The sequence below is a fragment of the Pseudoalteromonas haloplanktis ATCC 14393 genome (assembly GCF_000238355.1).
Lineage (GTDB): Bacteria > Pseudomonadota > Gammaproteobacteria > Enterobacterales > Alteromonadaceae > Pseudoalteromonas > Pseudoalteromonas haloplanktis.
Window position 1 is genome coordinate 56,161 of record NZ_AHCA01000002.1, and the last position, 57,671, is coordinate 113,831.

Sequence of the window (57,671 nt, forward strand, 5' to 3'; positions counted from 1 at the left end):
AAGTAACTAGGCAATACTCGCGTTTACGCGATCTCGTAATTCTTTGCCTGGTTTAAAATGTGGTACGTGCTTACCTTCAAGCTCAACAGTGTCGCCCGTCTTAGGGTTACGACCAGTGCGCGGTGAACGAAAGTGTAATGAGAAACTACCAAAGCCACGGATCTCGATGCGATCTGAGCTTGATAATGAGCCGGCCATTTGTTCAAGAATTTCTTTAACAGCATTTTCAACATCTTTCACAGGGACATGTGCATGTTGCTCGGCTAATTGTTCTATCAATTCTGACTTAGTCATAACGTTTCCTTAAAAAGAGATAAAGGAAGGGCAACACTGCCCTTCCAATTAAGACTGATTAATTAGTCTTTTTGTGCATTTGCGAATGCAGCTGCCATTGCGTTTTCGAACACTGGCTCTTCTTTCTTAAGCTTTTCTAGTACTTCTTTCTCTTCTGCTTCGAAAAGAGCTTTAACTGAAAGGCTTAAAGTGCGGTTTTTACGATCAACACCAACATATTTCACTTCAATCTCGTCGCCTACAGAAACAACAGTAGTTGCATCTTCAACGCGCTCTTGAGCGATATCAGCTACACGGATGTAACCTTCAACGCCTTCGATAAGTTCAACAGTTGCGCCTTTCGCATCAACTTCAGTCACTTTACCTTTAACAATAGCACCTTTTTTGTTTGCATCAAGGTAGTTATTGAATGGGTCAGCTTCGATTTGCTTAACACCTAGAGAGATACGTTCACGCTCTGGGTCAACTTGCAATACGATAGCAGTGATTTCGTCGCCTTTCTTGAATTCACGTACAGCGTCTTCGCCAGGTGTATTCCAAGAAATGTCTGAAAGGTGTACAAGACCGTCAATACCACCGTCAAGACCGATAAAGATACCGAAGTCAGTGATTGATTTGATCTTACCAGTAACTTGGTCGCCTTTGTTTTGAAGACGAGCAAATTCTTGCCAAGGATTAGCAATACATTGCTTAAGACCAAGAGAAATACGACGACGTTCTTCGTCGATTTCAAGAACCATAACTTCAACAGTGTCACCTAGTGAAACAACTTTTGAAGGGTGGATGTTCTTGTTAGTCCAATCCATTTCAGAAACGTGTACTAGACCTTCAACGCCTTCTTCGATTTCTACGAAGCAACCGTAATCAGTAAGGTTAGTTACACGGCCAGAAAGTTTAGAACCTTCTGGGTAACGACCAGCGATAGCTGCCCATGGATCTTCGCCAAGCTGTTTAAGGCCTAGAGATACACGAGTTTTATCTTTGTCGAATTTAAGAACTTTAACTGCGATTTCGTCGCCAACATTAACGATTTCTGAAGGGTGCTTAACACGCTTCCACGCCATGTCAGTGATGTGTAGTAGACCATCAACACCACCAAGATCAACGAATGCACCGTAGTCAGTAAGGTTCTTAACGATACCTTTAACTTCTTGACCTTCAACAAGGTTAGCAAGAAGTTCTTCACGCTCTTGTGAGTTCTCTGATTCGATAACTGCACGACGTGAAACAACAACGTTGTTACGTTTTTGATCAAGCTTGATTACTTTAAACTCAAGCTCTTTGCCTTCAAGGTGAGTTGTGTCACGTACTGGACGAACATCAACAAGTGAACCAGGTAGGAAAGCACGGATTGAATCAACTTCAACTGTGAAACCGCCTTTAACTTTACCGTTGATAACACCAGTAACAGTCTCTTGCTCTTCACATGCTTTCTCAAGACGGATCCACGCTTCGTGACGCTTCGCTTTCTCACGAGAAAGGATAGTTTCACCGAAACCGTCTTCGATTGCATCTAGTGCAACATCTACTTCGTCGCCAACAGCAACTTCTAGCTCACCAGCAGCATTTTTGAACTGCTCTGCAGGGATAGCACTTTCTGATTTAAGACCAGCATCTACAAGTACAATGTTGTTCTCGATTGAGATTACTGTACCTTTAACGATAGAGCCTTGCTCTGCTTCAAAACCCTTTAAGCTTTCTTCAAATAACTGCGCAAAATTTTCTGACATACGAATATACGTCTCATATATTAATACCAATAAGCAACCATGCTGCATGGGGTTGTTAAAATAGCACTGGCATCCTGCTGGTGCGAAAAATGTGTTTATCGTCGCTTAGGAAGCTTACCATTGATAATCGCAGCGTCTACTAAAGTCATAACTTTATCAAACACTTGCTGGGCATTGAGCTCACTAGTATCGAGTTCAATGGCATCATCAGCTGGCACAAGCGGCGCAACGGCACGATTCATATCGCGGTCATCACGAGCTTGAATATCTTCTAATAGACCACTTAGTGTAACATCAAGACCGCGTTCATTCAACTCAACAAATCGTCTACGCGCACGTTCTTGCGCGCTGGCGGTCAAATAAATTTTTAATGGTGCATCTGGGAATACCACAGTGCCCATATCACGGCCATCAGCAATTAAACCATTTTCTGTTCGAAATGCACGCTGACGACGTAATAATGCTTCTCTTACCCGTGGTAAAGCAGCAACTTTTGACGCTGCGGCTCCTACATTTTCATTACGAATTGTGGTTGATACATCTTCACCTTCTAGAATCACTTTTCCAGTATTAGTGTGACTATCAACTAAAAACTGCACATCTAAGTTAGCAGCTAAAGGCACTAAGGCCTCTTCGTTGTCGAGTGCAATTTGGTGATGAAGTGCTGCTAGTGCTAATACGCGATAAATCGCGCCACTATCCAGTACATCCCACCCTAATTTATCGGCTAACAAGCGACAAACAGTTCCTTTACCTGAACCACTTGGGCCATCAACGGTGATCACGGGCATTAATAACGCCTGCATTTAAACCTCCTGCAATGCACACCAAAATTAAACTGCGACATTATACGTTACTTATTTCAATAGATCCGCTTTTTGTATGTAACTTTTTATATTTCAATGCCTGTTGCTTATTGACTGACCGATGCTAGCACATTGAAAAACGTCGGAAATGTTTTATATGTACACTTTGGATCGTTAATGGTAATAGGCTTACCACCGACTGCAACCATGGCAAAACACATAGCGATACGGTGATCATCATAGGTATCAATTGCCACGTCATTAAAGTGCTTAGGCGGTGTAATTTCGATGAAATCTTCACCTTCAACAACCTCAGCCCCCACTTTACGCAGTTCTGTAGCCATCGCATGTAAGCGATCGGTTTCTTTTACGCGCCAATTATAAATATTGCGAATAGCGGTTGGACCATCAGCAAATAACGCCACTGTTGCAAGTGTCATGGCCGCATCTGGAATTGCATTAGCATCGATATCAACACCTTTCAATTGGCCTTTGCGCACAACTAGACGCTCGTCATACCAATCAATCTTAGCGCCCACCTGCTCCATCACTTTGGCAAACCCGATATCGCCTTGCACTGATTTTGCACCAACGCCTTTAATTTCAATTTCACCACCTGCAATTGCAGCTGCCGCAACAAAATAAGACGCCGATGACGCATCCCCTTCAACCATAATACGCTCAACAGCTTGATATTGCTGCGCGCCTTTCACGGTAAAGGTTTTATAGTCATCGTGTGTAACCGAAATGCCAAAGCGCGCCATGACATCAAGCGTGATATCAATATAAGGTTTTGAAACTAAAGTGCCTTTAATGGTGATATTGGTATCGCCATTAAATAACGGGGCTGCCATTAATAATGCTGTTAAAAATTGACTCGAGATACTGCCATCAATTTCAACGTTGCCGCCGTTTATTTGCCCGCCCACAATTTTAAGTGGTGGATAATCTTTATTCTTTAAATAACGAACGTCACCACCGAGCGCTTGTAGGGCATCAACTAAATGACCAATTGGGCGCTCTTCCATACGCGGTTCGCCAATTAACTCATAGTCACCTTTAACAGCGGCAAGAACCGCGGTAAGTGGACGATATGCAGTACCCGCATTACCTAAAAACAAAGGTTCAGATGGCGTTAAAAACTGCCCGCCTACCCCCTGTACTGTGGCTACGGTTTTATCGTCATTTAGGCTGACTTGTACACCTAATTGTTTAAGTGCACCTAGCATATGACGAATGTCATCGCTATCGAGTAAGTTTTCTACAACTGTAGTGCCTTTAGCTAAGGCAGCCAATAATAAGATACGGTTTGAAAGACTCTTTGAACCAGGTAGCGTTACACTGCCGTTTACTTTATTAATTGGCTCTAAACGAAGTTGTTCCATTAGCTGTTCTCCTTGGCAAACTGTGCCATAAAGTCAACTAACGCTTGTACGCCTTCAAGTGGCATGGCGTTGTAAATACTTGCACGCATACCACCAACAATACGGTGGCCTTCAAGGGCCAATAAGCCTGCTTCTTTCGCTTGAGCTAAAAACGCTGCATTTAAGCTTTCATCGTTTAACCAAAATGGAACATTCATACGTGAACGACAATGCTTTGCCACTTTATTATTGTAAAATGGCGACTCGTCTATAAAGCCATAAAGTAACTCAGCTTTAGCAATATTGTGCTGCTCCATGGCTTTTACACCGCCATTTTGCTCAAGCCATTCAAATACTTCTGCCGCTAAGTACCAAGCAAACGTAGGTGGCGTGTTGTACATGCTGCCTTGTTTTACTTCCAGTGCATAATCGAATATACCTGGTTTTGCCACCCCTTCACGCTCAAGCAAAGTTTTACGAATGATCACAATGGCAAGGCCTGATGGGCCAATATTTTTTTGCGCACCAGCGTAAATTAAATCAAACTGGTCAACATCAAATTCACGAGACAAAATGGTAGATGACATATCTGCAACGATCGGTGCAGTTGGGTGACTAGGTACATCAAATACCTCTATGCCGTCTATGGTTTCATTTGGACAATAATGGATGTATGACGGATCAGCAGGAAACTGCCATTCGCTTACTGGCTTGATAGAAAATTGCTCGCTAGTGTCATTACGTACATCAAGCTCAGTAACTGCGGTAAATTTAACTGCTTCGTCAACAGCCCCTTTAGACCAAACACCGTTCTCACAATACACGGCGGTTTTATTATCGACATGTAAATTTAGCGGTACTGCAGCAAACTGACCACGGCCACCACCGTGCATAAATAACACTTCAAATTCATCACTAATATTCATGAGTCGGCGAAGGCTTGCTTCACATTTTTCTGTAAGAGCCAAAAACTCTTTACTGCGGTGACTAATTTCCATCACCGAGACACCTAAATCTTGCCAATCACGAAATTCTTTTTGTGCCTTCTCCATAACAGCTGGAGGCAACATAGCAGGACCCGCACAAAAATTATATTTATTCATTACCTTTCCTCATTCCAGTAATTACTTAAGTTTTTTAACCATAAAAAAAGCGGCCGAAGCCGCTTTTTATTGGTCAGTTTATTCAGCCGGTGGATTATCACCAGTTTCATCATTAACCGTTTCGACTACTTCGACGCTTTCGCCTTCAATAGCTTCAAGCTCATCGATTTCAATTTCTTCGATACGTTGTAAACCAACTACTTGCTCTTCGTCAATAGTTCTTATCAAAATAACACCTTGAGTATTACGCCCAACGGTAGAAACTTCTTTAACACGTGTTCGAACAAGGGTACCACGATTAGAGATAATCATGATTTCGTCGTTTTCATCAACCTGTACTGCACCAACAACGGCGCCGTTACGCTCTGATACTTTGATTGATACCACACCTTGAGTCGCACGACTCTTCGATGGGTAATCTTCAAGCAGCGTACGTTTACCATAACCGTTTTCAGTCACAGTTAAGATAGCACCATCAGTCTTAGGTACAATTAACGAGACAACACGTTGGCCTTCAGCCATCTTGATACCACGAACACCGGTGGCTGTACGGCCCATCTGGCGCACACCCTTGAACTTAATTTCCGGGTTACCGTTTTCGTCAAGCACTGGGTTACCGTTTTCATCTAATACCGGTGACTCTTCTGCTTCTTTAAAGCGTACCACTTTACCTGCATCGGTAAATAGCATGATTTCATTGCTACCATCGGTAATATCAACACCGATGAGGCTATCACCTTCATTCAGATTAACAGCGATAATACCACTTGCACGCTGGCGACTGTATGCAGTTAATGGCGTTTTCTTAACCGTACCGAATGCAGTTGCCATAAAGATGTATTTATCTTCTTCGTACTCACGTACTGGTAAGATTGCAGTAATACGTTCATCTGCTTCAAGTGGCAATAAGTTAACAATTGGCTTACCACGCGCAGCACGGCTTGCAAGCGGTAATTGATACACTTTAAGCCAGTATAAGCGCCCTGCCGTTGAGAAACATAAAATAGTATCGTGAGTGTTCGCAACCAGTAGACGCTCGATGAAATCTTCATCTTTCATCTTGGTTGCTGACTTACCTTTACCACCACGACGTTGTGCTTCGTAATCAGACAATGGCTGATACTTCACATATCCTTCGTGTGATAAGGTTACGACTACATCTTCTTCTGTGATCAAGTCTTCAAGGCTAATATCGTGAGCCGCGGCATTAATTTCTGTACGACGCTCATCACCGTATTGCTCTTTAATTTCAACAAGCTCATCGCGAATAACTTCCATTAAACGCTCAGGAGAAGCAAGAATATATAAAAGCTCAGCAATTAAATCTAATAACGTTTGGTATTCGCTTAGAATCTTTTCATGCTCAAGGCCGGTTAGCTTGTGTAGACGTAAATCTAGGATAGCTTGGGCTTGTTGCTCAGAAATATAATACTGACCATCACGAATACCCAAGTCATCAGCTAACCAATCAGGACGTGCGACATTGGCTTCGCCCGCTTTTTCAAGCATGGCTTTAACATTACCCAATTCCCACGGACGTGATGCTAAGGCAACTTTTGCTTCGGCTGGCGTAGGTGAGTTACGAATAAGCTCGATAATTGGGTCGATGTTAGCAAGGGCGATTGCTAAACCTTCAAGCATGTGCGCGCGATCACGGGCTTTACGTAAATCAAATACCGTACGGCGGGTAACAACTTCGCGGCGATGAATAATAAACTCTTCAAGCATTTCTTTTAAGTTGAAACACTTAGGTTGATTGTTGATCAGCGCAACCATATTCATACCAAACACAGTTTGTAACTGCGTTTGTGCATAAAGATTGTTTAAGATTACTTCGCCTACGTCACCACGTTTGATCTCAATAACGATACGCATACCGTCTTTATCTGATTCATCACGTAATGCGCTAATTCCCTCGATCTTCTTCTCTTTAACAAGCTCAGCAATTTTTTCTATTAAACGGGCTTTATTAACTTGATAAGGAATTTCGTGAACAATGATCGTTTCGCGACCACTTTTCTCATCCACTTCAATCTCAGCACGGGCACGCATGTACACTTTACCACGACCCGTTAAATAGGCTTGTTCAATGCCTTTTTTACCGTTAATAATCGCCGCAGTTGGGAAATCTGGACCCGGGATATATTCCATCAATTCGTGAATGGTCAATTCAGGGTTTTGAATGAGTGCTAAACACCCGTTCACAACTTCTGTTAAGTTATGAGGAGGAATGTTGGTCGCCATACCTACGGCAATACCCGAAGAACCATTAACCAATAAGTTAGGTACTTTAGTTGGTAATACGTCAGGAATTTGCTCTGTACCATCATAGTTAGGCACAAAATCAACCGTCTCTTTTTCAAGATCTGCTAATAGCTCATGAGACATTTTCGCCATACGAACTTCGGTATAACGCATTGCTGCTGCAGAATCACCATCAACAGAACCAAAGTTACCTTGGCCGTCAACTAACATATAACGTAAAGAGAAAGGCTGAGCCATACGTACAATGGTGTCGTACACTGCGCTATCGCCATGGGGATGGTATTTACCAATTACGTCACCAACCACACGGGCTGATTTTTTGTAAGGCTTATTCCAATCATTATTAAGCTCGTTCATAGCAAATAAAACGCGGCGGTGAACAGGTTTTAATCCATCACGTACGTCTGGCAGTGCTCGTCCTACGATTACGCTCATTGCGTAATCTAAATAGGAGTTTTTTAACTCGTCTTCAATATTGACTGGCAGAATTTCATTGGCGAAATCAGTCATTTGATATCACATTCCTTCAGTATATACCCACAAAGTGCCATATATGGGCGCTTGCGGGTATGTAGTTATTATTACCAAGTCATGCTACCACAATTAATTTAAATTTACAGGCGCTAAATCTTTGCGATTTATTAATTTCCCCCTATATAATGGCCTCAGATTGACGAGGAAGTTTTTTATGACCGAACATCAGAATGTAGATAGTGCAGAAATTGCAAAGTTTGAATCCATCGCGGAGCGATGGTGGGATCGCGAAGGAGAGTTTAAACCTCTTCATGAAATTAACCCATTACGCTTAGACTTTATTGCTGATAAAGCCAATGGCTTATTTGATAAAGTAACGCTGGATGTAGGCTGTGGAGGTGGCATCCTCAGTGAAAGTATGGCTCGCATGGGCGCACACGTTACCGGCATCGATATGGGCCAAGAGCCATTAACCGTTGCTAAACTACATAGTTTAGAAACCGGTGTGAAAGTTAACTATATTAAAGTACCTGCTGAACAGTTCGCTACTGAGCACCCTGCTCGCTTTGATACTATAACTTGCATGGAAATGTTAGAGCATGTTCCTGATCCTGCTTCTATCATTCAAGCAGTAGCCACCTTAGCAAAACCTGGTGCCGATGTATTTTTTTCTACCCTTAATAAAACCCCCAAAGCGTATCTGTATGCCATTATTGGTGCAGAAAAGTTATTGAAGATGGTGCCAGAAGGCACACACGATCACAAAAAATTTATCAAACCTGCACAACTTATTGCATGGGCAGAACAAGCGGGACTTAAAGTACGAACGAGTGCTGGTCTAAGCTATAACCCACTATCAAAGCAATACAGTTTAAATACCGATGTTAGCGTTAATTATATTCTCCACTTTGAGAAACTTGCGTAATGGCTGGGTTTAATACAGCAGCACCTGCAATTGATTACGATGCTTTTATTTTTGATCTTGACGGTACACTGCTCGACACTGCAGATGATTTAGGTGCCGCACTGAATAACGTATTAATAGATCATAACTTTCCAGCTGTAGATTCACATATCTATCGCCCTGCGGCTTCTAATGGCGCTATGGCTCTACTCGAAGCGGGATTCGGGCAGCATTGGCATAACCAAACTAAACAAATGGATTTACGCCAGCAATTACTTGATTCATACGCTGATAATATTGCCACCCATAGTCAGTGTTTCACAGGTATTGCACAGTTATTGATTGCACTTGAACAACAGCAGATCAAATGGGGGATCATGACCAATAAGCCTGAATTTTTGACTACCCCTTTAGTCGCCGCAATCACTGAGCTAAATGATGCACAGGCAATCGTGTGTGGCGACACTTTAAATGTGGCAAAACCCTCACCGTTACCTTTACTGCATACAGCGCAACTATTAGATGTAGATCCAAGCCGCTGCTTGTACATTGGTGATGCCGAGCGCGACATTATTGCAGCTAAAGCAGCGAACATGCACAGTGCCACAGCTTTGTGGGGCTATATACCCAGTGAAGAGGAAGCACTGAGCTGGCAAGCTGATTTTAATTGGCAGTCACCCATTGATGCATTTAACCATATATAGTGGTTTACTAAAAATTAACCACTATATATTGTGACCGTGTTATTTTTTGCACATTGTTTGCTGATAAAAAAAGCAGCTTAAATTTATTTTTAAAATGGTTAAATTTAATAGATCATGAGTTGATTTTTATAAATTTCATTTTAATCAGATGGTCAAAGGTTAATGGCTACTAACACAAACGTGTTATCCCGAAGTTATCCACAATGTGGGGCATTTATGCCCCTTGCAAATGATCGCATACCACACTATCTTGTGATCCAGAGTTTGATGAACACCAGATGTTGTGGCTAAATGTTATTCAATTAAATTCGCACTAGAATAGTCTTATGACAATAAAATATTTATTCTAAGCAAAATGTATCACTAAAAAATTTTATATCCCAAGGAATACAGGCAAAACTATGAACCAACAGCTATCTGTAAGCAAACGTGACGGCCGTAAAGAGTCACTTGATTTAGATAAAATCCATCGCGTTATTGCTTGGGCCGCCGAAGGTCTAAATAATGTGTCTGTCTCACAAGTTGAGCTAAAATCACACATCCAGTTTTATGATGGCATTCGTACTGAAGACATCCATGAAACGATTATTAAGGCAGCCGCTGATCAGATCTCAAAAGAGTCTCCAGATTATCAATACTTAGCCGCCCGTTTAGCCGTATTCCATTTACGCAAAAAAGCCTATGGTCAATTTGAGCCGCCACGCTTATACGATCACATCGTGAAACTTGTTGAAGATAAGCGTTATGATGCTCATCTACTTGCCGATTACACCGAGCAAGAAATTGATCAACTCGATGAATACCTAGATCATGCACGCGATTTAAACTTCAGCTACGCTGCAGTTAAGCAGCTTGAAGGCAAATATTTAGTGCAAAACCGCGTAACAGGCGAAATTTATGAAAGCGCACAGTTTTTATATATTCTGGTTGCCGCAAGTTTATTCTCTGATTACCCAAAAGAAACACGTTTAGATTACATCAAGCGTTTTTATGATGCGGTATCAATGTTTAAGATTTCACTACCTACGCCAATTATGGCGGGGGTACGTACACCTACTCGTCAATTTAGTTCATGTGTCCTCATTGAGTGTGGTGACAGCCTAGATTCTATCAATGCCACGTCTTCAGCGATCGTTAAATATGTATCACAACGCGCAGGGATTGGTATTAATGCCGGTCGTATTCGTGCACTTGGCAGCCCTATTCGCAATGGCGAAGCGTATCACACAGGTTGTATTCCTTTTTATAAGCACTTTCAAACAGCAGTTAAGAGCTGTTCACAAGGTGGTGTACGCGGTGGTGCAGCCACCCTTTTCTACCCACTATGGCATTTAGAAGTTGAAAACTTATTAGTGCTTAAAAATAACCGTGGGGTTGATGATAACCGTGTTCGTCATTTAGATTACGGTGTGCAGTTCAATAAGCTAATGTACGCGCGTTTGATCAAAGATGATTACATTACATTATTTAGCCCATCAGACGTTCCAGGCCTGTACGACGCTTTTTTTGAAGACCAAGATGAGTTCGACCGTCTTTATGTTCAGTATGAGCAAGATGAGTCAATACGTAAAAAACGCATTAAAGCGATTGAGTTATTCTCAATGTTTGCTCAAGAGCGTGCTAGCACCGGACGTATTTATTTACAAAATGTTGACCACTGTAATACACACAGCCCATTTATCGCTAAAGTTGCGCCAATTCGTCAATCTAACTTATGTTTAGAAATTGCCTTACCAACTAAACCGCTTAGCAATGTAAATGATGAAGAAGGCGAAATCGCCCTGTGTACGCTATCAGCCTTTAACTTAGGTGCGATTGAGTCTCTTGATGAACTTGAAGAATTAGCAGAGCTTGCCGTACGCGCCTTAGATAACTTACTTGATTTCCAAGACTACCCAGTTCCTGCGGCAAGAAATGCCACTATGGGTCGTCGTACTTTAGGAATAGGTGTGATCAACTATGCCTATTATCTTGCTAAAAACGGTAAGCGTTATTCTGATGGCAGTGCGAATGCACTAACGCATAAAACGTTCGAAGCGATTCAATATTATTTGATGAAAGCGTCAAATGAGCTTGCGAAAGAACGTGGTGCCTGCCCTAAGTTTAACGAAACCACTTATTCACAAGGGATCATGCCGACTGATACTTACAAGCGTGATTTAGATAAAATTTGTGATGAACCACTGCATTTAGATTGGGATACGTTACGTGCCAATATTAAAGAACATGGTATGCGTAATTCAACGTTATCTGCGTTAATGCCGTCTGAAACATCATCGCAAATTTCAAATGCAACCAATGGTATTGAGCCACCTCGCGGCCATATCAGTGTTAAAGCCAGTAAAGATGGTATTTTAAAACAGGTTGTTCCAGAATATGAGCGTTTAAAAGACAACTATGAACTATTGTGGGATATCCCATCAAATAAAGGTTACATAGAACTTGTTGGTATCATGCAAAAGTTTGTTGATCAAACTATCTCTGCAAATACTAACTATGATCCAAGTAAGTTCGAAGGTGGTAAAGTACCTATGAAGGTATTGCTGCAAGACTTATTAGGTGCATACAAACTTGGCGTTAAAACCCTTTACTATCACAACACCCGTGATGGCGCATCAGATGCACAAGATGATACACCGGAGCTGGAAGATGATGATTGTGCAGGCGGCGCGTGTAAAATTTAATCAATACTAATTATAAATTGGAAGCGGGCTATACGCCCGCTTTACCCTGTTCGTTTTTTGAGTGATCTTATGTCTTATACTACTTTTAGTCGAAACCATAATAACCAATTACAAGAACCGATGTTTTTCGGCCAAACCGTTAACGTATCGCGTTATGATCAACAGAAGTACCCTATCTTCGAAAAGTTAATTGAAAAACAACTGTCGTTCTTTTGGCGTCCTGAAGAAGTCGATGTGAGTAAAGACCGCTTAGATTTTCAAGCCCTACCAGAGCACGAAAAACATATATTCCTGAGTAACTTAAAATACCAAACTTTACTTGATAGTGTACAGGGGCGTTCACCCAATGTGGCACTACTGCCTATCGTATCAATCCCAGAGCTTGAAACTTGGATTGAAACATGGGCGTTTAGTGAAACAATCCATAGTCGCTCGTACACCCATATCATTCGTAACGTAACGCAATCACCTGAACTTATTTTTGATGACATCGTCAGTAACGATAAGATCAGCGAACGTGCTGATGCCGTAACTAAGTATTATGATGAGCTGATCAATAAAGTCGCTATTTACAACTTATATGGTGAAGGCAAACATACCCTCAATGGTGAGACTGTTCATATCAGCTTATTTGAACTTAAAAAGCTGTTATACCTTGCCATGATGTCTGTAAACATTCTTGAAGCAATTCGCTTTTATGTCAGTTTTGCCTGCTCATTCGCCTTTGCAGAGCGTGAATTGATGGAAGGTAATGCAAAAATTATCAAGCTTATCGCTCGCGATGAAGCCCTTCACCTATCAGGTACTCAGCATATTCTTAACATAATGCAAGATGGTAAAGACGATCCAGAGATGGCTATCGTTGCTGCGCAGTGTCGTGATGAAGCAATCAAGATGTTTGTGGATGCGGCTGAGCAGGAAAAAGAATGGGCAGAATACTTATTTAAAGATGGTTCAATGATTGGCTTAAACAAAGACATTTTATGTCAATACGTTGAATACATCACCAACGCACGTATGAGTGCGGTAGGCTTGCCAACACAATTCAAAACCAGCAGCAACCCTATTCCATGGATCAACTCATGGCTCGTGTCTGACAATGTACAAGTTGCCCCACAAGAAGCTGAGATCAGCTCTTATCTTGTTGGTCAAATTGATTCGCAAGTTGATGCGTCTGACTTTGGTGACTTTGATCTCTAATGAGCAGCAACAAAACTGCAAAGGTTTACTTTGCAGATAACAGCCAGTGCGTTGAATTTAGCACTGGCTGCCATTCCCTTTTAGACTGCCTTGAACAACAGCAATATGATATCCCTTTTCAATGCCGAGAAGGCTATTGCGGTGCTTGTCGCGCAACACTTAGCCAAGGACAAGTTATTTACAATGAAGAGCCGCTTGCGTTTGTACGTGACGGAGAAGTGCTACTGTGCTGCTGCAAACCCGATGGTGACATTACTCTGAGCTTTAAATAAACCCGCTAGTAGAGAAAAATATTTAAGTCGATTGCTATTAGTGCCAATCAAATTGTTTTGTTTCATAGCAATGCACTTTATCACTGATCATTAAGCTATTCTCATCGATAATAACATCCCAATTTAAACTACGCGTTAAGTCCATTTGAATATCATCTACAAACTGTTGATCAATTTCGATAATATGGCTATTTGCAAATAACTTCAAGCGTGACTCAGACTCAGTTAACCACTGACTATTGCTTGTCGTTAAAATTAATAATTCGTCGACTTGTTTCGCTATTTTAAAAAGCTGATCAAGATTGGGCTGAGCCACACTTAACCATGTTTTATAATGATCATCCAACGCTTGTATACCAACATCTGGCTGCAGTCTATCTGAGAGTTTATTTAGCACCGCATTACTGTCGTAAGACAAAAGGCAATACCCTACTAGCTTTAAAACAAAATGCTCGAGCGTTTCATTTCTTGTTAACGCGGTGGTAAAAACCTCTTGATGATTTCGCTGCTGACGCAAGTCTGCAATGCTAAATCGTGCTTTAAAGATCCGGGCTTTATCAGACATAACATTCACCAAACTAGTGATTATTTCTACTTGAGTATAGCCTTACTAATGAAAATGTGTTTATTTTAAAGTTATGGTATAACATTATTGATTGGCTGAAATGATGGTGTTATATTATATCACAACATAATAGCCACGATGTAGTAACCATGATCCGACATTCATTAGTATCAACAGCAATTATCACTGCACTAAGTTCTTTTTCTGCTCATGCCGCGGTTGTATCAGGCCAAGTTCTAGATGATAAAAACCAACCGATCAGCCAAGCCGACGTGCATATACACGGTAAAGCTCAATCAATCAAAACTGATAATAATGGCCAGTTTAGTATTAATATCGACGCTAATAGTCAATTGCATATTAGTAAAGACAATTATGTTGATGCCCGTATTGCAGTCAATGAAACAAGTCCAGCATTACAGATTACCCTTGTTCCAACTTCAGTTGAAACAGTCGTGGTTTACGCTTCTGCCCTGCATAAAAATAGTTTAGAGATGATTTCACCGGTGAGTGTACTTAGCGGCGATGAACTACGCAATAAAGCACAGCCAACTTTAGGTGAAACCTTAAAAGGCATTCCTGGCGTAAATGCGAGTTATTTTGGCCCAGTCTCTTCAAGCCCGATAATCCGTGGCTTAGATGGTCCTCGCGTTAAAATCACCCAAAATGGTTTAGACAGCAGTGACGCATCAAGAATTGGTCCTGATCACGCAACATCAAACGACAGCCTAGCTGCTGAACAGATTGAAGTTTTGCGAGGCCCTGCGACGTTATTGTATGGTTCAGGTGCAATTGGCGGTGTTGTTAATGTGGTTGATAACCGAATTCCTACCGATAACATTGATCAATTAACCGGTGCAGTAGAATACAGCCACGATACTGTTTCAAACGCGAATACTTATGCAGCTAAGTTAGAAACAGGTCATAATAATTTTAACTTCCATTTTGATGGTACCAAACGTACTGGTGATGACTACCAAACTCCGCGCTTCAATTTACCAGAAGAAGAACACGAAGATCATGAGGGGCATGACGAAGAAGAGCATGAAACAGCAACCTCAGTTGAAAATACATTTATTGACAGTCAAACGGTTAACTTTGGTACTAGCTATGTGGGGGAGCATTTAACGTTAGGTCTCTCTTATGGGCGTATAGAAACAGATTATGGCATTCCAGCGCATAGTCACGAGCATGAGCATGAACATGAACACGAGCATGAAGAAGGTGAAGAAGAAGCTGTTTATGCACGCGTAGAACAAGATCGTTGGCAAGGTCTTATGAGTTATGCATTGCATAATAATTGGATTGAAACCATTAATTTACGCCTTGGTTATACTGACTATCGCCATGCAGAAATTGAAGATGGTACAATTGGTACAATCTTTAGTAATGAAACCACCGAAGCACGGTTTAATGTCGAACATAAAATAGGTAACTGGCATGGTATGGCAGGCTACCACTTTAGTGAATCTGACTACGACGCTGATGGTGAAGAAGCATTTACACCAGCGAGTAAAACCACAACCCATGCACTGTTTATCTTAGAAGAGCAACAGTTTGGCGATGTGACACTTGAGCTGGGTGCGCGTTTAGAAGATTATACCATTGATAGCAATGTTGATGCTTCAGCGCATGACCATGACCATGACCATGAAGATGAGCATACGGATGAACACGAAAATGAAGTAACAGCCTACAGTAAAAGTTTTACTAACCTAAGTGCTTCAGCAGGTGCTATTTGGCAATATACACCGGGCCAAAACGTGTCTCTTAGCGTATCACATTCAGAGCGCGCCCCATTATCTGCAGAGCTGCTTTCTAATGGTGTACATATTGCCACTGGCACTTATGAGCTAGGTTTAGGCTATGTGATAGAAGACGGTGAAATTCATTTTGAACCGGAAAATATCAAACAAGAAACATCAACCAATATTGATTTTGGTTTTAGACGCTTTAGCGGTGATTTTGGTTATACCGTTAATTTTTTCTATAACGATATTAAAAACTTTTACTATCAGCAAAACACAGGCTTAGTATTTGATGAAGAACACGGCCTTGAGGCTGCAGAGCCAGGCCACGATGATGGTATGGCTGTTTATCAATTCGTTAGTAAAGATGCAAAATTATACGGTATTGAATTTGATGCTCACTATCAATTAAATTCAAATGCAATGGTCAAAGTATTTGGTGATTCAACCACAGCAAAACTTGCCGATGATGAAGGTTATTTACCTCGAATTCCAGCGAATAAGCTAGGATCAGAATTACAATATAATATAAGTGATTGGCAATTTAACTTAACCGGCACTCATTACTTTGAACAAAATGACATTACAGCTTATGAAACAGCGACTGATGGTTATACCTTATTCGATGCACAAGCAAATTATCAATTAACTGTCGGCCCTGTCGACACGCAGTTTTATATCAATATTGATAACATCACTGATGAATTAGGTTTTGTACACAGCTCCTTTATTAAAGATCAAGCGCCATTACCAGGGCGAAACTTTAGACTCGGTGTTCGTGGTTACTTCTAACCGATTACACGATTAACTCAGTGTTTATAATGGCTGGGTTAATCAAAAATTGACTATAAAAAAACCACTCTTAAATAATTAAGAGTGGTTTTTTATTATGAGCATAAAACGCTCATAAAAAAGCTATTAAAGAATAGCGTGTAACTCAACATCAAATACAAGCGTTGAGAAAGGTGCAATCGCTGCACCTGCGCCACGTTCACCATAAGCAAGCTCATGAGGAACATAAATACGCCATTTAGTGCCAACAGGCATCATTTGTAATGCTTCAGTCCAACCTTTGATAACGCCACCAACTGGGAATTCAGCAGGCTGACCACGCTCATAAGAGCTATCAAAAACGGTACCGTTGATAAGTGTACCGTGATAATCAACACGCACTGTAGACTCTGCTGTTGGCTTTTCGCCTTCACCTGTTGCAAGTACTTCGTATTGAAGACCTGACTCAGTTACAGTGATTTCAGCACGCTTTGCATTTTCTTCTAAGAATGCAATACCTTCAGCTGCGAGTACTTTAGCTTCTTCTTCACGACGAGCTTGAATTTCAGTGTTGATTTTTTCGAAAGCAGCTTGGATCTCAGGGATCTCAACTTGGAAATCGTCACCCGTATAAGCATCTTTCATGCCTGCAAATACTGAATTTAAGTTTAAACCTTCGAATGGGTTTGCTTTAAGTTGCTCACCCATTTGTAAGCCAATACCGTAACTTGCTTTTTCAGCATCTGTAGTAAAATTATCTGACATAATGTGTTTCACGTTTTGTTTATACCAAGCGTAATAACCTTGGTATCAGTTAAAAGACGCGCCTATGCTATCATAAAAAAAAGCCCTTTTGGGCTTCTTTAAGATTAGTTTTTAGGGAGTTTTCGCTTAATGAAGCGCGCCGCAAAAGTAAATATAGGTAAACTGATCAAAATACCAGCAAGGAGTGGACGACTCAGTAATGCTTGCGGACCTATGAGTATTACAGGGACCACTAACAAGCCAAAAAGGCCAATATAAATTGCTGCTACTTCTGGCCAATGCTTATCATATTTGGTGATCAAATGGGCTGATAAAATATTAAAGCCTAAGCAATACGCCATTGCAGTCATTAATACCTGCTCAGGTTGTGAATCGATAGCCATCTTAACCAATAAATTAATTGCACTGTGGTAACAATAGCCAAATACACTCCACAACAATACATGTTTGAGTATTCTTTGAGCTGTATTTAATTGATTTTGTTTTGACATACTAAACTCCAGATAGCAAAAAGCCGCCCATAAGGCGGCTTTTTAAATATGGTGGAGAGATAGGGATTTGAACCCTAGATGGGCTACAAACCCATGCCGGTTTTCAAGACCGGTGCATTCGACCACTCTGCCATCTCTCCGTACGGCGCGGATAATAGTGGTTACTCGCCTTATTGTAAAGTCCTAAAATAAAAAAACCGAAATTAATTGTAATAATGACGCTACTAACAGCAAAACTAAGTTAATAATACTGTTTTGGACGTTTCGCAATCCACGAGCATAATAGACACACAAGTAAGCTAAAAGTCACAAAACTTAGCCCTTGGAAAATTAAGTCATAGCGATTGAGATCATCACTTGGTACTAAAACCAATATAAATGCAGGTAGAATACTAAGCACTAACACATAGCAGCACACTTTAAATGCCCTGCCAAAATCAAATCGTCTGGTACGCTGCATCCACCACGCTAAAATAACAACAATACCTATTGATGACATTGCAATTAAATGAGGAGTCTGTGTGCTAAAAGCCGTGTAAAGAGTGATAGCAGCGCCAACAAAGCCCCATAGAGACCACGTTAGCCATTTTTCTTTTTCACGTAAAAATAAATTTCCCATTGTTCTCGTCTTTTTTATCGTTATTGTTATAAGACATTCCATACACTAACAAAAAACAACAGATTAAAAAACAAACCGTAGAAGAATTATTGTTCGCATCCTAGCGCTTCTCACAGCCAACGTATAACGGAGCAAAGGTAACAAAAGCAACCTTAATACAGTATGACTATGATGGCGCTGAGAAGTTCACTTTATAATATACTGAAAAAATCGTCGACGTGATGTCGTGCAGGCTTAGTGCAATCAACAACCGCAGTGCCTAAATAAAGGTAACCGACAATTTCATCTTGCTCAGCAAGGCCAAGTGCATTCTTTACTGCAGCACTTTGCGCAAAGTAGCCGGTACGCCAAATACCAGCCAACCCTTGTGCAAACGCTGCCTGTTGCATTGCAAACACCGCACAACCTGCGCTTTGTATTTGTTCAATTCGAGGAACTTTTGGGTGCGCTTGATACTTTGCCACGGCAATGATGATCATGGGTGCTCGCTGCGGTAACTCTTTAGCACGACTGATGGTTTTTTCATCTTGTTGTTCTGCAATCGCACTTTGATAATAAATCTCACCCAAGCGATCGCGCCCTGTTTCTTCTACAATAAAAAATTGCCAAGGGGCCAAACCACCATGATCGGGAACTTTTAATGCAGCCTTTTTAATGTTGTCTAATTGTGCTTGATTGGGTCCAGGGAAACTTAATTTGGGATCAGATTGGCGAGTTAATAACAGCTCAATAGCGTCCATAGCAATTCTCTACTTTAAAAAGAAACTAGCATAACATTGTTAGCGAACGCTAAGAAAGTTAGAAAGTTAGAAAGTTAGAAAGTTAGAAAGTTAGAAAGTTAGAAAGTTAGAAAGTTAGAAAGTTAGAAAGTTAGAAAGTAGTTAGAAAGTTTGCAGCGAGTGCTGCAAACTTACAAACAAATATCGCGATTATTCGAGCCTTCTTCGTAACCAGTGATCCACACTCACAAAGCGTCCACCACCAGTAAAAAACAAGCTTAGTAACATAGCAAAATAGATGGCTGAAAATTCAATGCCATTATTTAATATGGAGGGTTTGCCCTTTTCATATAGGTAATCCGGGAAACCATGCTCTTCAACTAAATCGCGAATTTTTTCAATGCGATCTTTAACCTCACGAGAATTATCGAGGCTTTCTTTAGCACCGGGAATAGCTAACCAATCAAGTACTTGAGCAGCACTGGTATCGGGATCGGTCGGCGCAATAGCAAACCAACCATTGTGCCAATGTACAGAGGTTGCAGCAACGACCATAGTAAACATCAGTGGAATACTCACTAGGCGTGTAAATAAACCAATCAACAACAGCCAACCGCCTAGAAATTCGCTCCAACCAGCTAAAAAAGCCAGTAAGTCAGGAAAAGGTAAGCCTAAGCCCCAATCAGCATTGCCAAACCAACTAACAACATCAGGAGAAGCTAGAAAAAATTCAAAAAAGCCCGTGTCTCCACCACTTATATTGAGCTTGTTATAACCCGCGATGATCATAACAGGCGCGAGTATCAATCTAAATAGTAAGGCAGGCAGACCATCAAACAAGGCCGTTTTTTGTAGGGACGTTTTATAGAGTGTGATCAATGTATTCATCGTAGCAGTCTAGTCTTTTGAAATGTATTAAACAAAGACCGCTACGACAGAAAGTTTATTTCAACTAAATTTTACGCGCAACTTGAAGCGCTTCATAAATAGCTCGTTTTGCATCAATTGCTGACGCTAACTTAGCCCCACCAATCACATGTACTTTTGGATGTTCAGTTAATTGGGACATAACCTCATTGTTAGACACTTGGCCGATACACGCAATGACTGTGTCAACAGGTAAAACTTGCTGCTCTGCTGCTACTGTAATTTTCAAGCCTTGGGAATCAAAGTGATGGTACTGACAGTCAGCAATTTGTTTTACACCATGTTGCTTTGCAACTTGGCGATGTATCCAACCCGTGGTTTTGCCAAGGTCACCGCCAAAGCGCCCTGCACTGCGTTTGAGCATAAATAGCTGGCGACTATCTTTATGCGGTGTTGGCTCGCACTCAATACCCCACTGGGTTTTAAACTCAGTGATAGTTTGATTTTTATGCTCACTTAAAAAAGCAACCATATCAAAACCAATGCCACCGGCACCTAAAATCGCAATCGACTGCCCCAATTCAACCTCACCACGGATCACTTCATCATAAGAAAAAACCCGTTTGCCATCAGCGCAGGTAAAGTTTGCTTCTCGCGGACGAACGCCGGTGGCAAAAACAACATCATCGTATTGATCAAGCATACTATCTGTATATGCAGTGTTGAGCGTTACTGTAACCTTGAGGCGCTCAAGTTCGTTTATAAAATACCGAAGGGTGTGATTAAAATCTTCTTTGCCTGGGATTCGCATTGCTAAATTAAATTGACCGCCCATATCGGTGTTTTTATCAATCAGTGTGACTGTATGGCCTTTTTGTGCCAAGTAGCAGCTCGCAGATAACCCCGCAGGGCCAGCACCAACGACCAATACGTTTTTAGCTTTTTGCGTGTGTTCAAGCGGGTAATCTAATTCAAAGCCCGCTTGAGGATTTACTAAACAAGTGGCTCGCTTGCCTTTGAATACATGATCTAAGCATCCTTGGTTACAGCCGATACAAATATTAATTTGTTCACTGTGTTGTGATTGGTATTTATTAAAAAACTCAGGATCGGCAAGCAGTGGGCGTGCCATCGAAATTAAATCTGCATCCCCTGCTGTTAAAATTTCATTGGCAATTGCAGGCGTGTTAATCCTATTTACCGCAATGACAGGCACTGACACCACTTCTTTTAAGCGTTTTGATGCTTCTTTAAATGCACCAGGGGGTACCATACTGGCAATGGTGGGCACACGCGCTTCATGCCAACCAATACCGGTATTAAATATATCAACACCAGCCTGCTCTAACGCTTTAGCTTGAATTGTGACTTCTTGCGGCGTTGATCCATTTGGGATCAGATCCATCACTGATAAACGAAAGATGATTAAAAACTCTTTCGCTACTTTCGCCCGAACTGCTTTAACAATGTCTAACGCTAAACGCATCCGGTTTTCTAAACTTCCCCCGTATTCGTCTGTGCGTTTATTGGTATGCGGCGCCATAAACTCATTGATCAGATAACCTTCTGAGCCCATAACTTCAACGCCATCATAACCTGCCTTTTGCGCTAAATAAGCTGACTGAGCAAAATCTTTAATGGTTTTTTTAATTGCACCAGCAGACATCGCCTTTGGTGTATAAGGGTTAATAGGCGCTTTTATTGCACTCGGGGCTTGATTAAATGGATGATAAGCGTAACGACCAGCGTGTAATAATTGTAAGCAAATCTTTCCGCCATGTTGGTGTACAACGTCAGTGTAGGCACGATGCTTAACTACATCATAATAGCTGTTAAATGAGGATGAAATAGGGGTTAACTTACCACGCAGATTAGGACTATAACCACCCGTGATAAGCATAGCGGTACCACCTTTAGCGCGTGCTTCATAAAAAGCACGAAGTCGTTTTCTATTATGCCACCCCTCTTCAAGCCCAGTGTGCATTGACCCCATCACTAAGCGATTGCGTAATTGTGTGTGTTTTAATTGTAGTTGTTGTTCTAACATCCTCTGCCCCGTTAACTGGTCTAACCTCTATACATTAGCGAATTTTGCTTGAATGGCAAGTAATAAGCAACAAAAGCACTAAATTATGTATGGTATTGACCGTTAACGTTGTAAATAACGACATTCATAAATACTTAGTTACGATTTAACAGTTAAATAAATTTTTATTCTAGGCTAAGATGGAGTTAGATATAAGTTGTACCAGACTAAGGATTTATTTTGATTGCAAAGCTGTTTAAAGGACTCTGGGCAGGAATTAACTTTTCTCGTCGTTTAGTTCTCAATTTTTTATTTGTACTAATTGTGATTCTTTTCATTGTCTCAATAGCCAGTGATGACGATGAAATTAAAGTTGCCGATACTTCTGTGCTCAGGCTCAACCTCAATGGACCAATCGTAGAAGAAAAAACCTACGTAGATCCAATTGAAGCAGCCATCAATGATGCCACAATGGGTAACGAAGAGCCGGCAGAAATTTTACTCGATGATATTGTTGAAGTAATTGACCAAGCAACTAAAGATGATCGTATTAGTGTCATTTTGCTCGATTTACAAAAAATGCCGAATGCGCATTTGAATAAATTAAAGCAAATCACACAGGCGCTTGATCGTTTTAAAGCGACAGGTAAAAAAGTAATTGCATCAGGCTATTATTACTCTCAAGCGCAATATTACCTTGCGGCTCATGCAAATGAAGTCTCAATGCACCCTTACGGTGGTGTTGAAATTCAAGGTTTTGCTATGTACCCACTGTATTTTAAAGATGCATTAGAGAAGGTGGGTATCACACAGCATATCTTCCGCGTTGGCACATTTAAATCTGCAGTTGAACCATTTATTCGTAATGATATGTCGGATGCAGCCAAAGAAGCTAACAGAGTTTGGCTAGGTGCCTTATGGCAAGAATACAAGCAAGATGTAGCCGCAGTACGCCCATTTGATGAAACAAACTTTGATGAAACTATGGATATCTTCCTTGCAAAAATGCAAGCTGTGAATGGTGATTCAGGTCGGTACGCACTTGAACATCAATGGGTAGATTCATTAAAAACGAATCAGCAAGTTCGCCAAGAATTGATTGCATTAGTAGGTACTGAAGAAACTGGTAAAACCTTTAATCAAGTTTCATTTAATGAATATTTATCATTAATTAAACCGCCTATTGAGTTTGATAACCCAGTAACTGAAAAAGTCGCTGTTGTTGTTGCTCGCGGTACTATTTCTGACGGCGAACGTAAAGCGGGTGAAATTGGGGGTGACTCTACTGCGGCATTATTACGTAAAGCGCGCTTAGATGAAAAAGTAAAAGCCGTGGTGCTACGTATTGATTCAGGCGGTGGCAGCATGTTTGCGTCTGAAGTTATTCGCGCTGAAGTACTGGCCCTTAAAGCAGCAGGCAAGCCTGTCATTGCTTCTATGAGTTCTGTAGCAGCGTCTGGCGGTTATTGGATTGCATCAGCAGCTAATGAAATTTGGGCTGCACCAAGTACAATTACCGGCTCAATTGGTGTATTTGGTAATTTTATGACCTTTGAAAACACGATGGCTAAACTCGGCGTGTATTCTGATGGTGTAGCAACGACTGAAATGGGTGGCCTATCAATCGCTCGCCCGCTTGATGAAAAGATGGCGCAAGTTATTCAATTAAGCGTTGAAGATGCCTATCAACGCTTTTTAGAGGTCGTTGCACAAGCACGGAATATGACCCCAGAGCAAGTCGATAACATTGCCCAAGGCCGTGTATGGATTGCAAGCCAAGCACAAGAGCTAGGCTTAATTGATAAGCTTGGTAATAAGCAAGATGCAATAAAAGCTGCCGCTGAACTTGCTAAACTTGATTTTTATGAAGTTAAAACCATCAAGCAGAGTCTTTCTGGGCAAGAGCAATTAATGCAAGATATATTTGGTAATGCATCAGTTAAGGCATTTATCGGCTCACAAAGTAGCTTGCAAAATTTATTATCAAATAAAGCGTCAATCAATGGCTTAGTGAAGCAGTTAACCTCTGAGGTTGAAAGCTTACAAGATTACAATGATCCGCAAGGAATTTATGCACGTTGTTTAGTGTGTAACGTTATTCAGTAAATCAGTCGTTCTCGACTGTACTCTATATCTGCACAGGTTATACTAAGCCCAGTTTTTTTTACTGGGCTTTTTTATGAAACGTAAACGTATTTATATCGCATACACGGGCGGTACAATTGGCATGAAAAAATCAAGCCGAGGTTATATTCCTGCGGATGGCTTTTTAACACAAACCGTAGTAAACAATGCTGAATTTAATCGTGATGAAATGCCTTTATTCGATATTCACGAGTATTGCCCGTTAATTGATTCATCAGACATGTCCCCTGCCCATTGGCAATTAATTGCTGATGACATTAAAAGTAAGTACCAAGACTATGATGGTTTTGTGGTACTCCATGGTACAGATACCATGGCCTATACCGCATCTGCACTGTCATTTATGTTTGAGAACTTGACCAAGCCAATAATTGTCACTGGCTCACAAATTCCCCTTTCACAGCTACGCTCTGATGGCCAAGTCAATTTACTCAATGCCATGTATTTAGCGGCAAATTACCCAATCGCAGAAGTCAGCTTATTTTTTAATAATCAACTATTTCGTGGTAATCGCGCAACGAAAGCACACGCAGACGGGTTTGATGCTTTTGCCTCGCCAAACCTCGAGCCACTGGCTTTATCAGGTATCAACATTCAGTTACTCAAGGGGCAGTTGAGTCCGTATGTTGAAAATGAACTACAAGTCACCAACATCACACCGCAGCCTATTGGGGTGTTGTACTTGTATCCTGGGATCAGTCATGCCGTGGTTAAAAGTCTAGTAAACGATAATATCAAAGCCTTGGTATTATTGAGCTTTGGTGTAGGTAATGCTCCACAAGATCCAGAGTTTTTAGAGATCCTAGCCAGCGCAAGTAAACGCGGCATGGTGATCATCAATCTAACTCAATGCTTAAAAGGTCATGTCAATATGGGCGGTTATGCAACAGGTAATGCATTACTCAATATTGGTGTGATCAGTGGCTATGATATGACACTGGAAGCATGCTTAACTAAATTACATTACTTGTTTAGCCAAAAGCTTGAAATTGAAACCATTCGCCATCTAATGCAAGATAACTTACGTGGTGAGTTGAGTCGCTAAGCTGGATTGCTGACAATAAAAACATTGTTTAAAACTAAAAGGCACGCTAATTAGCGTGCCTTTTATTTAAACCGTTTAGTCTAATTAACGAACTTTTGCGTCAATATCAACTAAGTCAGTTAAATGGCATACTTCACCACTGTGGGTTTTAATACCATGCTCACCAAAGTAATCTCGCTGAGCCTGTACTAAATGACCATTACTTGGCGTAGTTAGTGTGGCGAAATACGTTTGCGTTGAGCTTAATACCGGAAATGCTAATCCGGTCATCATAGCTTGACCTGTGACTTTACGCAGTGCGAGTGACTCTTTTTCAAGGGTATCAATAAACTCAACACCCTCAGCAATGTTATCTAAATAATCAGCACGAATAATACAGCCTGCACGCCATGTTTGTAGCGTTTTAGATAAGTCTACTTTCCACTGATGCGCACGCGATGCGCCTTTAATAAGCGCAAGGCCTTGGCGATATGCCAATAAGCTTGCAAACAAGAAAGCATCTTTAAGTTCGTCTAAATCAAGCTCAACTTGTGACGTTGCTTTCGCAGCATAAGTCATTTCTTTTGCAGCGTGTGTATCGCCGGTATTGGTTAGATGACGCGCTTGAACTGCAGCTACCAATGAAGGGACTGCTATACCTAGTTCTAGTGCATTTTGCGCAGTCCATAAACCTGTGCCTTTGGCGCCTACTTTATTGTCAATTAAATCAACAAGGGCTTCCGCTTCGTCAGTTTCTAACGATAAGATATGGCTTGAAATAGATAGTAAATAGCTATTTAGTGATCCTTCAGACCATTGGTTAAAAATTTCAGCAACTTCATGTGGTGTACGGTTGGTGCCTAAACGCAATAATTGATACATTTCAGCAATTAATTGCATTAATGCGTATTCGATGCCGTTGTGCACCATTTTAACAAAATGACCACTGGCAGATTGACCTACACGGGCAAAACACGACTCACCTTTGTAACTTGCAGCCACTTTTTCAAACCATGGCTCGACACGCTCCCAGCCACCTTCTGAACCACTTGCCATCATTGCAGGACCATGACGAGCACCTTCTGCACCGCCAGAAATCCCCATAGTGGCAAATTCAAATTTATTTTGATATTTAAGTTTACGCGTGATGCCATCTTTATAGTTACTATTTCCGCAATCGACAATAATGTCGTCGCAATCAACACCCGCTTCAACTAATTCGTTACACACTTTATCAACTAACTCACCTGCTGGTACTAATAACAAGATTGAGCGAGGTGGCGTTAACCGTTTTACCATATCAGCTAAATCAGACACAATGTGCAGACGATCTGCCATGCCTTGTAATTTAGCACAGCTTAATAGCTCTTCGCCCGCATCTGGGTTTTTATCATAAGCTACTAGCGTCATACCCTGTTCTATCAAGTTCAGAGCAAGATTTTTACCCATAACGCCTAACCCGACTAATGCAACTTGCATTTAGTGTCCTCCTCGGTAACAACTATTGGTTAGTAAATGAAAATAATACCGCGCGCATTATACCCAAGCCACTTAAAAATGCGAGCCTAGAGACAGATACCACTGCGTATATATTATGAAACCTGTACTGCGGATAATAAATTACTTATTCACAGTTCATAAGAACATACATTCTGCGCGATTATAGCAAACAACCATTCACTGAGGGCGATAAATTTTCCTAGCTTGGATGTAGCCCGATCATTGACGGAATCTGACACCGGTGTCATAATGTGGTAATATTTATTTTGTATAAAATAATGGCAGCATAATAAGTTACACAGCTTTTATAGATGTATTAGCTGCCAATAAAAACCGTATTATGCGTGTAAAACGACATATATAAATAACGAAAAACCGTCAACCTGCTTATAATTTAATAAGCCTACAGGAGAATTTGATGCTTAGACGCACAAAAATAGTCGCGACCCTTGGACCTGCAACCGATCGAGATAATAACTTAGAAAAAATAATCCGTGCTGGTGCAAACGTAGTGCGTTTGAACTTTTCACACGGTGTTGCACAAGATCACAAAGATCGCGCTCAAGCTGTGCGTGATATTGCTAAAAAATTAGGTAAGCACATTGCTATTTTAGCTGACTTACAAGGCCCTAAAATTCGTGTATCTACTTTTAAAGATGGCAAAGTATCACTGGCCGTTGGCGCTAAATTTATCTTAGATGCAAAAATGGAAAAAGGCCAAGGCGATATTAACGCAGTTGGTATTGATTACAAAGAATTGCCACAAGACGTCGCACCAGGTGATTTATTACTATTAAACGATGGCTTAATTCAATTGACCGTTGCAAATGTTGAAGGTCATTTAGTCCATACCACAGTAACCGTGGGTGGTGTGTTATCAAATAACAAAGGGATCAACCGCTTAGGTGGTGGTTTAACTGCACCTGCGTTTACTGAAAAAGATAAAGAAGATTTAATTACTGCCGCTGAAATTGGCGTTGATTATATTGCAGTTTCATTCCCGCGTAGTGGTGATGATATGCGTTATGTGCGTTCACTTGCCGAAGCTGCAGGTTCAAACGCACAATTGCTAGCTAAAATTGAGCGTGCTGAAGCAGTAGAAACCGTTGAAGCTGTTGATGATATCGTATTAGCATCTGATGCTGTAATGGTTGCACGAGGTGACTTAGGTGTAGAAATTGGCGATGCCGCATTAATGGGTAAGCAAAAGCTTATTATTCGTCGCGCTCGTTCACTTAATCGTACTGTGATCACCGCAACGCAAATGATGGAATCAATGATTGATAACCCGATGCCAACGCGTGCAGAGGTTATGGATGTTGCCAATGCTGTACTAGATGGTACTGATGCTGTGATGCTTTCAGCTGAAACAGCTGCTGGTGATTACCCTGAAGAAACCGTTGCAACTATGGCACGCGTTTGTTTAGGTGCAGAATCACAAAAAGAAACGCATGTTTCTAAGCATCGTTTAGATAGCCGTTTCTCGTCAAACGCTGAATCAATTGCTTTATCTGCCATGTATGCGGCAAACCACCTAGATTCTGTGAAGGCGATTGTAACGTTAACTGAATCAGGCAGCACGGCTAAATTAATGTCACGTATTAGCTCTGGGTTACCAATTTATTCATTGTCTCGTCACGCAAGTACACTTGGTCAAACAGCATTATATCGTGGTGTTTACCCCGTATTTTTTGACTCAACACAATGTGAAAAAGATAACATGGTAAAAGATGCTCTTAACACATTAGTTGCATCAGGCTCTTTACAATCAGGTGACACTGTTATTCTTACTCACGGTGATGCAATGGAAACCATCGGCGCAACCAACACCATGAAAATAGTGACAGTTGCTTGATCAGCCACTTCAGCTAGAAGTTAAAACTAAAAAACGCGAGCACACTGAGCTCGCGTTTTTTATTTAATAAAAAAGCGTTTTAATACAACTTGTACTAACTAATATTAACTTGCTAACGCAGCTTTAACTTTGTCGCGATAACTACGGCTTACCTTTAGTTCTTGACCATTGTCTAGCACTAACAAATACTCACCACTGACCTGGGTAACTAGCTTACTAATTTGTTTTGTATTGACTATTGCACTGCGATGTACGCGGACAAATAATTGTGGATCAAGCTCCTGCTCTAACTCTTTCATTGTTTTGCGAAGGATATGAGTTTGTCCATCTTGGCAATGCAAACACATATAATCACCAGCAGCGTCAACCCATTGAATTGTTGCGACAGGAACACGGATTATTTCTCCTTGTTCTTTCACAGCTAAAGACTCTGGGTAACGTCGATCTGTTAATGTATCGCCGGTGGCGAGTTTTTTCAAAATCTCTTCACAATTATTGCCAGTAATTCCAGCGACAAAACTTGCCAATTTCTTTTTATGGGCGTTGTCTTGTTGCGTCTTCAAGTAGGTATGCACTTTCTCTACCGCCTGTTTAAGTCTATTGTCATCGACTGGTTTAAGAATATAATCTAAAGCATGAATTTCAAACGCTTTGACTGCGAACTGATCAAATGCTGTAACAAATACAATCGCAGGTAGTGCTCTGACACTTTCACTCAGTGCTCTAGCTACCTCAAATCCATTCATTCCAGGCATTTGAATATCTAAAAAAACTAAATCTATTTTCCCTGCTTGGCATGCATCTATGGCTTCTTGTCCAGAGCTACAAAGTTGCATGACTTCAATATCATCAAATTCTTCTAATCTAACTGCTAAACCTCTACGAGCTAAAGGTTCATCATCAACAATCAGGGTCTTAATCTTGCTCATTTTTTCACAGCCTTTTCAAACGGAACGCGCAGATTAACCTTCAATCCACTTGGCGTATTATGTGACAACACAAACGAATAGTTATTCTCATATAAGGTTTTTAAACGGTCTTTAGTATTTGCCACCCCAACCCCTTGTGAGTTAACCAATTGGCCATTAAGTAATTCTGTACCAGGGCCATTATCGCCTACTTCCAATAATAGTTCATTAGCAAAAACTTGTGCTTTAATATCAATCACTCCCCCCTCTGTGAGATGAGCTATCGCATATTTAATCGCGTTTTCAATGATCGGTTGCAAAATCAAGCTTGGCACTAATGCATTTTTTGCTTCATCGCTGACTTGTACATTCACTTGAAGTCGTTCATCAAAGCGCACTCGCTCTATTTCAAGATAGAGCATCAATGCATGTAACTCTTGTTCAAGTGGTACTTTTTTTATTGGATCAGTATTGAGTGTATAGCGTAAGAAATCACTTAACTTTGACACCATTAAATTAGCATCTTTATTTTCTTTTACCAAAATCAACGTCGATATGGCATTCAAAGTATTAAATAAAAAGTGTGGATTTAACTGATAACGAAGCATCTTTAATTGCGCTTCATGGGCCATGGTCGTTGCTTTAAGGGCCTTTTGTCGCTCACTTTGCAAGAGCTGATAATATTTAATACCAAAATACAAACCACTCCAACAAAGGATAATATAAACCGAATCTAAACCTTGCTGAAAATAGTAAAACCACTCTGTTGGGCGATAGCCATGGCGGTAAATTTCCCATAAATTAAATTTTTGGATCACCGCCCATAAAGTACCGGTAACATAAGACGCAGTGAACACCACCAGCATTAAAATCCAAGGGGCTGCATTCCAGACCTTACGATACATATACCGTAATGGCACAGTCATTAAACATCCGGCGTAAGCATTGAGCACGATCACAAATACATAGATATCGCGCATTTCAAATACTTTAGAGCCAATGTAGTTAACAAGTGCATAACCTATCCAACCGGCGATCTGTAAGACCCAAAAAAACCGTTGGCGGTTATCAACTAAGGATTGCCAATTCAAAATAGTTAATTACCTCATTTATTTGTAATTATTATATAGCGTTAATTGGGGTGGGATCACTACCGACTATCTCGCTTTTCACGAGGCTTACCGCAAAGATTTTAGTTAGAAATGAGTACACAGTTTATTTTAGCCACAAAAAAAGGAGCCATGGGCTCCTTTTCATTACTTATTTTAAAGCTTAAGCTGCCGCTAGGCCTTCTTTTGCTTTTGCAACAAGCGCTGCGAATGCAACTTGGTCATAAACAGCGATATCTGCAAGGATCTTACGATCGATTTCTACAGAAGTCTTTTTAAGACCATTGATAAAACGGCTGTAAGACAGACCATTTTGACGTGAAGCAGCATTGATACGTGCAATCCATAATTGACGGAAAGTACGTTTCTTAGCACGACGGTCACGGTAAGCGTATTGACCCGCTTTAGTAACAGCCTGGAAAGCTACGCGGTAAACACGTGAACGTGCTCCGTAGTAACCTTTTGCTTGTTTTAAAACTTTTTTGTGACGTGCACGTGCGACAACGCCGCGTTTAACTCTTGCCATTTCTAAAAACCCCTATTAAGCGAATGGTAACATACGTGAAACTAGACCATGGTCATTTTTATGAACCATCATCTTAGGACGTAGGTGTAACTTACGCTTAGAAGTTTTCTTAGTCAGAATGTGACGAAGATGCGCTTGTTTACGCTTGAAACCGCCAGAAGCAGTTTTCTTGAAACGCTTAGCTGCGCCTCTGTGACTTTTTAGCTTATAAGCCATTGCAATAACTCCAAATGTATTGCTTTAAAATTAGTAAGCAGGCGTGAGATATATTGCTACAGCTCCACTTTTAGGCCTAACTTACTGCCATATTCCGGTGAAAACTCAACATAAATGCTGCAGTTTTACTTTAAAACCGGTTAACTCAGGTGAATATTCGCATATTACTTGCAGACCTGAGCTAAATTCGGTGCGTATTCTAGCTTGTTTATTGCTTTTTAGCAACAGGGGCCATCATCATAACCATTTGACGACCTTCAACACGATTTGGGAAAGACTCTACTTGCGCAAGATCTTCTAAATCAGCTTTAACACGGTTTAATAATTCTATACCAATTTCTTGGTGCGCCATTTCACGACCACGGAAACGAATAGTGATTTTAGCTTTATCACCCGCTTCTAAGAACTTACGTAAGCTACGCAGCTTGACCTGATAATCACCTTCATCCGTACCTGGACGGAATTTGATTTCTTTTATCTGGATTTGCTTTTGTTTCTTCTTCTGCTCTTTTAGTTCTTTGCTTTTTTCAAAGATGAACTTACCGTAGTCCATGACCTTACACACAGGCGGCTCAGCATTTGGGCTGATCTCTACTAGATCAACACCTGCTTCATCAGCCATAGCTTGCGCATCTCTTAATGTTTGAATGCCAGCTTGTTCGCCGTCGATGTCGATTAAACGAACTTCTTTAGCTGTAATTTCATCGTTGATACGATTTTTTTGAGCTGTTTGTTGCCCTTTCTTGCCGCCTCTAATGGTACGTTCCTCCAAGAATATCAAATATTAAGCGTGTAGTTAGCTGTTGTGTTAATGCCCTACACGCTGGATTTTTATTGTCGATGTTTAATTTCTTCACAAATTTTAGCGACGAAGTCATCAACATTAAATTTGCCCAAGTCTTCACCTGTGCGAGTCCGTACTGCCACTTCTTGTTGTTCAACTTCTTTATCGCCAACAACAAGTAAATAAGGAATACGTTTTAATGTATGTTCACGGATTTTAAAGCCAATCTTCTCATTTCTCAAGTCAGCAGCGGCTCTAATTCCAAGTTTATTTAATTTTTGTACAATTTCTTGCACATAATCCGCCTGTTTATCAGTGATATTCATGATCACTACTTGCTTAGGCGCAAGCCACGTTGGGAATAAACCTGCATACTCTTCAGTCAATATACCGATAAAACGCTCGATAGAACCAAGAATAGCGCGGTGGATCATAACCGGTGTACGACGCTCGTTGTTTTCAGCAACATACGTTGCACCTAAACGACCCGGTAAAGCAAAATCGAGTTGCACTGTACCACATTGCCACGCTCTGTCTAAGCAATCGTACAAAGTAAATTCAATTTTCGGACCGTAGAAGGCGCCTTCACCCGGTAAATAATCAAATTCAATGTTATTTGCTTTAAGCGCATCTGCCAATGCTTGCTCTGCTTTATCCCAAATTTCGTCTTCGCCGATACGTTTTTCAGGGCGAGTAGAAAGCTTTACAACTATTTTTTCAAAGCCAAACGTTTCGTACGTGTCGTAAACCATTTTGATACATGATGATACTTCATCCATCACTTGGTCTTCGGTACAGAAAACATGCGCATCATCTTGAGTAAAACCACGAACACGCATTAAGCCGTGCAACGCACCTGATGGCTCATTACGGTGACAACAACCAAACTCAGCCATACGCAGTGGTAAATCACGGTACGATTTTAAACCTTGATTAAAGATTTGTACGTGACCTGGACAGTTCATCGGCTTAATAGCGTACTCACGTTTTTCAGATTCAGTGGTAAACATTGCATCTGAATATTTATCCCAGTGGCCTGACTTTTCCCATAACGAGCGGTCCATCATCATTGGACCTTTTACTTCTTCGTACTGGTATTCGCGTAGTTTTTCGCGCACAAAGTCTTCTAGTTCACGGTAAATGCTCCACCCATCGTTATGCCAAAACACCATGCCCGGTGCTTCTTCTTGCCAATGCCATAAATCAAGGGCTTTACCAATACGACGGTGGTCACGTTTTTCAGCTTCTTCTAAACGCTTTAAATATGCTTTTAGTTGCTTCTTGTCACCCCAAGCTGTGCCATAAATACGTTGCAACATTTTGTTTTCTGAGTCACCACGCCAGTAAGCACCTGCTACTTTCATTATTTTAAAGTGTTGGCAGAACTTCATATTTGGTACGTGCGGACCACGACACATATCAACATACTCTTCGTGATGATATAGGCCTGGACGATCATCTTTAGCGATATTTTCGTCTAAAATTTCGATTTTGTATGTTTCGCCACGCGCTGCAAATGCATCGCGCGCTTCTTGCCAGCTGACGGTTTGTTTAACAACGTCGTAGTTTGTTTTTGCAAGTTGTAACATGCGCTTTTCAATGGCGTCTAAGTCTTCTTGACTAAGTGAATGTTCCATATCGATATCATAGTAAAAACCATTATCGATAGTAGGACCAATTGCCATTTTTGCTTCTGGGAACAGCTGCTTAACAGCATGACCTATTAAGTGAGCGCATGAGTGACGAATGATCTCTAAACCATCATCATCTTTTACCGTGATAATCTCTAAGCGTGAATCTTCAGAAATTAAATCACATGCATCCACACGCACGCCATTAACACGACCTGCAATGGTCGCTTTAGCAAGGCCTGGGCCGATATCATTGGCTACATCAAGGGTGCTAACTGGGTTTTCAAAACTACGCTGACTGCCGTCAGGAAGGGTAATAACTGGCATTATAAATCCTTACTACAGTGGTGACGCCTACAATGCATCACATGTATTTATTTAAAGTAAAATGAGTAACTCGACAACGCTTTTACGAATAAGCATTGTTAATTTTAACCATATTGGTTAATGCATTTGTTGAGTCTTACCAAACGCAAGCAGTTATTGTCGCGTTTGAGGCGGTTAAATACAAGTATTTAGCCAGACAAATTGACAAATAACCGCGGCATTTCATACTTAATGCAATTTCAGCTGTTGGATCATCGAATGACCACACTTAAAAGTATTCGTTTTGCCACCTTAAATTTACTTAATTATGCAGCGCCCCCTTATTCCTTTTATCAATTACACGAACGTTACAATGCAACACAATGGCGGCAAAAACAGCAATTTATTGCTGACTTCTTGCAACAAAGCCAAGCCACGGTGGTGGCATTTCAAGAAGTATTTAGCCCACAACAACTCGAAATACTGTGTAAAGAGCAAGGCTATAACTATTTTGCTACCGTCGCCTGCCCCCGCAGTGACAATCTCTACCCGCAAGTATTATTTAATCCCGTCGTCGCGATTGCCGCAAAAATTCCTTTTCAGCAATGCCAGCAACTAACTCCTTGCCCTGAGCTACTGGAATATTTAAATAATCAAAATGAGTTTAAATTTAACCGTACGCCAATTAAATGTCATTTTGATATACCCGGCTTTGGCGAGCTAGCCTGTTATGTGGTGCACTTTAAATCACAACGAGTGCATTCCATGGCGCATATGCTAAACATTCACAATCAAGACGATCCACTACTTAATTTACTGCAGCAAACGGTTGGCATGATGCAATCACATATATCACGGTCACTGGAAGCATCAATTGTTTACTACGACGCACTTAAAACGCAGCGTGAGAACAACTGTGCCACCTTAGTGATGGGCGACTTTAACGACAATATCCAAAGCCCAGCGTTATCGTTTATGACGCAAGGTTTTCACCCGACTCGATGCGAACCATGTCTAGAGCTTGAACAACCCATAGTTGGACTGACTGACGCATTTGCATTAAGCACCGAAGCGATTGAAGGTAAAATCAAACCTGCCACCCATTATTATCAAAGCCGTGGCAATGTTCTGGATTATATTTTAGTCTCCGGCCACTTTAATACTAAGTGTGTGTTATCACGTATACACTCTATGCGCTATTTAAGCTTCGACAAGCATTTAAACCCTGCCCATACAGAGGAGGATATTTGCATCAGCGATCATGGCGGCGTTGCCATTGAAATCGCTTTTAATACTAACTGCACTCGCATCTTGAGTTGACTTGGGTATAATGTAACAAACTAGTTATTTAGAGAATGACAATGAGAACATGCGGTGTAGAAATTACCGGTAGTGACGTACTACTGTGTATTTTAACAAAAGATAAAGACGTATTTGATATACGCGATATTCGCCAAACTCGCTTTACCTTAGGTAATGGCAATGACACAGAAGTAATGCGCAAATTCCAGTTTGATTTTGCTAAGCTTATGCAAGATTATCAAATCGATTCCGTCGCTATTCGTCAACGTGCGCCAAAAGGTAAATTTGCAGGTAGTGCAAACGGATTTAAGATGGAGACCGCGATTCAATTAATTAAAGAGCTCGATGTGCATTTATTTACAGTGACTGAAATCAAAGAGCAATTAAAGCGCAACCCAATTCCTATCGATTTTGCAGAAACAGGGCTGAAAAAGTATCAAGAAAATGCTTTTGTTAACGCCTACGTTTATTTAATGAAGAAAACCTACCGCAGTGAAGAGCTTTAGTTTTAATTAACGCGCTAACAACTACATACTATAGCGCTAGTGAGTATTGCAAACCTGTTTGCATAAACTTACTAGCGTTTTTTATTGCCTCGCATTTCCTTTTTCTTGCTACATTGGTCGTATAGCCCTTCCCTTTGTCGACAATCTATGTTTTTCTAACAAAGTAAACTCTCACAACATTGACACGGAGAACGGCGATGCACGTAAAAAATACAAATAAAACTGTGTTCGACAGCGATACTGAGGGCAAAGCTCCCATTCCATTAACACAAAGCTACTATCAAGGGGCACAAAACCCAATATTGATCAATCAAACCATTGGTGACTACCTAGATAATATTGTCGACAATAACTCCAACCACCCTGCGATTATCGTTCACCATCAAAACATTCGCTTAAGTTATAGTGAGTATCAGCAACAGATCAATCAACTCGCCATGGGCTTGTTGGCGATAGGTGTAAAGCCTGGTGATCGGGTCGGTATTTGGTCACCTAATAACCTTGAGTGGTGCTTAACTCAATTTGCCACAGCGAAGATCGGGGCCATTATGGTCTGTATTAATCCAGCCTATCGCCCTAATGAATTACACTATGCACTTAACTCGGTACAGTGCTCTACCCTTATTACCGCCTCTAATTTTAAAGCCAGTAATTACCTTGATATGCTTAATGAGTTACTGCCAGAACTTGCAACAGCAACTCCTGGGCAACTTTGCGCAAAAAATTTACCCGATTTAAAGAATATCATTCGTATTGGCGATGAACCCGCACCGGGCATGTTTAGTTTTAAACACGTTATGGCACTGCCTGACGATGCAACACAACAAGCACTCAAAAGCATTGCAGCAACACTAAAACCAGACCAAGATATCAATATCCAGTTTACCTCAGGCACTACGGGTAATCCCAAAGGGGCGACTTTATCGCATCGCAACATTTTGAATAATGGTTTTTTAATGGCTAACGCCATGGGGTTAACTGCCGCAGATAAACTGTGTATCCCTGTGCCCTTGTATCATTGCTTTGGTATGGTACTAGGAAACCTTGTGTGTATCAGCAAAGGTGCCACTGCAGTGTTCCCTGGTGAATCGTTTGATCCAACCACCACCTTAGAAGTGGTTGAGCAAGAGCGCTGTACCGCGCTTCATGGCGTGCCTACTATGTTTATCGCAGAGCTTGAACTAAAAGATTTCTCCCGTTTTGATTTATCAAGTTTACGCACCGGCATAATGGCAGGATCAATATGCCCAGAGCAGGTGATGCGAAAAGTGCACTCACTTATGCATATGAAAGAAGTGGTCATTGGCTATGGTCAAACTGAATGCAGCCCTATTAATAATGTCACAGAAATTGATTCCCCTATTGAAAAACAAGTCACCACAGTGGGTCGCGCCCTCGCCCATACAGAGGTAAAAATTATTGATGAACTGGGTGATATTCAAAAAATCGGCCTGCCCGGTGAAGTATGTAGCCGAGGCGCTGGTATTATGCGCTGCTATTGGAATGACGAAGAAAAAACCGCCGCAACGATTGATAAAGATGGCTGGCTGCATTCGGGTGATTTAGGGGTAATGGATGAGCAAGGCTTTGTTGCCATTGTAGGGAGGATAAAAGATATGATTATTCGCGGTGGAGAGAATATCTACCCGCGAGAAATTGAAGAAGTACTCTACACTTATCCGGGCGTGCAAGATGCCGCTATTTTTGGTATCAGTGATGAAAAATACGGTGAAGAAGTCTGTGCTTGGGTGCAACCCAAAGAAGATGCGATATTAACAGAGCAAGAAATACGTACTTTCTTAAAAGATAAACTCGCCTATTTTAAAGTACCGAAGCACATACGGTTTGTTGAACACTACCCGATGACGGTGACGGGTAAGCTACAAAAATTTAAAATGCGTGAACAAATGCAAGCTGAAATAAAAGAAAGCGCATTTTCTTAGCCCTTCTAATTCTAGTTGAGCAAAAGGCTGAATAACTATATTCAGCCTTAAATACTGAAATCATTCTACTGCTTTTTGCATATGGCTGGTTAAAAACAAAAATTGATAAGGAATAACTTTTTGCCAATAGTGCCAGTCATGTACACCGGGTCGTTCTACATAATCATGGCGGATCCTAAGTGCTAATAACGCGTCATGAAGTTCACGGTTTTGCTCAATAAAAAAATCATCAACACCAATATCAAGCATAATAGGCAGGTTATCAGCGGTTTTTTTCCAACGTGTATTACCCGCAGCCAGTTTGTGTAAATTATTGATGATGGATGCATTATCCCAGCGCTGTGGATATTGGCTATACTCACCTAATACTTTTGCAATACCAAATTCAGCAGCAAATGGTCGTAAATCAACACCACCAGACATAGACGTAACAGCTGCAAAAACATCTTGATTATTTATAGCAACATTCAATGCGCCATATCCCCCCATTGATAGACCAGTGATCCCCCGCCCCATTTTAGACCGGTTGGTCGAATATTTATCATCAATATAATTTACCACATCTTCTGCTATGTAAGTTTCATATTGAGAATCGTTAAGCTGCGGCGAATCTAAGTACCAGGCACCATAATTACCGTCTGGGTTTACAACTATCACATCATACTGATCGGCTAATTGTTCTATGTCGGTTAATTTAGTCCAATCAGTGTGGTTACCGCTAAAACCATGTAATACATAGATCACATTGTAACGTTTATTGCTCGAATAATTATCCGGCAGGACTACCGTGATCGGTTGCTCTATCTTTGTTTTTTGCCCAACGAAAGTACTGCTCTTAACTTCAAATGCAATTGTGTGAGCACTAAAAATGAGGCTAAAAATAATGATAAATAGATGTTTCATATTGTTATTTTATTTATGATGTCATTGTATTTTAATCATTTCACTGTTTTTGTATGAAGTAAACAACTAATTTATCATACAATTAAAACTAATAATAAAGACGATTAATCTCGCTGTTTCCATAACTTCACCTTACATTATTTGCTAGGTGCTTTTTGACGAAATCTATCCGTGCAAAATTCGCCTTTTTTCCAAACTTTGGATAAAGATCTAACATACCCAACCATTGAGTAAGAAATTCTTTATTTGATAGTGCTTTAGGTTTGTTTTCGCAGTATTCACGTTCGACTCTATATAACTCAGCCTTGATTGCCCGCATTTGTTTCCAGCAGATGTAGCACAGGTTACGCTCAATCCACATATACTCTTTTCTTACTTCATAAGCCTGTTTCTGATCTTGAGCAAGAAATACAGCCTCACTGTCACATTTGATGCAAACGTATTTAATATCTTCATAATACGCTGCGAGAAATTCGTGGCCGACAGAGCGCTTTGATTCTTGCGAGTATTCATTTCTATTTAGCGGAACTTTATTCATTGGCGTATTAACCATTTTCGTTATGTTAAGTCGAGAGACAGTAAAGTGATACATTGAGTATCAGCTTTTACGTATATGCCTATTTATGTAATGTGTTTTACGCATGCTAATATTAGCCTTCAAGTTAATCCTCATTTATTCTTTTTCTCTGCTCTTTGTGCAAAAAAAATTTAGTGAATTATTCACAAAGAGGTCAAGAGGCGCTGCGCTTTAGAGGAATATAAGCAAATGCTGTGCTAATAATGTAAGGATTATTGCGTAGCGCTCCTTATATGTATTTGCCGTAAGCGACCTGCTTAACTGCCAAATCGACAGAGTTAAGGCTCATATGTGTTAGGTGTTTTCACTTTTGCTGCCTTTTATGAGATAGATGGATAAGAGTACACACAAAGCAGCGCTAACAATAAATGATGGTATAGCAAAAGTCTGAATTCGTGAGAAATAATCTGACCCAATTGCAGGCAAAGCCATGACGCTCGGCAGTACTATCACAAATATTGTTGCAGCTGGAAAAGGCAGTGGTGTAGCCAAGATGGTTCCAAATAAAGCAAATGTTGCTCGCTTGTTAACAACTGTAAACTTAGTACGGTTTAGTGTTTTTATTATTATAAACCCAAAAATTCCAATCGAAATCGTATAAACAATTAGCCACCACACCCCACCAGTAAGAAAATTGATAGCAGAGACCTTGTAAAATTCTTTTTGGTTCGTTTCAGGGGGTGAAAAGATAATATTTATGGGCTTATTATGATTTGATTCTATAAATGAAAGTATCTCTTCATATAACTTATGTCCCTCGATTGAAAAACCTCCAGGCCTGTAGTTGTAGATATTCAATTCCAAAGCTGGAGAATCGGATATTACTGATTCTGAGCTCGGGTAATTTACAAAACGCTTTTTGATCGCAAGGTCTGAGTAATCAATTATTACCACATCCACTTCTAATTCTTCGCTCTTAAAACGCCTTGTCCGATGGATCCTACTTATTTGGTCGTTATTAGTATTAGCGATGGAATCACCCTTATGCTTTCCACTACTCCACTTTAATAGCTCAAGCATTTCTTCATCTTTTCCCAGATCGGCAAAATCTTTAGCCTGAAGAAAGTCTCTAATACTGCCCAGCAGTGTATTGAATTGATTTGCATCAGTAACATCGATATGCAGCGCGGCACGTGGGACGCTGTATGATGAGCCACATGATATGAGCATTATTGATTATTGATAAAAGTATTATAAGAACTGTGCTTCGCATGTCTCTTACATCTAACGAGCCTGTAGAATAACTCGTTTTTAATTTATTTTTATTGATGCGTTAACCATAGCCAAGTTCCTATTTTGATTCAATCGGTTACTTCGATTTTACGTAAAATATTTGCTGTTGCTTTAATTGGCGTTTTAGGAAGCATTACAAAAGCTCAAAAACAAAAGGAATTAACATTGCGCTAGGCAATAACTATCTAGCGTCATTAAGAGATATTTGGATCAATATTCATTACGGGAGATGAACCGCCCATTGTACTTCCTATTAATAAAAAGCGCATGATGGGTGGTGTGGGGGCTGGAGGAGACCTCCGGCTACCCGATTATGTTTTGCTAACGAATAACCTCACATTTACTTTTAGATCCATGTTTATTCAACCTTTTTTGACATTCTTCAAGCGCACGTTTGTTAGCTTTCTTTTTAGAGCTATAACTTTCTGAATAGCCATAAAACTCCCATCCATCTTCAGTTTTCCCTAAAGCAAAGGCTTTCTTTGATTTTTTCGTTTCAAATTCCTTGAGTGCCTGATCTGTATTGTAGTGATAAGTTTTTTGGTTGCATAAATTTGATTCAGGCTCCTTTTCACAAAAAGTTGGAGCAGTTTGGCAACCAGCCAATAAGAAAAGTGGAATTAACCATAAGTATTTCATCGATAGTCCTATAAAAACATAACGCTTGCCGTAAACGGCCTTGTTAGGTAAATTCTTTGTAACACTTTGGAAAATAACCCCAAACTCTAACAAATGATTCCGTCACTTCAAATTCAAAGCCGATCCGTTTAATAAGACTTAGAACCTTTTCAGACAAATCAATATCAATCCACTCAACGCAAAGTAATGGAAATGGTAAGTGATAATACCATTCGCTATCCCAACCCGAGATGTAGCCATTAACCACCTTAGTTCGGTAGCAAGGTGGATTAGAAATTTCACGCATTTGTGATATTAGCTCATTCCATTTTGTGTTGTTTGCAGCACCAACTAATTGCTTTTCTGCAATGAGCCTTTTAGCTTCTTTCACGTCCTTTTCATGGGACACTGTATCAGCCATTGGCAGAAGACTCATGTGTATACCTAACAGCGTTTTACCAAGAATACCGATAAACACTTTATGAAAGTGCCTGTATTCGTATTCGTGCCAATACGCATTAAAATTTATAATAATATTATTAACTTACTAACTTATGAGGAAGATGGCAATAAAAACTCGCCCCGCTCATAGCAAGAACTTACCTAATCGAGAATCAACATTTTTATTAAACGAGAACAATCAAAATAAACACTATTAAAGTCAATCATTTAATTTTATTAATAAGATAAAGCGAGAACTTAAACCAAGTATATACCGAGAATTTTAGTGCAATATCCCTTCAATGAATTAAAGCTGTAGCGCAAAAGCGCCTTGCGCTACGCCTAATTAATTAGTTTATATCCTGCTCAAATGCACCTACATCACCTGGAAATACCACCGGTGATTCAATGCCGTCTTTATTAACAGCGGCTACGCCAAAGTAATAGTTGTCGATCACCACATTTTTAAGGGTTGCTTCGCTTACATCACCGACATAGCGGCTAAACTGCCATTGTGGCTCGCTGGTATAACGCCAGTAAATTCTGTAACCCACTGTTGTTTTGTCGCTGTTTTTTTGCCATTTCAAAGTGGTGCTTGGCTGCACAGCACCTGAGATTTCAACGTCTTTTGGTGGCGCTGGTGCCCATGCCATAGAGGCCAGGCTTACCGCATTAAGTGAGGTGAGTTTTGCCGTGTAATCAAAATCAACACCGTCGATCGTGTCACCATAAACAATACCATTTTCTGTACGTAGATCTTGGTGTTGGTGATTGTAATTTTCGTTGGTTTCCATCACCCTCACAGCGGCATAGCCCATGTCGTTAAATGGGCGGTGATGCCCTCCACGACCAAAACGGTCAAGCCTGTAAACCAACATAGTATCTAAGTTAGGAATGTAACGATCAGCAATGGTATCAATATAACGCGCTAGGTTACGACTTGCAGAATCGACCTCGCCGCCGGTAAAGCGGCGTTTATGAGCTTGCTCTTTGGTTTCAATAACCCGTGTACCTTCAGAGAAGATACGCGCAGTGGTGTTATCCGTTACGCCGTTAATACCTGTAACATTACCAATCATGTCGTTGTTGAGTACACCGTGTACTTGCCAGCCTTGTTTTTGTGCATACGAGGCGAGGATTTTACCACCAAATAATCCTTGCTCTTCACCTGAAAGCGCCGCATAAACAATCGAACCATTAAATTTATACTTAGATAACACACGAGCCGATTCAATCACGCCCGCAACGCCTGATGCATTATCATTTGCACCTGGGGCATCACTGGTAAAATCCATTACATCACTTACACGCGAGTCAATATCACCGGACATCATCACCATGCGGTTTGGTTCATCACTACCGCGCTGAATTGCAATAATATTAACCACTTCAACAGGGTTAGGAATACGTTTTTCACCTGATATGGTGTCTTTTACTTCTAAAACCTCTAAACAGCCGCCACACTCGGCAGATATTTTTTCAAATTCTGCTTTTATCCAACGACGCGCAGCACCAATCCCTCGGGTATTTGATTTAGTCTCGGACAACGTGTGACGAGTGCCAAAATCAACTAATGCTTGAATATCCTTTTCTATGCGTTGAGGTGATACCGCTGCTGCGATGTCATGAAGTTTGGCTTGATCTTGATAATCGGGTTCGACAGCAAATGTGTTGGTTGTAATAAACAGTGTGCTGAGGAGTAACGCAGGTTTACAGGATGTAAGAAAATGGCTTTTTTGCTCAAACATGGTTGGCTCTTTTATTGTTAATAAATACACAAACTACAATACGTGAGTGAATAAATGCTGCAAATAATTTTGAGACTAACAACTGATTAACTCGTTTAATTACCGATTAGTGCAATAAACTGTGTAATCACCATTAAAAAGCCCACTGAAAGTAGTGGGCTTAATAAGCTTAGTTTGACTTAATGACTAGACCACACCTTGCTCTATCATTGCATCTGCAACTCGACGAAATGCAGCAATATTAGCGCCTAACACTAAATTGCCTGGCTGGCCAAACTCAGTTGCTGTGCAACTAGCTGTATCAAAGATGTTTTTCATTATTTGCTGCAACTTAGAATCAACTTCTTCAAATGTCCACGATTGCATACTGGCATTTTGCGCCATTTCTAATTGACTCGTAGCAACGCCGCCAGCATTAGCAGCTTTACCTGGACCATACGCTATTTTAGCGGCAAGAAACACGTCGATTGCTTCTTTGGTGCTGGGCATATTTGCACCTTCACTGACTAAAATGCAGCCATTTTCAATTAACATTTCGGCATCAGCTTGTGTTAATTCATTTTGCGTTGCGCATGGAAATGCGGCATCTGCAGCAAATCGCCATACGGCGTGGCCATCACATGGATAATCAACTTTTGGAATATATTGCGCATCTGGGTGAGTATCTAAATACACAGCTAAACTTGCACGAGCACCTTCTTTGAGCTGTTTAACAAGCGCAAGATCAACTCCTGACTCATGATAAAGTGTGCCTGTTGAATCACTGCACGTGATAGGGGTTGCGCCTAATTGATAGAGCTTTTCCATCGCATAGATAGCCACATTCCCAGCACCTGATACTAAGCAGCGTTTACCTTGCAGAGAGTTATTGGCCTCTTGCAGCATGTAATTAGCAAAATACACAGCACCATAACCCGTTGCTTCTTTACGAACCAATGAGCCGCCCCAGGCCAAACTTTTCCCTGTAAACGCGCCATCGTAACGGCCAGTCAAACGTTTATATTGGCCAAACATATAGCCAATTTCACGCGCGCCAACACCAATATCACCCGCAGGAACATCGGTCGTTGGGCCAATATGACGGTACATTTCATTCATAAATGATTGGCAAAAACGCATGATTTCGCCATCTGAGCGGCCCTTAGGATCAAAGTTAGCGCCGCCTTTACCACCACCAATAGGCAGCCCGGTTAATGCGTTTTTAAATATTTGCTCAAACCCTAAAAATTTTATGATACTGGCGTTCACACTTGGGTGAAAACGTAAGCCGCCCTTATAGGGGCCTAGGGTGGAGTTAAATTCAATTCGATACCCTTTGTTAACGTGAATGTTGCCTTCATCATCAACCCAAGGAACTCTAAACATAATTTGCCGTTCAGGCTCTACTAATCGTTGGATAATCGCATTTTTTTGATATTCAGCGGAGTTTTCGAGGATAGGTTCGAGTGATTCTAGCACTTCTTCTACTGCTTGGTAAAATTCGCATTGTGCCGGACTCGTCTGTTTTAATTGCGCAATTGTACTGTGTATATAATTCATAATTATTCTTCCGTGTTCAAAATTTGTAGTTGTATCAGATGTTAAAATAAACGTGATCAAGTTTGTGATTCATATAGTAAGACCCTTAAAAAATAGAATTTTTAACACTCTAACATGATGAAGCCTTATAATTAACGCCTAGTAACGTGAATTATTTTTGAGTTAACGAAAATACAATTAGATTTTTACCCAGAAATTCCGCATATAAACCCAAGCACACTCATACTGTGAGTAGCTTGGGGAAATAGAGCTTTAACAGCAGCACAATTAGCATTTAGCTTTTTCTAACGATAAACAAGGTATTGTGTTTCAATAACGTTTGCCATATCGATATAATAGACAATCTATTCGCCGCTAACCGTTGTACGTAATTGTAGCTGAATACCGGTTAAGAAATTACGTAACACCTGATCGTTGCAAACACGGTAATGCTTATTATCTACTTTGCGTGAAAAAGCACTTAACTCATGCTTGCTTAAGTTAAAGCCACTCAACGCCAGTGCCGCAATCACATCGTCTGCTTTCATATTCAGTGCAATACGCAATTTCATTAAAATACTATTATTATTTAGTGTGCGCTCTGGAAGTGGCTGCTCGCCATCGCGTTTACCGCGTTTTGTATTAATAAAACCATTTAGAAAAGTCGCAAATTCAGTGTCACTTGGCTCTACATGCCCTGCTTCACTTTCTTTCGTCAGCCAACCTGTTACTTGTAGTGGTGTGACAACATGATCCGCCGCCGCAAAAATTTCAATCATGTTAGTATCTGTTAAATTAAAGGTATAACGCAGACGACGTAAAATATCATTATTAGTCAAAGTAAATTCCAGAGTAAGATAAGACAACCAAGCAAGTATTGCTGGCTAAGTAAGAAGCCGTGCAGTTTAACAGAGTTAATGAAGCCCCCCTATTGATATTTTTCGCCCCCCCACGCCACGATGCCAATATCGACATTACACCACTGATACAAAGTGCGCCTTATAAACCTCATTAGCGTGCAGGTAACGTGCGAATTGATTAATAATCCTTTTATACACAGGTTCTTAAATGAAACTTGATCAATTGCCAAGCACCTTAGCAGGATCAACACGGGTTGCTTGCCATGCGGGGTAAAGGGTTGCCAGTACTGCGAGAATAAATGTGACGATCACAGTAACCACAATATCTTGCCATACTAGTTTACTCGGTAAAAATTCAATAAAATAAACACCTTCAAGAGGGTTGGCCCCGAGTAACTGACTCACTAAAGTAAATAGCTCACTAATATTCAACGCGAGCATCACACCAATAAAGCTGCCTAACACTACGCCGATAAAGGCTTGGCTAAGCCCTTGCAAAATGAACGTTGCGAGTATAGTGCTGTCTTTTGCACCCATGGTTTTTAAGATTGCAATGTTAGCTTGCTTTTCTCGTACTTCCATCACCAATGATGAAACAATATTAAAACTTGCCACGGCAATAATTAAAAATACCACAATATAAACGATGGTTCTGACCATTTGTATATCTTGATATAAACTACCTTGGGTTCTAAACCAACTAGAGATATACACATAATCATCAATTGTTTGACCAACACGCAGCGCTATTTGGTGTGCTTGAAATACATCGTTTACTGCTAAGCGAAGCCCAGTTACTTGTCGTTGTTCATAGCCAAGTACTGATTGTGCTTTGCTTAAATGAATAAATGCCGCACTGCTATCAATGGGGCCTCCCATTTCAATTACACCAACCAATGTTAAAGTAACCCTTTTTGGCGCGAGTATTTCAGCACCAGCTTGATTAACTTGGGGGATCAATAAAGTAATTAACTGGCCTTGTTCAACGCCTAACTGTTTAACAATTTGCTGGCCCAAAATAATTTCATCTTCGCTAATTTGGCTGACCAACTTGCCATAAGTAAACTGATTAACCGCAGACACCTCAGTTTCAAAAGCTGGATCAACACCACGCACTTCAACCGCTTTTAGTTCGCTTTTATATTGCGCCATACCATTGACACTTATAAAAGGAGCAGCACCCGTTACCCCTGGCTGCTTCGTGAGTTTTGCCACTTTTTCAGGCCAATTATCAATTGCACGATTTGGCGCAACATACTCAACCTGCGGTACAACACTTAATAAACGATGTACAAGCTGCTGTTCAAAACCATTGATCACTGACAAAGCCACAATGAGCACAGCAACACCGAGTAAAATACCTATGGTCGAGGCTTTTGCTATAAAGCTAACAAAACCATTTTTTTCGTCTTTACTACCTGAACTTGCTCTAAAACGTTTACTTAAGTAGGCACTAAGCAACATGATTAGCCTCTTTAATTGCCAACTTACCATCATCAAGGTATGCAATTTTACCTAGCTTATCGGCGAGCTCTAAATCATGAGTCACTACTACAAAGCTGGTGTTTAAACTGCTATTGAGTGTTTTGATCAAATCATAAATTTTAATCGCATTTTGTTTATCTAAGTTGCCTGTAGGCTCATCGGCTAAAACTAAATCAGGCTCAGTTACTAAGGCACGCGCAATTGCTACGCGCTGGCGTTCACCACCAGATAACATAGAGGGTTTATGGTTACTGCGATGCGACAAGCCAACTTTATCAAGCATGGCGAGGGCTTTAACATTGGCCTCTTTAGCACTTAAACCTTTTATTAATAAAGGCATAGCTACATTTTCAACAGCATTAAACTCCATCAGTAAATGATGAAACTGGTAAATAAATCCTAAATGGTCGTTACGAAATTTAGCTTGTTCAGCACGTGATAACTTAGCGACCTGCTGACCTTTGATTTTAGCCGTCCCAGCACTTTGCGAATCAAGTGTGCCTAAAATATGTAGCAAGGTACTTTTGCCTGAACCAGAACTGCCTACAATTGCCAACATTTCACCTTGCTGCAAGCTTAAATCAATCCCTTTTAACACTTCTACTTGGTTGGCACCATCTTGATATGTTTTGCTTAATTGTTCACATTGGATAACTAAATCATTCATAACGCAATACCTCTGCGGGGCTAACATTGGCAGCTTTACGTGCCGGATATAATGTGGCTAAAAAGCTCATGGTAATACTGCCAATGGCAATCACTAATAAACTCATCACGTCAAATTTAACGGGTAAAGCAATCCCCGTTAATAGGTTTAAACCAATCCCAGCTAATACTTCGTTAATATAAGCGCTGAGTAACAGGCCGAGTCCTGCACCAATACTGGTACCAATTAAACCGTTGTATAAACCTTGGATCATAAAAACGTGCTGGACTTGTGCTGGGGTTAACCCTAGAGTTTGTAAAATAGCAACTTCACTTTGTTTTTCGCTCACCATCATGGTCAACGCTGAAACAATATTAAATACCGCCACTAGCACAATAAGCCCAAGCAGCATAGACATAATGCGTTTTTCCATCGCTACAGCAGCAAATAAAGTCCCTTGTGACTGACGCCAATCGGTGACTGTGTATTGATTTAAAATGTTGCTGGCTGATGCGCTAAAGGTATCTAACTCAAAAGGGTCATAAAGTGAAATGCTTAAATTTGGTGCGCTATTAGTTGGTAGCTTTAAAATCCGTTGCAGCGATTCGCCACTAGTAAACGCCAAACTCATATCTATTTCAGAACCGGTTTCATAAATTGCCGCAACTGTAAATAAACGTTGGCTAGGGACACGACCAAGCGGCGTGTAACTTGACGCATTGGGCATGATCACCCGTACTTTATCACCTAAACCAATACCGAGTTTACGAGTTAAGTAACGACTGATAGCAATGTTATAGCGCGATGCCATAACAGTTTGCCAATTACCTTGAGTCACTCTATCACTGATTTTATACAAAGATGCGTTATCATCGTATAAGCCTTGCAGCAATACGCCGTGAAGGTCATGGTTAGTTTGTAAAATTGCTTCACCATGACGATACAAGCTCGCGTGTTTTACAAATTCAGATGCCATAATATCATTTTGTAACTGCGTCATTTGGGCCTGTGTTTGCCCATCAGCTGCAATTTCAACATGGGGAATAAGGCCTAGCATATTAGTTTTAAGGTTATTTTCAAAACCATTCATTACTGAACTAACAGTAAATAATGCCATTAAACCTATGGCAATACCGGCGATGGAGAAAAACGAAATAAATGAGATAAATGCATTCCCTTTCGAGGAACGACTGTATCTCAGCCCGATAAACAGGCTAACAGGTTGAAACATAATTATTTATGGTTACATTTAATGCCAATTCAGCGCCCATACTAGCATAGATAAACGGCTGTTGGGTATGTGCAAAAATGTAAAAATTAATGACAAATCAACTACTGCCGTCAATTGGCCCGCCTATTTTTAATGATCTTCAATTTAGTGACGTTATAAGATGGTCAAGTAATGCACGTACATTGGTTGCCACAAACTGTCTCGGGGGATACACGCCCCACACACCTTCGGGCTTTGGCTGGCTGTTCATCAATATTGGTACTAAATCCCCCGCGGCTAAGTCACGCTCAATGTAATAGTTAGGCAATTGAATAATACCTAGTCCTTTTTTAGCCGCATCCGCTAATGCCCAGCCACTGTTACAGCGTAATCGTCCTGCTACTTTAATATGCTTATCACGCCCTTGTTCGCACACTCGCCAATAACTACTGTTCCCCACTAAACATTGATGATTTTGTAATTCTGCTAAGGTATGAGGCTCACCAAAACGCGCTAAATAGGCTTTTGAGCAGCAAATTACAAAATGCCGCTCGCTTAAGCGCCGTGCTTTTAAGCTAGAGTCTTTTAAATGACCCAAGCGAATAGCCAAATCAAACCCACCTTCTAATAGGTTTTCTTGCTCGTTACTCAGCGCCATTTCTACTTCAACATCACTGTGTTGCTGCATAAATGTGTGTACAGCAGGCATCACAAAGCTTTCGCCATACATAACTGGCGCAGTAAGTTTAATTTTACCTTTGGGTGTACTTTGTTGCTGAGCGAGTAAGCCGGTGGCGTCGTCTAAGGCGTGCTGCAAGTGTTTGGTCTGGTGTAAAAATACTTCCCCTTCTTTGGTTAACACTACCTTTCGGGTTGTACGGGTTAATAATTGTGTGTTTAAACGTTGCTCTAATTGCGTAACATGACGGCTTATATGCGCTACCGATACACCCAACACACTGGCTGCACGAGTAAAACTGCCCTCTTCGCCGACTGCGATAAATTCATCTATGCCTAACCAACGACTCATTATTACCATACTGTAAAAGTGTTTTATTAAAATGAAGATTAACATTGTTTGAGAAACAAATAAAATAGCGCTATTGTTTTAAACCATCTAAGTAATTAATAAAAGAGAGAACCCATGTCAGAGTTTATTAAATCAAAAGCTGCAATAGCTTGGGGACCTAACCAACCACTGTCTGTTGAAGAAGTGGATGTGATGATGCCGAAAAAAGGTGAAGTCATGGTCAAAATCACAGCAACGGGTGTGTGTCATACCGATGCGTTCACTTTATCAGGTGCAGATCCTGAAGGTATCTTTCCGGCTATCTTAGGCCATGAAGGTGCTGGGGTTGTTTATGCTGTTGGTGAAGGGGTAACGAGTGTTGAAGTGGGCGATCATGTGATCCCGTTATACACCGCTGAGTGTGGTGAGTGTAAAATGTGTACCTCAGGTAAAACAAACTTGTGTTCGGCTGTTCGCGAAACTCAAGGTAAAGGTTTAATGCCTGACGGTACAACTCGTTTTTTCAAAGATGGTCAGCCAATTTATCACTACATGGGCACCTCAACATTTTCTGAGTACACAGTACTGCCAGAAATTTCTCTAGCTAAAGTCAATAAAGAAGCCTCTTTAGAAGAAATTTGCTTACTTGGCTGTGGCGTCACAACGGGTATGGGTGCAGTAACAAATACGGCAAAAGTAAAAGCCGGTGATACAGTTGCTATCTTTGGCCTAGGCGGTATTGGTCTATCTGCGATTATTGGTGCGAAAATGGCTGGCGCTTCACGCATTATCGGCATCGACATTAATACCTCTAAGTTTGATCTGGCGACTAAGTTAGGCGCAACAGATCTAATTAATCCAAAAGATTTCGACAAACCGATTCAAGAAGTGATTGTTGAGATGACCGATGGTGGCGTTGATTTCTCATTTGAGTGCATTGGTAACGTTGATGTGATGCGCTCTGCCCTTGAGTGTTGCCACAAAGGCTGGGGAGAATCGGTGATCATTGGGGTTGCGGGTGCAGGCCAAGAAATTTCCACACGCCCGTTTCAACTCGTTACTGGGCGTGTATGGCGCGGCAGTGCCTTTGGCGGTGTGAAAGGACGCTCACAACTACCAGAGATTGTAGAGCGTTATATGGCGGGCGAATTTGCGCTTAATGACTTTATTACCCATACCATGGGGCTTGAAGATATTAATGACGCATTTGATCTAATGCATGAAGGTAAAAGTATTCGTACTGTCATCCATTACTAATATAAAGTACACATGCCACCCAGCTTTTGCTCGGTGGCCTGTTAGCGAGGATACTATGTTAGATAATTTAAGTGCCACAAAAGTCAGCGGTGGCTGGCACAAGCAATATAGCCATACTGCAAACAGTACTCACTGCACAATGCGTTTTGCTATCTTTTTGCCACCCGGCGCAAGCCAAACCAATAAAGTTCCCGTGCTGTATTGGTTATCAGGCTTAACTTGCACTGATGAAAATTTTATGCAAAAAGCCGGTGCTTTTAAAAAAGCAGCTGAATTAGGCATTGCCATTGTTGCTCCTGATACTAGCCCACGCGGTGACAATGTTCCGGATGAAGACAGCTATGACTTCGGCCAAGGTGCTGGCTTTTATGTCAATGCCACACAAGCGCCCTACAACACCCACTACAATATGTATGAGTATGTGGTAAATGAGCTACCTGCTTTAATTGAGCAGCACTTTCCAGTAACCGACAAAAAAGCAATTAGTGGTCATTCTATGGGGGGGCATGGCGCGTTGATGATTGCCCTACGTAACCCACAAAATTACACCAGTGCTTCAGCGTTTAGCCCGATTGTGAACCCAATTAACTGTCCTTGGGGGCAAAAAGCATTTAGTCAGTATTTAGGCAGTGATAAATCGGCGTGGGCCCAATACGACACCTGTGAGCTAATGAAACACGCCAAGCAAAAAAATTACCTACCAATGCGCATTGATCAAGGTGAAGCTGATAACTTTTTAGTGGAACAACTAAAAACTGAAAACTTATTCCAACAAGTGAATGAGAATGACTACCCTGCTGAAATTAACATGCATGCAGGTTATGACCATAGTTACTTTTTTATCAGTAGCTTTATTGATGAACACCTATTATTTCATCAATCGTATTTGCAGGCTCAATAGTCTGCTCCTGTGTGAGGTTGTCAGCCGGTACTTCCTCACATTCTTTAAGTGTTTTAGTCACTCGCTTGCAGAGCACTTGCGGCTGTGATTGCTGTTGCACTAATCCGACCAAGAATCGGTCCACTTCCAAACCGAGCTCAGAAAAAGAAAATGTTTGTTGATCACCAACGGGAAAATCCTTTTCTGGCGCCACATGCGCAGGGGAAAGCGCTAAATCAGCATCGTAATTTTCATCTGCTTTTGAATAAATAGCGCCATCAACCAATACCCCAGCCACGGTACATGCAGACAATAATTGGCTAACAGCTAAAGCTACAACAAAATGTTTGAACATAAATTAAATCCTTGTACTACGTTGATGTATTGTTAATTAATACTATAACTAACACAGTACAAAACACTGTAAAAAACTGTAAGTTCATGACAATGAATTAATTAATTGAATATGCTATACTTTTTTAGAAATTTTATTTCTATGAACATTTAATTCAGCACGGGGAATATCAATGTCCACCACAGAAGAAAAATCAAAACTCAATCCGCCCGTGTTTTACACGGCGTCTGCACTCATTATCCTATTAGTCATGTTTACCGCGTTAGCGCCAACAACAGCTGATAGCTTCTTTAATACTTTGCAAGCTGCAATTGTTCAAAATGCCAGTTGGTTTTATGTGTTAACCGTTGCCATTATTTTGATCACAGTGGCATTCTTAGGTTTATCACGCTACGGAAACATCAAGCTTGGGCCTGATCATTCGACCCCCGATTATAATCATGTTACTTGGTTTGCCATGCTGTTTAGTGCAGGTATGGGAATAGGCTTAATGTTTTTTGGGGTTGCTGAACCAGTTATGCATTACATGAACCCTCCCGTTGGTGATGCACAAACCGTACAGGCTGCCCGTGAAGCCATGAAAATCACCTTTTTTCACTGGGGATTACATGCTTGGGCCATTTACGCTATCGTTGCACTGATCTTAGCCTTTTTTAGCTACCGTCATGGCTTACCATTGACATTACGCTCAGCGCTTTACCCATTAATTGGCGATAAAATTTACGGCCCAATTGGTCATGCTGTTGATGTATTTGCCGTTATTGGTACTGTATTCGGCGTCGCCACCTCTCTAGGGTATGGCGTCCTGCAAGTGAACTCTGGGTTAAATTATTTATTTGATGTGCCCGTGGGTATTATCACCCAAGTGATCCTAATTGCAGCAGTCACAGGCTTAGCGATAATCTCGGTTACCACAGGCCTTGATAAAGGGATCCGTATTTTATCTGAATTAAACATGGGCCTTGCGGTCATCATGCTAGCATTTGTACTTATTCTTGGCCCTACCGTTTATTTATTACAAGCGTTTGTGCAAAACGTAGGCGCTTACGCATCCGACATTGTCAACCACACCTTCAATTTATTTGCCTATGAAAAAACGGATTGGATGGGTGGTTGGACTATTCTTTATTGGGGTTGGTGGATGTCATGGGCGCCATTTGTTGGTTTGTTTATCGCACGAGTATCCCGTGGACGTACCATTCGTGAATTTGTAATGGGTGTGCTATTTATTCCAACTGGTTTTACATTAATGTGGATGACTTTTTTTGGTAATTCGGCCATTGACTTGATCATGAATCAAGGTGTTACAAGCCTAGGTGAAGCCGTTTCTCAAGATGTCGCGATTTCAATTTTCGCCTTTTTAGAAAACTTCCCTATGTCTGGTGTACTGTCATTTATTGCCACCTGTATGGTTATCGTATTTTTTGTTACTTCCTCTGATTCAGGCTCAATGGTAGTTGATATGCTGTGCTCTAACGGTAAAGACAACACACCTGTTTGGCAACGTATTTATTGGGCCGGTGGTGAAGGTGTTGTCGCTGCGGTACTGCTGATGGTTGGTGGCTTGGGGGCACTGCAAACGATGACCATTGCCAGTGCACTGCCCTTTGCGGTGGTGTTACTCATAGCAACATACGGCTTGATCAAAGCATTGCGAGTTGATATTGCCAAACGGGAAAGCTTGCAAATGAATATAGCACCAATTGCGCCTACCTTACCTGGCAGTGAAGGTGCAAGTTGGCAAGAACGCCTGAACAATATTGTTGATTTTCCAAATAAAACCAACGTTAATCGATTTGTTAAATCAATTGCTTTACCCGCGATGCAAAGCGTAGCCAAAGAGCTTGGCACTCATAACTTAGAGGTCATCGTTGATGTTGATAAGCTTGAGCGTGGTCAAGTCAGCTTAAGAGTATTACTTGGCGAAGAAATAGACTTTCTTTATGTAGTAAAACGCCGCTCTTATGAAAAACCGTCGTACACAATTGATGATGAAGATGATGACGATAGTGATGAAAATTATTACCGTGCCGAGGTTCATTTACGTGAAGGTGGTCAAGATTATGATGTAATGGGATGGTCTAAAGAAGCCGTAATTAATGATCTGATCGATCAATACCATAAACACATGCACTTCTTACATACCCTACGCTAAATCAGCAAAGCAATTACAAGAGTAAGTATCTTATGCTTACTCTTGTAGCTCAGCCATAAATTCTTTCACAAAACCAATCAGCTGCAGAATAAAAATAAACAAAAATGGCAGAGCACCAATCACTGCCAGACTACGGTTAAGTAGTTCATTATTTTGTAATAACAATACCCAGCTGCTCAACGCAAGAACAAAAGACCAAGTATACAGGCTTAAACGGTGACTGCTTTTTGCCCCAGCTAAGTTGCGTATCACTAATATTGCAGAGTCGACAGAAGTTGCCACAAAGATCAACAAAAGCAATAAACTTGCCCAAATGAGTACACCACCTTGCCAGCCTAGCTGCTTAAAAAATACAAATAAACCTTGGGTATAATCAACTTTAATCGCGGCCATAATACCGCTGTTATGACCACTGTCCCAAGCGATTGCAGATCCAGAAAAAACACTAAACCATAAAATAGTGACACAGGTTGGCACAATAACCACACCAACAATGTATTGCCATACTGGACGTCCTTGGCTTATTTTAGCTAAAAATACACCAACGAATGGTCCCCATGCTAACCACCAAAAATAATAATTATAGGTCCAGCTATTCGCCCAACTAGGCGCATTTAATTGGCTAGAGAACTGCCAAGTTCCCGTTACTAATAAGTGGATATAATATTGGCTACCACTGAGCGCCACATCAATGATCGGTTGCAGGGGTACCATAGTCATTAACCAAACAAGGATAAAAAATGCTAAAAACACGTTAAACTGACTCAGTGTCTGCACACCTTTTTTAAGCCCTAATCGTGCAGATAAGCTGTAAAGTACAGCCAATAACACAATAATAATTAACCCGACCAACCACGGCGTATGAACATCCAGCTTTAACTCAATTCCTTTACTCAGTAGTAAAGTTGAATTGGCAATCGTACCAACCACACCAAAAAATATGGCCAAAATAGCTAATAACTGAATCAAAAATTTTAACTTTAACTGCTCTGCTCTGTTAAAAAATGAGCGTGTCAAACTCAGCACCGGGGCACTAATATCACCAGCTTTACCACTATTATGGCTTAAGCCACCTAGCACTAAGCCAAATACTGCGTACAAAGCCCACGCATGTGCACCCCAATTCACTAATGTGATAGCTAACGCGGCTGCTTGGCGATCAGGATATAAACTTTGCTTTAAAGGGGGTTGTAAAACATGCATTACGGGTTCAGCCACGCCCCAAAAAACAAGACCAGATCCCATTCCTGCAGCAAATAACATAGAAAGCCAACCAAAGTTTGAAAACTCAACTTTTGCGTGTTCACCCCCTATTTTACGTTGCCCAAGAGGGCTGAACGCCAGTACTATCACGCCAATCAATAAAAAATTCACGAGCAGAAAAAATGGCCCGCCTAATACTGCTAACACATTAATGATCAATGGTTTGATAGTCGCAGTCAGTGCATCCGGGAACAAAAATGCCCCCGCAACTGAGATCATACAAAGTATCAGTGCATACGTTTCAAGACTAGCAGTAAAATTGGAAAAACGAGATCGACTTGTCACACTCATACCTTAAAAATTAGCAATGCTAAGAATACGGCGCTTTCATACGGATATCAAATTAGCAATTTACTTGAGTAAAACTCCCACAGTAATATGTAAATGTTACCTAAAATACGTAAAGCTATTGACTACAGAAACATAACATATTGATAAAAAATAAAAACTATATCTACCAAGGTGGTTTGATCTTTGCAATTTTATTTAAAAATAGCCGATGAGATCTAAGATGGAACTTAACTTACAATTACATGAAATTATCGAAAATTTAATTCATTTATCAATTGCCTATTTACTAGCCCTGCCGATGGCGTTTGATCGTGAACGCTCAAACCATGGTGCCGGTTTACGTACCTTTCCGCTGGTGGCGGTTGCTTCATGCGGTTACGCATTAGTCGCTATGTCAGTCTTAACCACCTCAGAGGCTGAGGCAAAAGTGCTTGAAGGGATCATCACCGGAATTGGTTTTATTGGCGGTGGTGCAATCTTAAAAAACAAAAACTCTACATACGGTACTGCCACCGCCGCAAGTATATGGAACATGGGCTTAATTGGTATTGCCGTGGCTTTTAGTCGCTACGAAATCGCCGTGTTGATGGCCATTATCAACTTTATAACTCTGCGCTATGTGAAACGCTTAAAATAACTATATTTGACTTAATACAAAAAACCGGCCTAAGCCGGTTTAAACTATAAAAAGCTTACTTGGTTTCGAGTAACTTAGCTTGCTCTTGCTGGCTTGCCATAAACTCGTTGAACGTGCCATGAAAGTTGACGACTTTCTTGTCACGAATATCAATAATGCGGGTAGCCAAAGACGACACAAATTCGCGATCATGACTGACAAAAATCAATGTGCCTTCAAAACCTTTTAATGCATTATTTAATGCTTCAATCGCTTCCATATCCATGTGGTTTGTCGGTTCATCCATGATCAACACATTGACATCTTGCATCATCAACTTACCAAATAGTAAGCGGTTTTTCTCACCACCTGAGCAGTTACGCGCTTTTTTATTCGCGTCATCAGCGGTAAACAATAGACGCCCTAACATGCCGCGTACCATTAAGTCGTTATGTTTAGCGGTACGCCATTGTGACATCC

At 40.8% G+C, this 57,671-nt stretch carries 51 protein-coding genes and 1 tRNA gene (1 of these 52 running past the window's edge); 16 read left to right on the forward strand and 36 right to left on the reverse strand.

Annotated elements, in window-relative coordinates:
* Positions 1 to 6 precede the first annotated feature (6 nt).
* From ihfB to gyrA, 6 genes are all read right to left on the reverse strand, one after another.
* Positions 7 to 294, reverse strand: coding sequence for an integration host factor subunit beta (gene ihfB / locus PHAL_RS0104445; RefSeq protein WP_016707218.1), 288 nt, complete (start codon positions 292 to 294; stop codon positions 7 to 9).
* A 62-nt stretch (positions 295 to 356) separates the two neighbouring features.
* Positions 357 to 2,024, reverse strand: coding sequence for a 30S ribosomal protein S1 (rpsA, locus tag PHAL_RS0104450; RefSeq protein WP_029216020.1), 1,668 nt, complete (start codon positions 2,022 to 2,024; stop codon positions 357 to 359).
* A gap of 95 nt (positions 2,025 to 2,119) precedes the next feature.
* Positions 2,120 to 2,830, reverse strand: coding sequence for a (d)CMP kinase (gene cmk / locus PHAL_RS0104455; protein ID WP_016707220.1), 711 nt, complete (start codon positions 2,828 to 2,830; stop codon positions 2,120 to 2,122).
* A 107-nt stretch (positions 2,831 to 2,937) separates the two neighbouring features.
* The gene (aroA, locus tag PHAL_RS0104460; RefSeq protein WP_016707221.1) at positions 2,938 to 4,215 is read right to left on the reverse strand and encodes a 3-phosphoshikimate 1-carboxyvinyltransferase; all 1,278 of its coding nucleotides are present in this window, start codon (positions 4,213 to 4,215) and stop codon (positions 2,938 to 2,940) included.
* Entirely contained in the window at positions 4,215 to 5,297 is a 1,083-nt protein-coding gene (serC, locus tag PHAL_RS0104465; RefSeq protein WP_016707222.1) for a 3-phosphoserine/phosphohydroxythreonine transaminase, read from the reverse strand. Before serC ends, aroA begins: the two co-directional genes overlap by 1 nt.
* Before the next feature lie 78 nt (positions 5,298 to 5,375).
* On the reverse strand, positions 5,376 to 8,072 hold the full coding sequence (gene gyrA, locus PHAL_RS0104470; RefSeq protein ID WP_016707223.1) for a DNA topoisomerase (ATP-hydrolyzing) subunit A: 2,697 nt from the start codon (positions 8,070 to 8,072) through the stop codon (positions 5,376 to 5,378).
* Between the two features lie 178 nt (positions 8,073 to 8,250).
* Here gyrA and ubiG point away from each other — a divergent pair, with 178 nt between their 5' ends.
* The 5 genes from ubiG (at position 8,251) to yfaE (ending at position 13,800) form a co-directional block, all read left to right on the forward strand.
* Positions 8,251 to 8,961 carry a bifunctional 2-polyprenyl-6-hydroxyphenol methylase/3-demethylubiquinol 3-O-methyltransferase UbiG gene (gene ubiG, locus PHAL_RS0104475; RefSeq protein ID WP_016707224.1) on the forward strand — a complete coding sequence of 237 codons (711 nt, stop codon included), beginning with the start codon at positions 8,251 to 8,253 and terminating at the stop codon, positions 8,959 to 8,961.
* Positions 8,961 to 9,644 carry an HAD family hydrolase gene (locus tag PHAL_RS0104480; RefSeq protein WP_016707225.1) on the forward strand — a complete coding sequence of 228 codons (684 nt, stop codon included), beginning with the start codon at positions 8,961 to 8,963 and terminating at the stop codon, positions 9,642 to 9,644. Before ubiG ends, PHAL_RS0104480 begins: the two co-directional genes overlap by 1 nt.
* Positions 9,645 to 10,045: 401 nt before the next feature.
* On the forward strand, positions 10,046 to 12,328 hold the full coding sequence (nrdA, locus tag PHAL_RS0104485; RefSeq protein WP_016707226.1) for a class 1a ribonucleoside-diphosphate reductase subunit alpha: 2,283 nt from the start codon (positions 10,046 to 10,048) through the stop codon (positions 12,326 to 12,328).
* Between the two features lie 69 nt (positions 12,329 to 12,397).
* Positions 12,398 to 13,528: a class Ia ribonucleoside-diphosphate reductase subunit beta gene (gene nrdB, locus PHAL_RS0104490; RefSeq protein ID WP_029216021.1), complete on the forward strand. Its 1,131-nt coding sequence runs from the start codon at positions 12,398 to 12,400 to the stop codon at positions 13,526 to 13,528.
* Positions 13,528 to 13,800: a class I ribonucleotide reductase maintenance protein YfaE gene (gene yfaE, locus PHAL_RS0104495; protein WP_016707228.1), complete on the forward strand. Its 273-nt coding sequence runs from the start codon at positions 13,528 to 13,530 to the stop codon at positions 13,798 to 13,800. The genes nrdB and yfaE overlap by 1 nt, the downstream gene beginning before the upstream one ends.
* Positions 13,801 to 13,837: 37 nt before the next feature.
* On the opposite strand, the gene PHAL_RS0104500 is transcribed toward yfaE, so the two are convergent.
* The gene (locus PHAL_RS0104500) at positions 13,838 to 14,365 is read right to left on the reverse strand and encodes a YaeQ family protein (protein ID WP_016707229.1); all 528 of its coding nucleotides are present in this window, start codon (positions 14,363 to 14,365) and stop codon (positions 13,838 to 13,840) included.
* 149 nt (positions 14,366 to 14,514) lie between these two features.
* Between PHAL_RS0104500 and PHAL_RS0104505 the strand changes: the two genes are divergently transcribed.
* Positions 14,515 to 16,905, forward strand: a complete 2,391-nt coding sequence (locus tag PHAL_RS0104505; RefSeq protein ID WP_016707230.1) for a TonB-dependent receptor — start codon at positions 14,515 to 14,517, stop codon at positions 16,903 to 16,905.
* Positions 16,906 to 17,031: 126 nt separating this feature from the next.
* Here the strand turns inward: PHAL_RS0104505 and PHAL_RS0104510 are convergent, their stop codons facing one another.
* The 7 genes from PHAL_RS0104510 to PHAL_RS0104540 all read right to left on the reverse strand — a co-directional run bounded on the left by PHAL_RS0104510 (position 17,032) and on the right by PHAL_RS0104540 (position 22,392).
* Positions 17,032 to 17,649, reverse strand: a complete 618-nt coding sequence (locus PHAL_RS0104510) for an FKBP-type peptidyl-prolyl cis-trans isomerase (protein ID WP_016707231.1) — start codon at positions 17,647 to 17,649, stop codon at positions 17,032 to 17,034.
* Between the two features lie 104 nt (positions 17,650 to 17,753).
* Complete coding sequence (locus PHAL_RS0104515; RefSeq protein WP_016707232.1) at positions 17,754 to 18,140, reverse strand: hypothetical protein; 387 nt, start codon at positions 18,138 to 18,140, stop codon at positions 17,754 to 17,756.
* Positions 18,141 to 18,189: 49 nt separating this feature from the next.
* Positions 18,190 to 18,280, reverse strand: a tRNA-Ser gene (locus PHAL_RS0104520).
* 101 nt (positions 18,281 to 18,381) lie between these two features.
* Positions 18,382 to 18,759, reverse strand: coding sequence for a hypothetical protein (locus tag PHAL_RS0104525; RefSeq protein WP_016707233.1), 378 nt, complete (start codon positions 18,757 to 18,759; stop codon positions 18,382 to 18,384).
* A gap of 191 nt (positions 18,760 to 18,950) precedes the next feature.
* Positions 18,951 to 19,499 (reverse strand): NAD(P)H nitroreductase, encoded by a 549-nt coding sequence (locus PHAL_RS0104530; protein ID WP_016707234.1) that lies wholly within the window; start codon positions 19,497 to 19,499, stop codon positions 18,951 to 18,953.
* Between the two features lie 189 nt (positions 19,500 to 19,688).
* Positions 19,689 to 20,366, reverse strand: a complete 678-nt coding sequence (locus PHAL_RS0104535; RefSeq protein ID WP_016707235.1) for an HvfX family Cu-binding RiPP maturation protein — start codon at positions 20,364 to 20,366, stop codon at positions 19,689 to 19,691.
* A 64-nt stretch (positions 20,367 to 20,430) separates the two neighbouring features.
* The gene (locus tag PHAL_RS0104540; RefSeq protein ID WP_016707236.1) at positions 20,431 to 22,392 is read right to left on the reverse strand and encodes an oxidoreductase; all 1,962 of its coding nucleotides are present in this window, start codon (positions 22,390 to 22,392) and stop codon (positions 20,431 to 20,433) included.
* 219 nt (positions 22,393 to 22,611) lie between these two features.
* On the opposite strand from PHAL_RS0104540, the gene sppA reads away from it, so the two are divergent.
* Both sppA and ansA read left to right on the forward strand, forming a co-directional pair.
* Positions 22,612 to 24,477, forward strand: a complete 1,866-nt coding sequence (sppA, locus tag PHAL_RS0104545; protein ID WP_016707237.1) for a signal peptide peptidase SppA — start codon at positions 22,612 to 22,614, stop codon at positions 24,475 to 24,477.
* Positions 24,478 to 24,550: 73 nt separating this feature from the next.
* Entirely contained in the window at positions 24,551 to 25,561 is a 1,011-nt protein-coding gene (gene ansA, locus PHAL_RS0104550) for an asparaginase (protein ID WP_016707239.1), read from the forward strand.
* Positions 25,562 to 25,645: 84 nt separating this feature from the next.
* On the opposite strand, the gene gndA is transcribed toward ansA, so the two are convergent.
* Positions 25,646 to 27,019 carry an NADP-dependent phosphogluconate dehydrogenase gene (gene gndA / locus PHAL_RS0104555; protein WP_016707240.1) on the reverse strand — a complete coding sequence of 458 codons (1,374 nt, stop codon included), beginning with the start codon at positions 27,017 to 27,019 and terminating at the stop codon, positions 25,646 to 25,648.
* A gap of 439 nt (positions 27,020 to 27,458) precedes the next feature.
* Here gndA and pyk point away from each other — a divergent pair, with 439 nt between their 5' ends.
* Positions 27,459 to 28,895 (forward strand): pyruvate kinase, encoded by a 1,437-nt coding sequence (gene pyk / locus PHAL_RS0104560; RefSeq protein ID WP_016707241.1) that lies wholly within the window; start codon positions 27,459 to 27,461, stop codon positions 28,893 to 28,895.
* 104 nt (positions 28,896 to 28,999) lie between these two features.
* Here the strand turns inward: pyk and PHAL_RS0104565 are convergent, their stop codons facing one another.
* The 6 genes from PHAL_RS0104565 to thrS all read right to left on the reverse strand — a co-directional run bounded on the left by PHAL_RS0104565 (position 29,000) and on the right by thrS (position 34,396).
* Positions 29,000 to 29,824, reverse strand: a complete 825-nt coding sequence (locus PHAL_RS0104565) for a LytR/AlgR family response regulator transcription factor (RefSeq protein ID WP_016707243.1) — start codon at positions 29,822 to 29,824, stop codon at positions 29,000 to 29,002.
* Positions 29,821 to 30,894 carry a sensor histidine kinase gene (locus PHAL_RS0104570; RefSeq protein WP_016707244.1) on the reverse strand — a complete coding sequence of 358 codons (1,074 nt, stop codon included), beginning with the start codon at positions 30,892 to 30,894 and terminating at the stop codon, positions 29,821 to 29,823. Before PHAL_RS0104570 ends, PHAL_RS0104565 begins: the two co-directional genes overlap by 4 nt.
* 181 nt (positions 30,895 to 31,075) lie before the next feature.
* Positions 31,076 to 31,438, reverse strand: coding sequence for a 50S ribosomal protein L20 (gene rplT / locus PHAL_RS0104575; RefSeq protein WP_008110477.1), 363 nt, complete (start codon positions 31,436 to 31,438; stop codon positions 31,076 to 31,078).
* Positions 31,439 to 31,453: 15 nt separating this feature from the next.
* Entirely contained in the window at positions 31,454 to 31,654 is a 201-nt protein-coding gene (gene rpmI, locus PHAL_RS0104580) for a 50S ribosomal protein L35 (protein ID WP_004587840.1), read from the reverse strand.
* Positions 31,655 to 31,862: 208 nt separating this feature from the next.
* Positions 31,863 to 32,426 (reverse strand): translation initiation factor IF-3, encoded by a 564-nt coding sequence (gene infC / locus PHAL_RS0104585; protein ID WP_016707245.1) that lies wholly within the window; start codon positions 32,424 to 32,426, stop codon positions 31,863 to 31,865.
* Between the two features lie 59 nt (positions 32,427 to 32,485).
* Positions 32,486 to 34,396: a threonine--tRNA ligase gene (thrS, locus tag PHAL_RS0104590; protein WP_016707246.1), complete on the reverse strand. Its 1,911-nt coding sequence runs from the start codon at positions 34,394 to 34,396 to the stop codon at positions 32,486 to 32,488.
* A 258-nt stretch (positions 34,397 to 34,654) separates the two neighbouring features.
* Between thrS and PHAL_RS0104595 the strand changes: the two genes are divergently transcribed.
* The 3 genes from PHAL_RS0104595 to PHAL_RS0104605 all read left to right on the forward strand — a co-directional run bounded on the left by PHAL_RS0104595 (position 34,655) and on the right by PHAL_RS0104605 (position 38,126).
* Complete coding sequence (locus tag PHAL_RS0104595) at positions 34,655 to 35,695, forward strand: endonuclease/exonuclease/phosphatase family protein (RefSeq protein ID WP_016707248.1); 1,041 nt, start codon at positions 34,655 to 34,657, stop codon at positions 35,693 to 35,695.
* A gap of 41 nt (positions 35,696 to 35,736) precedes the next feature.
* Entirely contained in the window at positions 35,737 to 36,183 is a 447-nt protein-coding gene (locus PHAL_RS0104600; RefSeq protein ID WP_016707249.1) for a DUF3010 family protein, read from the forward strand.
* Between the two features lie 197 nt (positions 36,184 to 36,380).
* Positions 36,381 to 38,126 (forward strand): AMP-binding protein, encoded by a 1,746-nt coding sequence (locus tag PHAL_RS0104605; RefSeq protein ID WP_016707250.1) that lies wholly within the window; start codon positions 36,381 to 36,383, stop codon positions 38,124 to 38,126.
* A gap of 60 nt (positions 38,127 to 38,186) precedes the next feature.
* Here PHAL_RS0104605 and PHAL_RS0104610 read toward each other — a convergent pair whose 3' ends face one another.
* From PHAL_RS0104610 to PHAL_RS0104665, 12 genes are all read right to left on the reverse strand, one after another.
* Positions 38,187 to 39,029 (reverse strand): alpha/beta hydrolase, encoded by an 843-nt coding sequence (locus PHAL_RS0104610; protein WP_016707251.1) that lies wholly within the window; start codon positions 39,027 to 39,029, stop codon positions 38,187 to 38,189.
* Positions 39,030 to 39,156: 127 nt separating this feature from the next.
* Entirely contained in the window at positions 39,157 to 39,567 is a 411-nt protein-coding gene (locus PHAL_RS0104615; protein ID WP_158217501.1) for a zinc-ribbon domain containing protein, read from the reverse strand.
* A 333-nt stretch (positions 39,568 to 39,900) separates the two neighbouring features.
* Positions 39,901 to 40,776 (reverse strand): hypothetical protein, encoded by an 876-nt coding sequence (locus PHAL_RS0104620; RefSeq protein WP_016707253.1) that lies wholly within the window; start codon positions 40,774 to 40,776, stop codon positions 39,901 to 39,903.
* Between the two features lie 384 nt (positions 40,777 to 41,160).
* Positions 41,161 to 41,478: a hypothetical protein gene (locus tag PHAL_RS0104625; protein WP_016707254.1), complete on the reverse strand. Its 318-nt coding sequence runs from the start codon at positions 41,476 to 41,478 to the stop codon at positions 41,161 to 41,163.
* A 43-nt stretch (positions 41,479 to 41,521) separates the two neighbouring features.
* Positions 41,522 to 41,893, reverse strand: a complete 372-nt coding sequence (locus PHAL_RS0104630) for a DUF6678 family protein (RefSeq protein WP_016707255.1) — start codon at positions 41,891 to 41,893, stop codon at positions 41,522 to 41,524.
* 355 nt (positions 41,894 to 42,248) lie between these two features.
* A complete protein-coding gene (locus tag PHAL_RS22775; protein ID WP_050901562.1) occupies positions 42,249 to 43,646 on the reverse strand; it encodes a M28 family peptidase in 1,398 nt (465 codons plus the stop codon).
* Between the two features lie 186 nt (positions 43,647 to 43,832).
* Positions 43,833 to 45,185, reverse strand: a complete 1,353-nt coding sequence (gene gdhA / locus PHAL_RS0104640) for an NADP-specific glutamate dehydrogenase (protein ID WP_016707256.1) — start codon at positions 45,183 to 45,185, stop codon at positions 43,833 to 43,835.
* Positions 45,186 to 45,529: 344 nt separating this feature from the next.
* A complete protein-coding gene (locus PHAL_RS0104645; RefSeq protein ID WP_016707257.1) occupies positions 45,530 to 46,003 on the reverse strand; it encodes a YehS family protein in 474 nt (157 codons plus the stop codon).
* Between the two features lie 240 nt (positions 46,004 to 46,243).
* On the reverse strand, positions 46,244 to 47,488 hold the full coding sequence (locus tag PHAL_RS0104650; RefSeq protein ID WP_016707258.1) for a lipoprotein-releasing ABC transporter permease subunit: 1,245 nt from the start codon (positions 47,486 to 47,488) through the stop codon (positions 46,244 to 46,246).
* Entirely contained in the window at positions 47,478 to 48,176 is a 699-nt protein-coding gene (gene lolD / locus PHAL_RS0104655) for a lipoprotein-releasing ABC transporter ATP-binding protein LolD (RefSeq protein ID WP_016707259.1), read from the reverse strand. Before lolD ends, PHAL_RS0104650 begins: the two co-directional genes overlap by 11 nt.
* A complete protein-coding gene (locus PHAL_RS0104660) occupies positions 48,169 to 49,386 on the reverse strand; it encodes a lipoprotein-releasing ABC transporter permease subunit (RefSeq protein WP_016707260.1) in 1,218 nt (405 codons plus the stop codon). Before PHAL_RS0104660 ends, lolD begins: the two co-directional genes overlap by 8 nt.
* Before the next feature lie 139 nt (positions 49,387 to 49,525).
* A complete protein-coding gene (locus PHAL_RS0104665; protein WP_016707261.1) occupies positions 49,526 to 50,395 on the reverse strand; it encodes a LysR family transcriptional regulator in 870 nt (289 codons plus the stop codon).
* A gap of 114 nt (positions 50,396 to 50,509) precedes the next feature.
* Here PHAL_RS0104665 and PHAL_RS0104670 point away from each other — a divergent pair, with 114 nt between their 5' ends.
* Entirely contained in the window at positions 50,510 to 51,631 is a 1,122-nt protein-coding gene (locus PHAL_RS0104670) for an S-(hydroxymethyl)glutathione dehydrogenase/class III alcohol dehydrogenase (protein WP_016707262.1), read from the forward strand.
* 55 nt (positions 51,632 to 51,686) lie between these two features.
* Positions 51,687 to 52,532: an S-formylglutathione hydrolase gene (fghA, locus tag PHAL_RS0104675; protein WP_016707263.1), complete on the forward strand. Its 846-nt coding sequence runs from the start codon at positions 51,687 to 51,689 to the stop codon at positions 52,530 to 52,532.
* On the opposite strand, the gene PHAL_RS22780 is transcribed toward fghA, so the two are convergent.
* A complete protein-coding gene (locus tag PHAL_RS22780; protein WP_016707264.1) occupies positions 52,483 to 52,866 on the reverse strand; it encodes a hypothetical protein in 384 nt (127 codons plus the stop codon). The two genes, fghA and PHAL_RS22780, sit on opposite strands and share 50 nt — an antisense overlap.
* A 172-nt stretch (positions 52,867 to 53,038) precedes the next feature.
* Here PHAL_RS22780 and PHAL_RS0104685 point away from each other — a divergent pair, with 172 nt between their 5' ends.
* Positions 53,039 to 55,021 (forward strand): BCCT family transporter, encoded by a 1,983-nt coding sequence (locus PHAL_RS0104685; protein WP_016707265.1) that lies wholly within the window; start codon positions 53,039 to 53,041, stop codon positions 55,019 to 55,021.
* Positions 55,022 to 55,057: 36 nt separating this feature from the next.
* Here the strand turns inward: PHAL_RS0104685 and PHAL_RS0104690 are convergent, their stop codons facing one another.
* Positions 55,058 to 56,569, reverse strand: a complete 1,512-nt coding sequence (locus PHAL_RS0104690; RefSeq protein WP_232321838.1) for a BCCT family transporter — start codon at positions 56,567 to 56,569, stop codon at positions 55,058 to 55,060.
* 226 nt (positions 56,570 to 56,795) lie between these two features.
* Here PHAL_RS0104690 and PHAL_RS0104695 point away from each other — a divergent pair, with 226 nt between their 5' ends.
* Positions 56,796 to 57,212: an MgtC/SapB family protein gene (locus tag PHAL_RS0104695; protein WP_016707267.1), complete on the forward strand. Its 417-nt coding sequence runs from the start codon at positions 56,796 to 56,798 to the stop codon at positions 57,210 to 57,212.
* A 55-nt stretch (positions 57,213 to 57,267) separates the two neighbouring features.
* Here PHAL_RS0104695 and PHAL_RS0104700 read toward each other — a convergent pair whose 3' ends face one another.
* On the reverse strand, positions 57,268 to 57,671 hold the end of the coding sequence (locus PHAL_RS0104700) for an ABC-F family ATPase (RefSeq protein WP_016707268.1). The gene runs 1,210 nt beyond the window's last position; 404 of the gene's 1,614 nt are visible here — the last part of the coding sequence; its start codon lies beyond the right edge, outside the window; its stop codon occupies positions 57,268 to 57,270.

What these genes read in the sequence shown, in the direction of transcription:
- ansA (WP_016707239.1), top strand. Translation starts at nt 24,551, where the DNA reads ATGAAACGTAAACGTATTTATATCGCATACACGGGCGGTACAATTGGC.
- PHAL_RS0104480 (WP_016707225.1), top strand. Translation starts at nt 8,961, where the DNA reads ATGGCTGGGTTTAATACAGCAGCACCTGCAATTGATTACGATGCTTTT.
- PHAL_RS0104540 (WP_016707236.1), bottom strand. Translation starts at nt 22,392, where the DNA reads ATGTTAGAACAACAACTACAATTAAAACACACACAATTACGCAATCGC.
- PHAL_RS0104665 (WP_016707261.1), bottom strand. Translation starts at nt 50,395, where the DNA reads ATGAGTCGTTGGTTAGGCATAGATGAATTTATCGCAGTCGGCGAAGAG.
- PHAL_RS0104565 (WP_016707243.1), bottom strand. Translation starts at nt 29,824, where the DNA reads ATGAGCAAGATTAAGACCCTGATTGTTGATGATGAACCTTTAGCTCGT.
- serC (WP_016707222.1), bottom strand. Translation starts at nt 5,297, where the DNA reads ATGAATAAATATAATTTTTGTGCGGGTCCTGCTATGTTGCCTCCAGCT.
- PHAL_RS0104660 (WP_016707260.1), bottom strand. Translation starts at nt 49,386, where the DNA reads ATGTTTCAACCTGTTAGCCTGTTTATCGGGCTGAGATACAGTCGTTCC.
- gyrA (WP_016707223.1), bottom strand. Translation starts at nt 8,072, where the DNA reads ATGACTGATTTCGCCAATGAAATTCTGCCAGTCAATATTGAAGACGAG.
- ihfB (WP_016707218.1), bottom strand. Translation starts at nt 294, where the DNA reads ATGACTAAGTCAGAATTGATAGAACAATTAGCCGAGCAACATGCACAT.
- thrS (WP_016707246.1), bottom strand. Translation starts at nt 34,396, where the DNA reads ATGCCAGTTATTACCCTTCCTGACGGCAGTCAGCGTAGTTTTGAAAAC.
- rpmI (WP_004587840.1), bottom strand. Translation starts at nt 31,654, where the DNA reads ATGGCTTATAAGCTAAAAAGTCACAGAGGCGCAGCTAAGCGTTTCAAG.
- pyk (WP_016707241.1), top strand. Translation starts at nt 27,459, where the DNA reads ATGCTTAGACGCACAAAAATAGTCGCGACCCTTGGACCTGCAACCGAT.
- PHAL_RS0104595 (WP_016707248.1), top strand. Translation starts at nt 34,655, where the DNA reads ATGACCACACTTAAAAGTATTCGTTTTGCCACCTTAAATTTACTTAAT.
- PHAL_RS0104500 (WP_016707229.1), bottom strand. Translation starts at nt 14,365, where the DNA reads ATGTCTGATAAAGCCCGGATCTTTAAAGCACGATTTAGCATTGCAGAC.
- gndA (WP_016707240.1), bottom strand. Translation starts at nt 27,019, where the DNA reads ATGCAAGTTGCATTAGTCGGGTTAGGCGTTATGGGTAAAAATCTTGCT.
- cmk (WP_016707220.1), bottom strand. Translation starts at nt 2,830, where the DNA reads ATGCAGGCGTTATTAATGCCCGTGATCACCGTTGATGGCCCAAGTGGT.
- nrdB (WP_029216021.1), top strand. Translation starts at nt 12,398, where the DNA reads ATGTCTTATACTACTTTTAGTCGAAACCATAATAACCAATTACAAGAA.
- PHAL_RS0104530 (WP_016707234.1), bottom strand. Translation starts at nt 19,499, where the DNA reads ATGGACGCTATTGAGCTGTTATTAACTCGCCAATCTGATCCCAAATTA.
- PHAL_RS0104695 (WP_016707267.1), top strand. Translation starts at nt 56,796, where the DNA reads ATGGAACTTAACTTACAATTACATGAAATTATCGAAAATTTAATTCAT.
- PHAL_RS22780 (WP_016707264.1), bottom strand. Translation starts at nt 52,866, where the DNA reads ATGTTCAAACATTTTGTTGTAGCTTTAGCTGTTAGCCAATTATTGTCT.
- PHAL_RS0104670 (WP_016707262.1), top strand. Translation starts at nt 50,510, where the DNA reads ATGTCAGAGTTTATTAAATCAAAAGCTGCAATAGCTTGGGGACCTAAC.
- PHAL_RS0104620 (WP_016707253.1), bottom strand. Translation starts at nt 40,776, where the DNA reads ATGCTCATATCATGTGGCTCATCATACAGCGTCCCACGTGCCGCGCTG.
- yfaE (WP_016707228.1), top strand. Translation starts at nt 13,528, where the DNA reads ATGAGCAGCAACAAAACTGCAAAGGTTTACTTTGCAGATAACAGCCAG.
- PHAL_RS0104605 (WP_016707250.1), top strand. Translation starts at nt 36,381, where the DNA reads ATGCACGTAAAAAATACAAATAAAACTGTGTTCGACAGCGATACTGAG.
- fghA (WP_016707263.1), top strand. Translation starts at nt 51,687, where the DNA reads ATGTTAGATAATTTAAGTGCCACAAAAGTCAGCGGTGGCTGGCACAAG.
- PHAL_RS0104625 (WP_016707254.1), bottom strand. Translation starts at nt 41,478, where the DNA reads ATGAAATACTTATGGTTAATTCCACTTTTCTTATTGGCTGGTTGCCAA.
- PHAL_RS0104610 (WP_016707251.1), bottom strand. Translation starts at nt 39,029, where the DNA reads ATGAAACATCTATTTATCATTATTTTTAGCCTCATTTTTAGTGCTCAC.
- PHAL_RS0104630 (WP_016707255.1), bottom strand. Translation starts at nt 41,893, where the DNA reads ATGAGTCTTCTGCCAATGGCTGATACAGTGTCCCATGAAAAGGACGTG.
- PHAL_RS0104535 (WP_016707235.1), bottom strand. Translation starts at nt 20,366, where the DNA reads ATGAATACATTGATCACACTCTATAAAACGTCCCTACAAAAAACGGCC.
- aroA (WP_016707221.1), bottom strand. Translation starts at nt 4,215, where the DNA reads ATGGAACAACTTCGTTTAGAGCCAATTAATAAAGTAAACGGCAGTGTA.
- PHAL_RS22775 (WP_050901562.1), bottom strand. Translation starts at nt 43,646, where the DNA reads ATGTTTGAGCAAAAAAGCCATTTTCTTACATCCTGTAAACCTGCGTTA.
- ubiG (WP_016707224.1), top strand. Translation starts at nt 8,251, where the DNA reads ATGACCGAACATCAGAATGTAGATAGTGCAGAAATTGCAAAGTTTGAA.
- lolD (WP_016707259.1), bottom strand. Translation starts at nt 48,176, where the DNA reads ATGAATGATTTAGTTATCCAATGTGAACAATTAAGCAAAACATATCAA.
- rpsA (WP_029216020.1), bottom strand. Translation starts at nt 2,024, where the DNA reads ATGTCAGAAAATTTTGCGCAGTTATTTGAAGAAAGCTTAAAGGGTTTT.
- PHAL_RS0104505 (WP_016707230.1), top strand. Translation starts at nt 14,515, where the DNA reads ATGATCCGACATTCATTAGTATCAACAGCAATTATCACTGCACTAAGT.
- PHAL_RS0104615 (WP_158217501.1), bottom strand. Translation starts at nt 39,567, where the DNA reads ATGAATAAAGTTCCGCTAAATAGAAATGAATACTCGCAAGAATCAAAG.
- PHAL_RS0104685 (WP_016707265.1), top strand. Translation starts at nt 53,039, where the DNA reads ATGTCCACCACAGAAGAAAAATCAAAACTCAATCCGCCCGTGTTTTAC.
- PHAL_RS0104600 (WP_016707249.1), top strand. Translation starts at nt 35,737, where the DNA reads ATGAGAACATGCGGTGTAGAAATTACCGGTAGTGACGTACTACTGTGT.
- PHAL_RS0104525 (WP_016707233.1), bottom strand. Translation starts at nt 18,759, where the DNA reads ATGGGAAATTTATTTTTACGTGAAAAAGAAAAATGGCTAACGTGGTCT.
- PHAL_RS0104650 (WP_016707258.1), bottom strand. Translation starts at nt 47,488, where the DNA reads ATGTTGCTTAGTGCCTACTTAAGTAAACGTTTTAGAGCAAGTTCAGGT.
- PHAL_RS0104510 (WP_016707231.1), bottom strand. Translation starts at nt 17,649, where the DNA reads ATGTCAGATAATTTTACTACAGATGCTGAAAAAGCAAGTTACGGTATT.
- PHAL_RS0104515 (WP_016707232.1), bottom strand. Translation starts at nt 18,140, where the DNA reads ATGTCAAAACAAAATCAATTAAATACAGCTCAAAGAATACTCAAACAT.
- gdhA (WP_016707256.1), bottom strand. Translation starts at nt 45,185, where the DNA reads ATGAATTATATACACAGTACAATTGCGCAATTAAAACAGACGAGTCCG.
- rplT (WP_008110477.1), bottom strand. Translation starts at nt 31,438, where the DNA reads ATGGCAAGAGTTAAACGCGGCGTTGTCGCACGTGCACGTCACAAAAAA.
- nrdA (WP_016707226.1), top strand. Translation starts at nt 10,046, where the DNA reads ATGAACCAACAGCTATCTGTAAGCAAACGTGACGGCCGTAAAGAGTCA.